The sequence below is a fragment of the Streptomyces kurssanovii genome (assembly GCF_040677245.1).
Lineage (GTDB): Bacteria > Actinomycetota > Actinomycetes > Streptomycetales > Streptomycetaceae > Streptomyces > Streptomyces kurssanovii.
On the sequence record NZ_JBFAQK010000034.1, the window covers coordinates 1 to 57076 of the forward strand.

Below are 57076 nucleotides of genomic sequence, written 5' to 3' on the forward strand. Positions count from 1 at the left end.
GGCGTGGGGGGACCCCCACCGGACCCCCGCGCCTCAATCGCCGGCGAGGCTGATTTCGCGGAGCGAAATCCAGCCCGCCCGGCGCTTGAGGGCACCGCGCGAAGCGCGGTACGCCGCCCGCAGGGCGGCACGGGGTCCGGGGCCTGCCCCGGTTCGGGAAGGGGCGGGGAGGGGAACGAGTCCGCCCGGGCCGGGCGTCAGCGGAGCAGGGACTCCGACACGAACTCGGCCACATGCGCCAGCACCTGCTCGCGCCCCGTTCCCGGTATGCCCACGGCGACATGCACGCTGAAGCCGTCCAGCAGCGCGCGCAGGCGGGCCGCGAAGCGGTCGGGGTCCACCGGGCGGAACTCGCCGCGGGAGACTCCCTCCGCCAGGAGCGCCACCAGGTCCCGGTGCCACGCGCCCTCGATCGCGGCCTGGCGGCCGTGCATGTCGGCGTCCGCGTTCTGCGAGCGGTTCCAGACCTCGAGCCACAGCGTCCAGTGCGGGTCGCGCGGCCCGTCGGGGACGTAGAGGTCGACGTACGCCTCGAGCCGCTCACGGGCCGGCGCCTGCCGGGACAGCAGGGCGCCGCGTTCCGCGCCGAGGCGGCCCTCGCTCCACTCCAGCGTCTGCAGGAGCAGCTCGTCCTTGGTGCGGAAGTAGTAGAGGAGGTGCCCGCTGCTCATGCCGACCTGCCGGCCGAGCCCGGCCATGGTCAGCCCGTCGAGGCCGCGCTCCGCGATGGTGGCCATGGCGGCGGCGAGCAGTTGCTCGCGCGGTGGGGCGGACTGGTTCCGGCGGCGGGGGCCGGCAGGGCTGGTGCTGGTCACCTGTACGTTCTACCCGATCCCGTGCTGTCGGCGGCCCGGGATCAGACCCGCGGCTGCTGCTGGGTGATGCAGTGGATGCCGCCGCCGCCCGCGAAGATCGCCCTCGCGTCGACCAGGGTCACCGTCCGCTCGGGGAAGAGCCGGCGGAAGATGCCCGCCGCGATCTCGTCGCGCGGGTCGTCGAAGGCGCAGAGGACCAGGCCCCCGTTGCACAGGTAGTGGTTGATGTACGAGTAGTCGACCCACTCGCCGTCCTCGTCGCGGAGCTTGGTCGGGGCCGGGACCTCGACGACCTCCAGACGGCGCCCCTTGGCGTCCGTCTGGGCGGACAGCAGCGCGACGTTCGCCTTGCATACGTCGTGGTCGGGGTGGGACGGGTCGGGCTGGGTGTGGACCACGACGACGCCGGGGCGGGCGAAGGCGGCGACGATGTCGACGTGTCCGCGCGTGCCGTACGTGCCGTAATCGCCGCTCAGGCCGCGCGGCAGCCAGATGGCCTTTTTCGTGCCGAGCCTGGCGTGGATCTCCGCTTCGACCTCCGCCCGGCTCCAGCCGGGGTTCCGCTCGGGGCCGAGCTGGACGGTGTCGGTGAGCAGGACGGTGCCCTCGCCGTCGACGTGGATGGCGCCGCCCTCGTTGACCAGCGGCGAGGGGTGCACGGGGACGCCCGCGAGGTCCGCGACATGGCGGGCGATCTTGGCGTCGTGCTCCCAGCGCGCCCACTCGGCCGCGCCCCAGCCGTTGAACACCCAGTCGACGGCGGCCAGTTCGCAGCCGTCGGTGACGAAGGTCGGGCCGATGTCGCGCATCCAGGCGTCGTCCAGGTCCCGCTCGACGATCTCGATGTCCGGACCGAGGAGTGCCCGGGCCGAGGCCACCTGCCCCGTCCCGGAGACCACGGTCACCGGCTCGAAGCGGCGTACGGCCCGGGCCACCGACGCCCATGCCGCGCGGGCCTCCGCGAGTTCCGCCTCGTCGGTGAAGGTCGGGTTGGGGCCGGGCCAGGCCATCCAGGTGCGCTCGTGCGGGGCCCATTCGGCCGGCATGCGGAAGGTCACGGCAAGTCCTAAGGCGTCGTTGGCTTGAAGGAGGGGCTGAAGGAGGGGCTTGAAGGGTGGGCCGGAGGAGTGGGCCCGGGGGCTGGGGGCTCAGAGGAAGTAGAGGCGGTTCAGCGAGACGGACTCGGCCGGACTCGAGCGCAGCGGGTCGCCGTCGAGGGTGACCAGGCCACTGTGTCCGTCCACCGACACGTCCCCCAGCCGGGAGTTGAGCAGCAGGTCACCCGGACCGATGCCGCGGGTGCCGCGCACGGCGACGCGGCGCCTGCGGGTGGGCATCAGATCGGCGCCGAGGTCCACGGCCGCCTGGGCGACGAACGCCACCGAGATGTCGGCCGGCGTCGCCCCGTAGGCACCGAACTGCGGCCCGAGTACGAGCGGTTCGCAGGTGTCCGTCGCCGCGTTCGGGTCGCCGACGACGCCGTACGCGGGGAATCCCGACTTCAGCACCAGTTGGGGCTTGGCGCCGAAGAACTCGGGCCGCCACAGCACGATGTCGGCCATCTTGCCGGGCTCGATGGAGCCGATCTCGTGGGCGAGTCCGTGCGCGAGGGCGGGATTGATCGTCAGCTTGGCCATGTAGCGCAGTACGCGCGCGTTGTCGTCGTGCGCTCCGTCCCCGTCCAGGGGCCCGCGTTCGGCTTTCATCTTGCCGGCCATGGCGAAGGTGCGGCGTACGGTCTCCCCCGCGCGCCCCATGCCCTGCGCGTCCGACGAGGTGATGCCGATCGCCCCGAGGTCGTGCAGCACGTCCTCCGCGCCCATCGTCCCGGCGCGGATACGGTCGCGGGCCATCGCCGCGTCGCCCGGCAGGTCGGTCTTGAGGTCGTGGACGGAGACGATCATGCCGTAGTGCTCGGCGACGGCGTCCCGGCCGAAGGGGAGGGTGGGGTTGGTGGACGAGCCGATGACGTTCGGAACGCCCGCCATCTTGAGCACGTTCGGTACGTGCCCGCCGCCGCAGCCCTCGATGTGGAAGGCGTGGATCGTCCGTCCGTCGAGCACGCGCAGGGTGTCCTCGACGGACAGGCACTCGTTCAGGCCGTCGCTGTGCAGGGCGACCTGTACGTCGTGCTCCTCGGCCACCCGCAGCGCGGTGTCGAGGGCGCGGGTGTGGGCGCCCATGTCCTCGTGGACCTTGAAGCCGGACGCGCCGCCCTCGGCGAGCGCCTCGACGAGCGGCGCCGGGTCGGAGGACGAACCGCGGGCGAGGAACCCGATGTTGACGGGCCAGGCGTCGAAGGCGTTGAAGGCGTGCCGCAGCGCCCAGGGCGAGTTGACGCCGACGCCCCACACGGGGCCGAACTCCTGGCCGATGACAGTGGTGACGCCGGAGGCGAGGGAGGCCTCCATGATGCGCGGCGAGAGCAGGTGGACATGGGTGTCGACGGCGCCCGCGGTGGCGATCAGCCCCTCACCGGAGACGATCGAGGTGCCGGTGCCGACGACGACGTCGACGCCGTCGAGGGTGTCCGGGTTCCCGGCCCGGCCGATGGCGTGGATACGGCCCTCGCGGATGCCGATGGAGACCTTGCGGATGCCCAGCACGGCGTCGATCACCAGGACGTTGCTGATGACGACGTCGCAGGTCTCCCGGACGGCGGCGGCCTTGAGGTGCAGTCCGTCGCGTGCCGTCTTGCCGAAACCGGCCAGGAACTCGTCGCCGGGCTTCTGCGCGTCGGACTCGACCCGTACGACGAGGCCGGAGTCGCCGAGGACGACCCGGTCCCCGGCGCGGGGTCCGTGCACGGATGCGTATTCGTACGGGTCCATCAGTTCTCCTCCGCTCCGAGGTAGCCGCAGGCCGCCGCCCTGCGCAGGGCTTCTTCCTTCGCGCCGGGCGCGTCGAGCGGTCCGTCGACCAGGCCGGCGAAGCCGATCGCGATCCGGTCGCCGCCGATGGGCAGCAGCCCCACCTCCACGTCACCGCCCGCGTCGAAGCGGACCGACGAACCGGCGGGGACGGCGAGCCGCATGCCGTAGGCCGCGGCCCGGTCGAAGCGCAGACGCGGGTTGGCCTCGAAGAAGTGGAAGTGCGAGGTGACGCTGACGGGGACGGTGGCGGTGTTGCGGACGGTCAGCCGCACGGCGGGCGGCGTCTCGTCGTGCGGCGGCGCGGGCAGCAGCGCCCCGGGGGCGTCCCCGCCCCGTCCGCCGCCGATCGGGTCGGAGACGACGGCCAGCCGGGACCCGTCGTCGAAGACCGCCTCCACATGGACCTCCCCCACCACGTCGGCGACGCCGGGGAGGACGTCGTCGGGGCCGAGGACCGAGCGGGCGGCCGCGATGGCCTCCGCGAGCCGGCGACCGTCGCGTGCCGCCTCGCAGACCGTGTCCGCTATGAGCGCGGTGGCCTCCGGGACATTGAGCCGCAGACCGCGGGCCCTGCGCGCCCGCGCCAGCTCGGCGGCGCCGAAGAGCAGCAGCCGGTCGCGCTCGGTCGGGGTCAGTCGCATGTCACCACACCTCCATCTTTGAGCGCCACTCTAACAATGGCGGGCACCGAAGGAAACCATTGACTTGGTACGAGGCATGCCTCACATTGAGCAGCGTTCAATTTGAACGTCACTCAAACTGTGAAGGTGAGGGACAGCCCATGCCGGTGGAACAGCGCGGAGTCGACACCGTCCCCGAGGAGGAGCGCACCAGCACTCCTCGCGATCTCGTCTCGATCCTGCTCGGGTCGAACCTCTGCCTGGGGGTGATCGTCTTCGGCTGGCTCCCGGTCTCTTTCGGCCTCGGCCTGTGGCCGTCCGTCACCTCGGTCGTCGCCGGCACCCTCGTGGGCGTGGCCGTCACCGCCCCGCTGGCCCTCGTCTCGCTGCGTACCGCGACCAATCTGTCGACGTCCAGCGGCGCGGCCTTCGGCGTCCGCGGCCGGCTCGTGGGTTCCGTCGTCGGTCTGCTGCTCTCGCTCGGCTACACGGCACTGACCCTGTGGATCGGCGGCGACGTGGTGATCGGCACGCTGGCCCGCCTCGCCGGACTGCCCACCGGCGGCCTCGCCCACACCCTCGTCTACGCGCTCCTCGCCGCCTGCACCGTCGTCGGCGCCGTGTACGGCTACCGGCTGCTGCTGCGCCTCAGCAAGGTTCTGGCCGTCGGCATGACCGCGCTGCTGGTACTCGGGATCGTCGCGTACGCCCCGGACCTCACCACTGCGGCGCCGCCCGACACCCCGTACCTGCTGGGGTCGTTCTGGCCGACGTGGGTGCTGTCGGCGGTGGCCGCCGGACTCAGCGGACCGATCGCGTTCATCACCCTCCTCGGCGACTACACCCGCTACATCTCGCCGCTGCGCCACAGCCCGCGCCGGGTGCTCGGCGCAACCGGCGCCGGGCTGGTGGCCGGGCTGCTGATCCCGCAGCTCTTCGGTACGTACACGGCGCTCGCCGCGCGGGCCGGGACCGACTACGCCGGCCCGCTCGTCGCCGCCTCCCCCGCCTGGTACCTCGTCCCGCTGCTCGTCGCCGCCGCGGCGGGCTCGGTCGGCAACGCGGGGCTGATGCTGTACTCGATGGGGCTCGACCTCGACGCGATCCTGCCGCGCGCCACCCGCACCCGGGCCACGCTGGTGGTGGCCGTCGTGGCAACGGCGTTCGTGTTCGCCGGCCACTTCGGGTGGGACGCCCGGTCGGCCATGACGTCGTTCGTGCTGCTGCTCACCGCGGTGGGCGCCCCCTGGGCGGTGATCACGCTGATGGCGCACGTCCGCTGCTCGGGCGTGTACGACGCGGAGGCCCTCCAGGTCTACAACCGCCGTGCACGGGGCGGCGTCTACTGGTTCCGGTCCGGCTGGAACGTACGCGCCACCCTGTCCTGGGCGTTGGGCGCGGCCGTGGGGCTGGCGGCCGTCTCCACTCCGCTCTACGAAGGACCGCTGCTCGGCCTCACCGGCGGCATCGACTGCAGCTTCGTCCTGTCGGGACTGGTGGGAGGCGTGACGTACGGGGCTCTGCGGGCGGGCACAGCGCCCGCCGCCGCGACCGCGCCGGTCGCGGAGACGGCGACCTCATGAGCGCGACGGCCTCATGAGCACGACGGCCTCGTGAACGCGACGACCTCATGAGCACGACGGCCTCGTGAACGCCACGGCCCGCCCCGGCCGGAGCCGGTGCGGGCCGTCGCGATGACGCGGGACGTCAGCCGAGCTCGTGCATCCAGCCGTGGACGTCCTCGCCGGAGCCCGTCTGGATGTCGAGGAGCGCCTTGCGCAGCCGCATGGTGACCTCGCCCGGCTGCCCGCCGGACTGCGTCCACTCGCCGCGCGCCGACTTCACCCGGCCGACCGGGGTGATCACCGCGGCCGTGCCGCAGGCGAAGACCTCCTTGAGCGTGCCGTTCTCGGTGTCGGCCTGCCACTGGTCGATGGAGATCCGGCCCTCCTCCGACCCGTAGCCGAGGTCCTTGGCCAGGGTGAGGAGCGAGTCGCGGGTGATGCCGGCGAGCAGCGAGCCGGTCAGCTCGGGAGTGACGATCTTCAGGTCCTCGCCGGAACCGGTCTCGTACACGAAGTACAGGTTCATGCCGCCGAGTTCCTCGACCCAGCGGTGCTCCACGGCGTCGAGGTAGGCGACCTGGTCGCAGCCCTTCTGCGCGGCCTCGGCCTGGGCGAGCAGGGACGCGGCGTAGTTGCCGCCGGTCTTGGCGTCGCCCATGCCGCCGGGGACGGCGCGGACCCGGTCCTCGGAGAGCCAGATCGAGACGGGCTTGACGCCGCCGGGGAAGTACGCGCCGGCCGGGGAGGCGATGACGAGGAAGAGGTACTCGTTGGCGGGCTTCACACCCAGACCCACCTCGCTCGCGATCATGAACGGGCGGAGGTAGAGGGACGCCTCGCCACCGTGCGCGGGGACCCACGCCTTGTCCTGCTGGACCAGCGCGTCGCAGGCGGCGATGAAGGTGTCGACCGGCAGCTCGGGCATCGCCAGGCGGCGGGCGGAACGCTGGAAGCGCTCGGCGTTGGCCTCGGGACGGAAGGTGGCCACGGAGCCGTCGGGGCGGCGGTACGCCTTGAGGCCCTCGAAGATCTCCTGCGCGTAGTGCAGGGTCATGTTGGCCGGGTCCATCGACAGCGGCCCGTAAGGAACGAGCTCGCCGTCGTGCCAGCCACGCCCCTCCGTCCACCTGATCGTCACCATGTGGTCGGTGAAGTGGCGGCCGAATCCCGGATTGGCCAGGATCGCCTCGCGCTCCGCGTCGGACAGCGGGTGCGAGGAAGGCTTGAGCTCGATCGTGGGCGTCGTCATGAGTGCAGTGTCCTTCACCGGTTGTTGTGACGGACCGCGCTCACGCCCACTGCTTGGACATCCGAGCATCGCCGTGCGACACGGCCCACGTCCGATTATCGCCCGTGGGGATCCGTGCAGGGAACGGCGTGAGTACGGCCCAGGTTCTGATGGTGGCACCCGGGGGCCGCACAGGAAAAGCCGCCGGGCGCGATGTGGAGTGCGACCCGGCGGCTTCTGGGGGTGTCCGGGGACACCCCGGAGTCGGTTTTCCGGCGGGTCAGCTCGCTACTCGTACCGCGAGCGCGTCGCCGATCTCGTCCGTCGTGCGGACGGTGTCCGGCGTCCGCTCCGCCAGGTCGGCGGCGACCGTGTCCTCGATCCGGACGGCCTCGCTCTCGTAGCCCAGGTGCCTCAGCAGCAGGGCGACGGAGAGAACGGTCGCGGTCGGGTCGGCCTTTCCGGTGCCCGCGATGTCCGGCGCGGAGCCGTGCACCGGCTCGAACATCGACGGGAACTCGCCGGTCGGGTTGATGTTGCCGGAGGCGGCCAGGCCGATGCCGCCGGTCACGGCAGCGGCGAGGTCGGTGAGGATGTCGCCGAAGAGGTTGTCGGTGACGATGACGTCGAAGCGCTCCGGCTGGGTGACGAAGAAGATCGTCGCGGCGTCGACGTGCAGATAGTCGGTGGTGACCTCGGGGTACTCCTGGCCGACCCTGTCGAAGATGTTCTTCCACATGTGCCCTGCGTAGACGAGCACGTTGTTCTTGTGGACGAGCGTCAGCTTCTTGCGCGGGCGGGAGTTGGCCCGCTCGTACGCGTCGCGGACGACACGCTCCACTCCGTAGGCCGTGTTGAGGCTGACCTCGGTGGCGACCTCGGCGGGCGTACCGGTGCGCAGGGAACCGCCGTTGCCCGTGTACGGGCCCTCTGTGCCCTCGCGCACGACGACGAAGTCGATGTCGGGACGGCCGGCCAGCGGGGTGGCCGTGTTGGGGAACAGCTTCGACGGACGCAGGTTGACGTAGTGGTCGAAGGCGAACCGCAGCTTCAGCAGCAGACCGCGCTCCAGCACACCGGAGGGCACCGACGGGTCGCCGATGGCGCCGAGGAGGATCGCGTCGTGGCTCTTGAGGGAGTCGAGCTCCGCGTCGGGGAGGGTCTCCCCGGTGCGGTGCCAGCGCTGGGCGCCGAGGTCGTACTCCTTGGTCTCCAGCTTCACATCCTGAGGCAGGACCGCGGCAAGGACCTTCAGGCCCTGCGCCACGACCTCCTGGCCGATGCCGTCACCGGGGACAACTGCGAGATTGATGCTGCGAGACATGTCGGCACCCTACTCCGCGTCCCATCCAATGACATGGCACGTCCACCATATGGACGCGGATGATCGTCGCTCAGTGACCGGTGGAGCCGCCGTTGTCGCGGCGGTCGAGGGCGCGCTGCAGGGCGGCGGCGGCGTTCTTGCGGTCGGACTCGGTGGTGCGGGAGGCGTGACGGACTCGGCGGGCGGTCGCAGCGGACATGATGATCGACTCCTTGAGATCAGAAGAGATTTCGAGGCGCCGGAAGGGGCGGGGAGCGCGCCGCAGGGGTTGCCTGCCTGGGGGCGCGGACTCGGAACCGCCATTCGCTGGATCGAGCGAGACGTTCGGCTCCTACAAAGCTAGGTCAGCCGGGCCGCTCTGTCTCCACAATTACTCGGACTTCCTACTATCTGAGACGCGATCATGGCCCGGGACGACAGCGCGGGCCCGCGGCGGGAGTCGGCGTCCCGGCGCGGGCCCGTGGAGACCGGGCCTCAGATCTCGCAGTTCGTCTCGAGGTCCGCCCCGGCCTCGCCGTCGCAGTCGTCCGTGCCGGTGCTGCCGTTGAGCAGATCACTGCTGGGGCCGCCCCGGAGGGTGTCGTTCCCGGCCCCGGCGTCGATGCGGTCGGAGCCGCCCGCGGCGCCGGCCGACACACTGCTCGGGCCGATGTTGTCGCCGAACACCGTGTCGTCCCCGCCACGCCCGTCGATCAGATCGTTCCCGGCGGTCGCGCCCGTGGGGTCACCCATCGCGCTGTCGCCGACGAGCAGGAACTCGCCCGCGCCACCACCGGTGATCCGGTCGTTGCCGGAACCGGTCGCCGTACCACCGGAGGCGCTGTGATCACCGGTCGCGACGGTGCCGCCGTCCGCTCCGAGATCGATGACGTCGTTGCCGCCGCTGCCGCTCGCGTTCCCCAGAATGGCGGTGCTGTCGCCGTTGGCGTCACCGGCGTCCCCAGGGCCTTCCAGCAGGATGTCGTCGCCGGCCCCCGAGGCGTCGAAGAAGGCGAACGCGTCACCGTTGAGGCCGTCGTTGCCCTCGCCGCCCTCGAGACGGTCGTTCGCCCCGCCGGAGGCGTGGTCGCCCCTGCTGTCGCCGACCAGGAAGTCGTCGCCCGTTCCGCCGTGGAGCGTGTCCCCCGCCGCCCCGGCGGCCGTGCCCTGCGGGGCGAGGTTGTCGCCCACCAGCGCGTCGGCGCCCGCCCCGCCGAACACGCGGTCCGTCCCGGTGGCCGCCGTGGCGTTCCCCGTCGCGCTGTAGTTGTCGCCGACGACGGTGTCGCCGCCGTCCTGGCCGTCGAGCGAGTCGGCGCCCGGCCCTCCGGTCAGGCGGTCGTCGCCACCCAGGCCGCAGATCAGGTCGTTGCCGCCCAGGCCGTCGATGACGTCGGCGCCCGGTGTCCCGACGATCACGTCGTTACCGGGCGTCCCCGTCGTCCCCGTGGTCGTCGCGGGGACCCCGAAGCACAAGGGCGCCTGCGCGCCGGCTTCCGTGGCTCCCAGGCCGACGACGGCCGCCGCTGCGAAGAGGTGGGCGCAACTGAACAGGAGCACCCGGCGGACGGGGCTCCTTCGCCGGTTGTGGGTCATCGTGTCTCGTGTCTCCCTGCGTGGTGGTGATCACTGGCGCGTGATCCCTTCCAGCGCAGGGCACCGGCGAGCGCCGCCCCACCCGTCCGGAGCAGGCGGCAACCGGGTCGGGAGCGGTCCGTTCAGAGCCTGCCGCCGGTGAGGCGGGACAGCGGGCCGCGCTGCTTGAGGCCGGCACGGCGTCCGAGCGCGTACGAGCCCGCCACCGCGGTGGCGACGCCCGTCCCGGCGCCGGCCACGATCGCCTTGCGCGCCTTCACGAGCGTCCACACGACTCCTGCCTTGCCGACCGTCGCGCCGGCGGCGGTGGAGGCCGCCTGCTGGACGGTCCTGGCCGCCGTCAGTGCCTTCTCCGTGGCCACGCCGCCGATGCCCTGGGCCACCTCGCCGGTGCGGCGGGCGGTGTCCTGCGCCTTGGACGCCGCCTTCGCCGGCGCCTCGGCGGCCGACCGGGTCCGCCCCTGTGCGGCGGCGGCCGTCTTCTTCGTCGTCGTACGTGCCTGGGTCGTCTTCTTCTCGGTCTCAGCCATGCCGTTCGGGTATCCGCCCACGGCGCACGCAAACTGAGCGGTCGTCACCACGCGTGGCCGCCGCCGTCCCGTTTCCTGGCGGACCGCCAGGGCATCCGCGTACCGGAGGTGCCCATGAACGCACACACTTCGACGCTCCCCGGGCGCGCCCGCGTCCGCCGGGCGGCGAACGGTTCCGTCGTCGAAGCGGCCGCGCGCTGGGGATTCGTGGCCCGCGGGGTGATCTACCTGCTCGTCGGGGCGCTGGCCCTGCACATCGCCTTCGGCGGTACCGGCCGCCAGGCGGACCGCGGCGGCGCGCTCACCCGGTTGTCGGAGCAGCCGTTCGGCTCCGTGCTGTTGTGGGCGCTGGGTGCCGGACTGGCCGGCATGGCACTGTGGCGGCTCTCCGAAGCGCTCTTCGGCGCGGCGGGAGCCGACGGGCACAAGCCGCACAAGCGGCTGCTGTCCGCGGGCCGCTGTGTCTTCTACGGGTTCGTCGCCTACTCCGTCCTCGCGTTCGCCGCGGGTGAGAGCGGCAGCGGCGGCGGCTCGAGCGACCGGCAGTCGCAGGACGTGACGGCCAGGGCGCTGGAGTTGCCCGGGGGCCGGTGGATCGTCGGTCTGGCCGGTGCCGGCATCGTCGTCGCCGGTGCCTGGGTCGCCGTGCGCGCGGCGCTGCGCACGTACCGCAAGCACCTGAAGCAGGGCGGCATGTCGCGCCGGACGCGGCGGCTGATCGACGTGACGGGCGTCGCGGGCGGCGTGGCACGCGGGGTGCTGTTCGCAGCGGTCGGCGTGTTCGTCGTGCTCGCGGCGCTCACCTACGAACCGGACAGGGCCAAGGGGTTCGACGACACGCTGCGGTCCTTCGCCGGAACTCCCGCGGGGCCGTGGCTGCTTGCGCTCGTCGCCGCCGGGCTGGTGCTGTTCGGGGTCTTCTCGTTCGCGATGGCGCGCAGGCGCCGGGTCTGAACCGGACCGGACCGGATCAACGGGCCGTGCGGCGTGGCCACATGGAAACCGCCCCCGTTCCGGCGTGGGGGCCGGGACGGGGGCGGAGCCTCGGGGGTCGACCGGAAGGTCAGCCCATGTGCGGGTAGGAGTAGTCGGTCGGCGGGACCAGCGTCTCCTTGATCGCACGGGTCAGCGTCCAGCGCATCAGGTTCTGCGGGGCGCCGGCCTTGTCGTTGGTGCCGGAGGCGCGGCCGCCGCCGAAGGGCTGCTGGCCGACGACGGCGCCGGTCGACTTGTCGTTGATGTAGAAGTTGCCCGCCGCGTAGCGGAGCTTCTCCATCGCGTGGGCCGCCGCGGCCCGGTCACCGGCGATGATCGAGCCGGTCAGCGCGTACGCCGACACCGACTCCATCTGCTCCAGCATCTCCTCGTACTTGTCGTCCTCGTAGACGTGGACGGCGAGGATCGGGCCGAAGTACTCGGTCGTGAAGACCTCGTTGGCGGCGTCGGAGCACTCGATGACGGTCGGGCGGACGAAGTAGCCGACCGAGTCGTCGTAGCTGCCGCCCGCGACGATCGTGCAGGACGGGTCGGACTTCGCGCGGTCGATGGCGGCCTTGTTCTTGGCGAAGGCACGCTCGTCGATCACGGCGCCGATGAAGTTCGACAGGTCGGTGACGTCACCCATCCTGATGCCGTCGACCTCGGCCGCGAACTCCTCCTTGAAGCCGGAGTTCCAGATCGAGGCCGGGACGTAGGCGCGCGAGGAGGCGGAGCACTTCTGGCCCTGGAACTCGAAGGAGCCGCGGGTCAGCGCGGTCTTCAGCACGGCGCGGTCGGCGCTGGGGTGCGCGACGACGAAGTCCTTGCCGCCCGTCTCACCGACGATGCGCGGGTAGGAACGGTACTTCTCGATGTTGTTGCCGACCGTCTTCCACAGGTGCTGGAAGGTCTTGGTCGAGCCCGTGAAGTGGATGCCGGCGAGCATCGGGTGCTCGAGCGCCACCTCGGAGACGGCGATGCCGTCGCCGGTCACCAGGTTGATGACGCCCTTGGGCAGACCGGCCTCCTCCAGGAGCTGCATCAGCAGCACGGCGGCGTGGGTCTGCGTCGGGGACGGCTTCCAGACGACGACGTTGCCCATCAGCGCGGGCGCGGTCGGCAGGTTGCCGGCGATGGCGGTGAAGTTGAACGGGGTGATCGCGTAGACGAAGCCCTCGAGCGGACGGTGGTCCATGCGGTTCCACACGCCCGGCGAGTTGGCCGGGGGCTGCTCGGCCAGGATGTCGCGGGCGTACTTGACGTTGAAGCGCCAGAAGTCGATGAGCTCGCAGGGCGTGTCGATCTCGGCCTGCTGGGCGGTCTTCGACTGGCCGAGCATGGTGGAGGCGGCCAGCGTCTCGCGCCACGGGCCGGACAGCAGCTCGGCGGCGCGCAGGATGATCGCGGCACGGTCGTCGAAGGACATCGCGCGCCACGCGGGAGCGGCCTCGAGGGCGGCGTCGATCGCGTCCTGCGCGTCCTGCTGGGTGGCGGCGGCGAAGGTGCCGATGACGGCCTTGTGGTTGTGCGGCTGTACGACGTCGACACGCTCGCCGCCGCCCATGCGCTTCACGCCGCCGATGGTCATCGGCAGCTCGATCGGGTTCTCGGCCAGCTCCTTGAGCTTGGCCTCGAGGCGGGCGCGCTCGGGCGAACCGGGGGCGTAGCCGTGCACCGGCTCGTTGACCGGGGCGGGGACCTGGGTGACAGCGTCCATGGGTTCCGTTGCTCCTTAGCGAGGGGTGGAGGGCTCAGCCCTTGGTGATCATCGAGCGGAGGAAGAAGAGCAGGTTGGCCGGCTTCTCCGCCAGGCGGCGCATGAAGTAGCCGTACCAGTCGGTGCCGTAGGCGGTGTAGACCCGCATCCGGTGGCCCTCCGCCGCGAGGCGGACGTGCTCGTCGCCGCGGATGCCGTACAGCATCTGGAACTCGTAGTCGTCGAGCTTGCGCCCGGCGCTGCGCGCCAGCTCCTGGGTGATGGCGATCAGACGCGGGTCGTGCGACCCGATCATCGGGTAGCCGTCGCCCTCCATAAGGATCTTCAGGACGCGGACGAACGCCTTGTCGATCTCGGCCTTGTCCTGGTGGGCGACGGAGGCGGGCTCCTTGTACGCGCCCTTCACGATGCGGACGCGGCTGCCGGCCTCGGAGAGGCGGCGGGCGTCGTCCTCGGTGCGGAACAGGTAGGCCTGGATCACACAGCCGGTCTGCGGGAAGTCCTTACGGAGTTCCTCGTGGATGGCAAACATCGAGTCGAGGGTGGTGTGGTCCTCGGCATCCAGCGTAACCGTGGTGCCGATGGCGGCGGCGGCCTCGACGACCGGGCGGACGTTGGCGAGGGCCAGTTCGTGGCCGCCCTCGAGGGACTGACCGAACATCGACAGTTTGACCGACATCTCGGCCTTGGTGCCGAGGCCCAGGCCCGCGAGCTGCTCGATCAGCTCCAGGTAGGCGTCGCGGGCGGCGGCGGCCTGCTCGCGGGTGGTGATGTCCTCACCGACGACGTCGAGCGTGACCTCGAGGCCCTTGGCCACGGCCTCCTTGACGACCGGAACGACCTGCTCGACCGTCTCACCGGCGATGAACCGGGCGACGACCTGCTTGGTCCCCGGGGCGGCCGACACGAAACGGCGCATCTTGTCGCTGCGCGAAGCGGCGAGGATCACGGGACCCAGCACGGGGCACCTCCACGGAACAGGTGTTGAAGTGGCCGAAACCGGAAGCTTGAGGAAACGGCACGAAGAACCACCCTGAACCTAAGGATGGCGCGGACGGCGGGCCATCGACAGCTGTCACGCATCCGTGTCCCGGATCTCAGACATATGTCTGAAGGGTGCGAGAATGGGGGCGTGAAAGGCGACTACCAGGACCTCGTCGACGAGATCTCCGCACTGCTGGCCATGCCGGCGACGCTGGAGAACAGGGACTTCGGTTTGATCGCCTTCGGCGCCCACGACAGCGACAGCGCCTTCGACGAGACCACCCTGGACCCGGTCCGCACCCGCTCGATCCTGACCCGCAGATCGACCCCGGCGGTGCGCGCCTGGTTCGAGGGCTTCGGCATCACCCGCGCCACCGGCCCGGTCCGTATCCCCGCCGCACCGGACGCGGGTGTCTACCGCGACCGGATCTGCCTGCCGGTACGCCACCGCGGCGTCGCCCTCGGGTACGTGTGGCTGCTCGACGCGGAGCCGGGGCCGTCGGCCGCCCAGTTGTCCGCCGCCATGGAGGTCGCCGACCGGATCGGCACACTCCTCGCGGACGAGGAACGGGTCGGCGCGGACCTCTCCCGGGAGCTGCGGGCGGTGCTGGCGGCGGAACGGGGCTGGCAGTACGACATGGCGGTGGCCGAGCTGGGCACCGGGCTGGGCACGGACGCGGAAGGGCTGCACACGCTGGTGTGCGTGACGCCGTGGATCACGGGCGACGCGCCGTCCGTGCGATCACTTCCCGGGGCCTCCGCCTTGTGCACGGTGCCCCTGCCCGTGCGATCCGGCGGCGGACGCCTTGTGGAGACGGAGACCTCCGGCGAGGCACCCGGCGGTCGGGCCGGCGCGGTGGCCGCGCTCGTACGGCTCCGTTCCGCGGACAGCCTCTCCCCCGCGCTCACGGCGGCGTCCCGGCTGGTGGACGCGGCGGGCGGCGGCGAGGCGGCCGCCGGCGTGGCGACGCCGCTGCGCGGACTGGCCGGCCTGGGCCGCGCCTGGCGTGAGGCGGCTTCCGCCGCCCGGGCCGCGCGGGCGCAGACCCGGCTCGGGCCCGTCGCCCGGTGGTCGGACATCGGCCCGTACCGCCTGCTGACCGCCCTGCCCGCAAAGGCCGCGGAGGATCCCGCGGTAGGCGAACTGCTGGCACCCTCGCACCGCGAACTGGCCCGCACGGCGGAGGTGTTCCTCGACTGCGCCGGCCAGGCGGGGCGCACGGCCACGGCGCTGGGGATCCACCGCCAGACGCTCTACTACCGGCTCGGCCGCGTCGAGCAGCTCACCGGTCTGGACCTCGACGACGGCGAGCACCGGCTGCTGCTGCACATGGCCCTCAAGAGCGCCCGGCTGTAAGCGATCACGGCGTCTCGTCGGCCGCCTTCATGACCCGCCGCAGCCCCTCGGCGAGTTCGTCGGCGCGGGTCGCGGTCGCCGGGTCGAACGACCACTGGGCGATGAGCCCCATCATCAGCGTCATGTAGAACTTCCCGAGCGTGTCGACGTCCTCCTCGGCGACGTCGGCCTCCGCACCGCCCATGAACATGGGGATGATGCCCCGCGCGCCTTCACGCTGGGCCCGGGCCAGATGGTCGCGCACGGCGGGCAGTTGATCGCCCATGACGACGATCTCCATGCTCAGGTGCCACAGGGAGTCCGGGCCCGACATGGTGGCGATGATGTTCTTCCAGACCTCCTGGAAGCGGTCCGTCGAACCGGGGCGCGTCCCCGTGGTCGCCTCCTCCGTGGCGTCGAAGTGGTCGGAGACGCCCTCGACCAGGGCGATGTACGCCTCCGCCAGCAGCGCGTCCTTCGAGCCGTAGTGGTAGCCGATCGACGCCAGGTTGGTCCCCGACTCCCTGACGATGTCCCGCGCCGTGGTGCGTACGAAGCCCTTTTCCGTCAGGCAGCGCTTCGCGCCCTCGAGCAGATCCTCGCGATGTCCCATGCCAGGCAGCGTACCGGCATGCCATACGAGCGTCCTAGACGCTCGTTTTATACAAACGTTCTAGACAGACGTTTAATACGCCCGTACATTGCTGCGCATGACCCCACCGAGTACCGCCGCGCCCCTTGCCGGCCGCCGCGAATGGACCGCCTTCGTCGTCCTTCTGCTGCCGCTCCTCCTGGTCTCCATGGACGTGTCCGTCCTCTACTTCGCGATCCCCGCCATCAGCCGGGAACTGGACCCGAGCAGCACCCAGCAACTGTGGATCTTCGACATCTACGCCTTCGCCCTCGCCGGCCTGCTCATCACGATGGGCTCGCTCGGCGACCGCATCGGCCGCCGAAGGCTGCTTCTCGTCGGGGCGGTCGCGTTCGGCGCTGCCTCGATCGGTGCCGCGTACGCGCAGAACGCCGAAATGCTCATCGCCGCGCGGGCGTTGCTCGGCATCGGCGGCGCGACCCTGATGCCCTCGACCATGGCCCTGGTGCGGAACATGTTCCGCGACGACAGGCAGCGCACCAAGGCGATCGGCATCTGGTCCGGGTGCATGGCGGGCGGTATCGCGCTCGGCTCCGTGATGGGCGGCGTCATGCTGGACCACTTCTGGTGGGGCTCGGTCTTCCTCGTCAACGTGCCCGCGATGCTGCTCCTGCTGTTCCTGGTGCCGGTCCTGGTGCCCGAGTTCAAGGACCCGGCCCCCGGCCGCTTCGACCTGCTGAGCGTCCCGCTGTCCATGGGCGCGGTCCTGCCCGTGGTCTACGGACTCAAGGAGATCGCCGCCGACGGCTACGGCACGGTGCCGGCCCTCTGCGTGACGGCCGGCCTCGCGGTCGGGTTCCTCTTCGTACGGCGTCAGCGAACGCGCCACGACGCGATGATCAGCCGTGACCTGTTCCAGGGCGGCCGCGGGTTCGGGGCGGGCGTCCTCCTCAACAGCATCGCCATGTTCGCCATGATGGGCTCCGCCTACTTCACCACGCAGTACCTGCAGTCGGTCCTCGGCCAGGGCGCGATGGAGGCCGCGCTGTGGAGCGTCGTCCCCTCGGTCGCCGTGGGCGCCGCCGCGCCCGCCGCCGGCGCCGCGGCACTACGGTTCGGCCGCGCCCCGGTGGTCAGTGCCGGATTCCTCGTCGGCGCGGCCGGCTACCTGCTCCTGACGGTCACCGGCACCGACTCGATGGCGGTCCTGCTGACCGGTGCCGCCGTCATCGGCTGCGGCATCGTCGCCGTGGCGGCCACCGTCTCCGACATGGCGCTCGCCGCCGCACCGCCGGAGAAGGCCGGCTCGGCGGCCTCGGTCCTGGAGACGGGACAGGAGTTCGGCGGCGCGCTGGGCATGGCCTTCCTCGGCAGCCTGGGCACAGCGGTCTACCGGCGGGAGGTCACCGACGGCGCACCCGCCGGCCTGCCGGACGGAGCGCTGGACACGGCCCGCGAGACGCTGGGCGGCGCGGCGGTGGTCGCCCGCGAGCTGCCGGGCGAGGCGGGTGACTCACTGCTGGCACTCGCCCGTGGCGCGTTCGTGAGCGGCATGCACGCGGCGGCGGTGGGCGGCGCGGTGGTACTCGTCGGGGCGGCGGTGCTGGCGGCGGCGGCCCTGCGTGGGCGCGACAGCGGGACGGCGCCGGACGCCGGGCCGGTGCGGGCGGAGGCTGCGCTCGGGACCCACCGGGGGCCGCACTGAGTCACCTCCCGCGGCTCGCGAGCAGGTCCGAGCCTTGCGATGCCCGGTGGCGCTCGTCCACCGTCAGCCCGCGGTGGGCGGGGCGGGAGGGCGGCGGCCGGTCGCGGACTCGTCGGCCCTGGCCGCGTCGGCGAGCGCCTCCGCGGCGGCTTCCGCCGCCTGCGCCGCGTCGTCGGCGGCCTGGACGGACCTGTCGTCGGAGGAGGTCTCCCGTGTCGCCGGCGACTGCGGCAGCACTTCGCCGAAGGCGCGGGACACCCCCTCCAGTGCGGAGGTGACTTCGCTGGGGATCACCCAGAAGGTGCTGCCCTGCCCCTGGGCCAGCTGAGGCAGCGTCTGGAGGTACTGGTAGGCGAGCAACTTCGGGTCGGGGTCGTTGCGGTGCACGGCCTGGAACACCTCGTCGATGGCCCGGGACTGGCCCTCCGCCTTGAGGATCTCGGCGGTGCGGTTGCCCTCCGCGCGGAGGACGGCGGACTGCTTGTCACCCTCAGCGGTCAGGATCTGCGACTGGCGCTGCCCTTCGGCACCGAGAATCGCGGCACGCTTGTCCCGCTCGGCCCGCATCTGCTTCTGCATCGCGTCCTTGATGGACTGCGGGGGGTCGATGGCCTTGATCTCCACCCGGTTGACCCTTAGTCCCCACTTGCCGGTGGCGTCGTCGAGCACGCCGCGGAGCTGGCTGTTGATGGTGTCGCGGGAGGTCAGCGTCTTCTCCAGGTCCATGGAGCCCACGACGTTGCGCAAAGTGGTGACCGTGAGCTGCTCGACCGCCTGCAGGAAGTTCGCGATCTCGTAGAAGGCCGCCCGGGGATCGGTGACCTGGAAGTACAGGACGCTGTCGATCTCGACGACGAGGTTGTCCTCGGTGATGACCGGCTGCGGCCTGAAGGACACGACCTGTTCCCGCAGGTCGATCACCGGATGGACGCGGTCGATGTAGGGGATGACGAGGTTGAGCCCGGGTTGGAGTGTGCGGTGATAACGGCCGAGCCGTTCGACGTTGCGAGCACGCGCCTGCGGCACGATCCGTACCGCTCGCACCACGGTGAAGACGGCGATGAGCGCGACGATCAGGCCGGCGATGAGAGCGGCCGAGGCTTCCATGGATCACTCCCGGGGGTAGACGAGCGCGGTGGTGCCGCTGATCTCCATGACGTCGACGGTCGTTCCCGGAGGGATCACCAGCGTCTCGTCGTACGCGCGGGCGGTCCATTCCTCGCCACCGATGCGGACCCTGCCTTCCAGGCCCGTCACCTCCGAGACGACATAGGCGGCCTTGCCGACCAGCGCGTCCACACCGAATCGTTCCTTCTGCGGCTGGAGCACGTGGCGCAGCGCCAAGGGGCGCAGGAAGAGCATGCTCGCCGTGGCGACGACGGTGAACACGAGGAACTGCCAGGGCAGCGGAAGACCGATCGCCGCGGCTCCCGCCGTGACCAGCGCGGCCCCGCCCAGCATTCCGAGCGAAGCGGTGAGCGTGAAGATCTCCGCCACGACCAGCAGCGCTGCGACGATCAACCAGATCAGCCATGGATCCATGGCGTGCCCCTCCTGACCTGTGCAGGTGAGCGAAGGGCCGGACCATTGCCCGGCCGTTGCCGAGGGCGCCGCGTACCGCTGGGAAGACCCCGCGGAACGGGCGGGGTCGTACGGGGTGCGCCGCGACCTCACGCGACTATTGCCCACTTTTGACCAATTTTACCGGTTGGCGGGAAACGGCTTGGGGCCATGCACGCGGAGGCACCGGAGCGGAGCGGCCGCCCGGCCACCGGACAGCGAACGGCCCCGGGCGGCGTCGCCCGGCCCCGGACGCGCCCCGGCCCCCGGTCGCGCGCACGAGGCGGGCGGCCGGGGGCCGGGGCGACGGATCGTACGGGTCAGTCCGTGAGGTTCACCGACCGCGCCGACGTCGCGCCGATCTCGTCCGAGATCTCCGCCAGCACCGCCGGCGGCACCGTGTCGTCGACGGTCAGGACGACGAGCGCCTCGCCGCCCTCCTCCGCCCGCGAGACCTGCATGCCGGCGATGTTGAGACCGGCCTCGCCGAGGATCCGGCCCACGGTGCCGACGACGCCCGGGCGGTCCTCGTAGCGCAGGACGGCCATGTGGTCGGCGAGCGCCAGGTCCACGTCGTGCTCGCCGATCGCGACGATCTTCTGGAGGTGCTTGGGGCCGGCCAGCGTGCCGGAGACCGCGACCTCCTCGCCGCCGGAGAGCGTGCCGCGCACGGTGACGACGTTGCGGTGGTCGGGAGACTCGGAACTCGTCGTCAGGCGGACCTCGACACCGCGCTCCTGCGCGAACAGCGGCGCGTTGACGTAGCTGACGGTCTCGTCGACGACGTCCTCGAACACGCCCTTGAGCGCGGACAGTTCGAGCACCTTGACGTCGTGCTGGGTGATCTCGCCGTAGACCTCGACGTCGAGACGGACCGCGACCTCGCCCGCGAGGGCGGTGAAGATCCGGCCGAGCTTCTCGGCGAGCGGCAGACCGGGGCGCACGTCCTCGGCGATCACGCCGCCCTGGACGTTGACCGCGTCCGGTACGAGCTCACCGGCGAGCGCGAGGCGCACCGAGCGGGCGACGGCGATGCCGGCCTTCTCCTGCGCCTCGTCCGTGGAGGCGCCGAGGTGCGGGGTGCACACGACCTGGTCCAGCTCGAAGAGCGGCGAGTCGGTGCAGGGCTCCTTGGCGTACACGTCGAGGCCGGCGCCGGCGACGCGGCCTTCCTTGAGCGCCGTGTACAGCGCCTGCTCGTCGACGATGCCGCCGCGCGCGGCGTTGACGATGCGGACGGCCGGCTTGACCTTGTGCAGCGCCTCGTCGCCGATCAGCCCGAGCGTCTCGGGGGTCTTCGGCAGGTGGACGGTGATGAAGTCGGAGACCTCGAGCAGCTCGTCGAGGGACAGCAGCTTGACGCCCATCTGCGCGGCGCGGGCCGGCTGCACGTAGGGGTCGTACGCGACGATCTTCATGCCGAACGCGGACATGCGCTGGGCCACCAGGACACCGATGCGGCCGAGGCCGACGACGCCGAGGGTCTTCTCGCTCAGCTCGACGCCGGTGTACTTCGAGCGCTTCCACTCGCCGTTCTTCAGCGCGGTGTTGGCCTGCGGGATGTTGCGCGCGGTGGCGACGAGCAGGCCGCAGGCGAGCTCGGCGGCGGTGACGATGTTGGACGTCGGGGCGTTGACGACCATCACGCCGGCCTTGGTGGCGGCGGACACGTCGACGTTGTCCAGACCGACGCCAGCGCGGGCGACGACACGCAGCTTCTTGGCGGCGGCGATGGCCTCGGCGTCGACCTTCGTGGCGGAGCGGACCAGGATCGCGTCGACGTCGGCGATGGCGGGGATGAGCTCCGCGCGGTCGGCGCCGTTGCAGTGCCGGATCTCGAAGTCCGGGCCCAACGCGTCGACGGTGGCGGGCGACAGCTCTTCAGCGATGAGTACGACAGGTTTCGAGCTCACGTGAGTCCTCACAGATGCAGTGCGGACGGCCGTCCCGACGGCCGCAGGCGGTGGAGGGGGCAAGCCGCGTGGAAGACGCACGACACTGTGGGCCTGACGCGATGGTGTTGTTGAGCAGTGTAGTGGTGCCGCACGGTGCGTCTTGCGCCTCGTTGGCAGGATCACTCGTCCGTGGCTGGACGAAGTGGCGGAGGCGAGGGGACCGGGGACCGGCCCCCTCGCCCGGTGGCTCACGCCTCGTCGTTGTCGACCCAGCTCATGAGCTTGCGCAGCTCCTTGCCCGTGGTCTCGAGCAGGTGCTCGGAGTCCTGGGTCTTGTACTCGTCGTACTTCTTCAGACCACCGTGGTACTCGTCCATCCAGTTCTTGGCGAAGGTGCCGTCCTGGATCTCGGCGAGGACCTTCTTCATCTCGGCCTTGGTCTGGTCCGTGATGATCCGCGGGCCGGTGATGTAGTCGCCCCACTCGGCGGTCTCGGAGACCGACCAGCGCATCTTCTCGAGGCCGCCCTCGTACATGAGGTCCACGATCAGCTTCAGCTCGTGGAGGCACTCGAAGTAGGCGATCTCCGGCTGGTAGCCGGCCTCGGTCAGCGTCTCGAAGCCCGCCTTGACCAGGGCGGAGGCTCCACCGCAGAGCACGGCCTGCTCACCGAACAGGTCGGTCTCTGTCTCCTCGGTGAAGGTCGTCTTGATGACGCCGGCGCGGGTGCCGCCGATGGCCTTGGCGTACGAGAGCGCCAGCGCGAAGGCGTTGCCGGTGGCGTCCTGCTCGACGGCGGCGATCGCCGGGACACCGCGGCCCTCTTCGTACTGGCGGCGGACCAGGTGGCCCGGGCCCTTCGGGGCGACCAGGGCGACGTCGACGCCGGCCGGCGCCTTGATGAAGCCGAAGCGGACGTTGAAGCCGTGGGCGAAGAACAGCGCGTCGCCGTCCTTCAGGTTGCCCTTGACGGACTCCTCGTAGACCTGGGCCTGGATCGGGTCCGGGATCAGGATCATGATGACGTCGGCCTCGGCGGCGGCCTCGGCGGGCGTCACGACGCGCAGACCCTGCTCCTCGGCCTTGGCCTTGGACTTGGAGCCCTCGTGCAGACCGACACGGACGTCGACACCCGAGTCACGCAGCGACAGCGCGTGGGCGTGGCCCTGGCTGCCGTAGCCGATGACCGCGACCTTGCGGTTCTGGATGATGGACAGGTCGGCATCGTCGTCGTAGAACAGCTCGGCCACTGGGATATCTCCTTGGAGTGCTGGTGTTGCGTCCCACCGTACGGCGGGAGAGGACGGGGAGGTTTCGGGGTCTCGCCAGGCGAGAAGGGGAGTCAGGCGCTGCGGTCCAGGGCGCGCAGCGACCGGTCCGTGATGGAGCGGGCGCCCCGCCCTATGGCGATCGTGCCGGACTGGACGAGTTCCTTGATGCCGAACTGCTCGAGCATCTTCAGCATCGCTTCCAGCTTGTCACTCGAACCGGTGGCCTCGATGGTGACGGCCTCGGGCGACACGTCGACCGTCTTGGCGCGGAACAGCTGGACGATCTCGACGATCTGGGAGCGGGTCTCGTTGTCGGCGCGGACCTTCACCAGCACGAGCTCGCGCTGGATGGCGCCGCCGGGCTCGAGTTCGACGATCTTCAGGACGTTGACGAGCTTGTTGAGCTGCTTGGTCACCTGCTCGAGCGGCAGGTCCTCGACCTGGACCACGATGGTGATGCGGGAGATGTCGGGGTGCTCGGTGACACCGACGGCGAGCGAGTCGATGTTGAAGCCGCGGCGGGAGAACAGGGCGGCGATCCTCGCCAGGATGCCGGGCGTGTTCTCCACCAGGACGGAGAGCGTGTGCTTGGACATGTGCGTCGTTCCTCTTCCTACAGCTCTTCCTGCGGCTCTCAGTCGTCTTCGTTGTCGCCGAAGTCGGGGCGGACGCCCCGGGCGGCCATGACCTCGTCGTTGGAGGTGCCTGCGGCGACCATGGGCCACACCTGGGCGTCCTCGTGGACGATGAAGTCGATGACGACGGGGCGGTCGTTGATCGCGTTGGCCTCGGCGATGACCTTGTCGAGGTCGTCGGGCGACTCGCAGCGGATCGCGTAACAGCCCATGGCCTCCGACAGCTTGACGAAGTCCGGGACGCGGGTGCCGGCGCTCTTCTCCAGGCCGGTGGCCTCGGGGCCGGAGTGCAGCACCGTGTTGGAGTAGCGCTGGTTGTAGAACAGGGTCTGCCACTGGCGGACCATCCCGAGGGCGCCGTTGTTGATGATCGCGACCTTGATCGGGATGTTGTTCAGCGCGCAGGTGGTGAGCTCCTGGTTGGTCATCTGGAAGCAGCCGTCACCGTCGATCGCCCAGACCGTGCGGTCCGGCGCTCCGGCCTTCGCACCCATCGCCGCGGGAACCGCGTAGCCCATCGTCCCCGCGCCGCCCGAGTTCAGCCAGGTGGCGGGCTGTTCGTAGTCGATGAAGTGGGCGGCCCACATCTGGTGCTGGCCGACGCCGGCGGCGAAGATCGTGCCCTCCGGGGCGAGTTCGCCGATGCGCTGGATGACCTGCTGCGGGGCGAGGCTGCCGTCGCCCGGCTGCTCGTAGCCGAGCGGGTAGGTCTCGCGCCAGCGGTTGAGGTCCTTCCACCAGGCGCTGTAGTCGCCGGTGTTGCCGGTGCTGTGCTCGGCCTGGACGGCCTGGACCAGGTCGGCGATGACCTCGCGGGCGTCACCGACGATCGGGACATCGGCGGCGCGGTTCTTGCCGATCTCCGCCGGGTCGATGTCGGCGTGGACGATCTTGGCGTACGGGGCGAAGCTGTCCAGCTTGCCGGTGACGCGGTCGTCGAAACGGGCTCCGAGGGCGACGATCAGGTCGGCCTTCTGCAGCGCGGTGACGGCGGTGACCGCACCGTGCATGCCCGGCATTCCCACGTGCAGCGGGTGGCTGTCGGGGAACGCGCCCAGCGCCATCAGGGTGGTGGTGACGGGGGCTCCGGTGAGCTCGGCGAGCACCTTCAGCTCGGCCGTGGCGCCGGCCTTGAGGACGCCGCCGCCGACGTACAGGACCGGGCGCTTGGCGCCGGTGATCAGCTTGGCGGCCTCACGGATCTGCTTGGCGTGCGGCTTGGTGACCGGGCGGTAGCCGGGCAGCTCGGTCTGCGGCGGCCAGCTGAAGGTCGTCCTGGCCTGGAGGGCGTCCTTGGCGATGTCGACGAGGACGGGGCCGGGGCGGCCGGTGGACGCGATGTGGAAGGCCTCCGCGATGATGCGCGGGATGTCGTCGGCCTTGGTGACCAGGAAGTTGTGCTTGGTGATCGGCATCGTGATGCCGCAGATGTCCGCCTCCTGGAAGGCGTCCGTGCCGATGGCCTTGCTGGCGACCTGGCCGGTGATCGCGACCAGCGGCACGGAGTCCATGTGCGCGTCGGCGATCGGGGTGACCAGGTTGGTGGCGCCGGGACCGGAGGTGGCCATGCAGACGCCGACCTTGCCGGTGGCCTGCGCGTAGCCGGTGGCGGCGTGGCCCGCGCCCTGCTCGTGGCGGACCAGGACGTGGCGGACCTTCGAGGAGTCCATCATCGGGTCGTACGCCGGGAGGATCGCGCCGCCCGGGATGCCGAACACCGTGTCGGCCCCTACTTCCTCGAGAGAGCGAATGAGGGACTGCGCACCCGTGACGTGTTCGACGGTGGCGGACGGCTGTCCGCCGGTACGGGCCCGCGGCTGCGGATGGTGGGCCCCGGAGGCCTGCTCGGTCATCGGCGTTCTCTTCTCGAAGCTGAGGGTTTTCGCGAGGTTTGATGCGGTTCTGATCTGGCTGCTGTCGGCGCCGGTGCAACAAAAAACCCCTCGTGCCGTGAGGCAAGCGAGGGGAGCGCGTCGGGAGGTGTCTGCAGAGCTGTCGGTGCGGCTCTGCTAGCCGACGCGCTTTCCAAGTACGAGAATTCGGGTGCGCATGGCAATGACCCTCCCCCCGGCGCGCTACCACTGTCAAGTGGGTGGGACGCGCGTCTCATTATTTGAGCCATTCCGGGCAGGCGGGACGCCCGCGGCCAGCAGCGGCAGCCCGAGCCCGTCGGGCACCGGATACTCGCCCCTGGCCAGCGCACGGCGCAGCCTGTACTCGTCCAGCGGCCCGGAGAAGGCCATGCCCTGTCCGTGGGTGCACCCCATCGCGCGCAGCGCCAGCACCTGCTCCGGGACGTCCACGCCGTCCGCCACGGACTGCATGCCGAGGTCGCCCGCGATCCGCAGCAGCCCGCTCGTGATCTTGTGCACTCTGGCGGACTCGACGACGCCCTCGATCAGGCCCCGGTCCAGCTTCAGCACGTCCACGGGGAGCCTGCGCAGCGCGTTGATCGCCGCGTAGCCGCTGCCGAAGCCGTCCAGCGCGATCCGTACGCCCATCCTGCGCAGGGCGGTCAGCCGCTGCTCGAGCTCGTCGAAGGAGATGCGCGGATCACTGTCCGCGAGCTCGATGACCAGTGCGCCCGACGGCAGGCCGTGCCGGGTGAGCAGGGCCTCGATGGAGCCGAGCGGCAGCGCCCTGTCCAGCAGCAGACGCGCCGGCAGTCGCACCGACACCGTTGTCCGGTGGCCCGCTCCGGCGCGTTCCGCCGCCTGGCCGACGGCCTCCTCCAGCAGCCAGCGGCCGAGCTCGGCGCTGCGGTCGCCGTCGTCGGAGACCCGCAGGAACTCGGCAGGGGTGAAGAGGATGCCCTGGGCGGAGCGCCAGCGGGCCTGTGCGGAGACCGCCGCGATCCGGCCGGTGGTGAGGCTCACCACCGGCTGGTGCAGCAGCGCGAACTCGCCCTCGTGCAGGGCGCTGCGCAGCCGCGCGGCCAGTTCGGTGCGCCGGACCACCTCGGCCTGCATCTGGGGCGCGTACAGCTCGACGCGGTCCTTGCCCGCGGCCTTGGCCCGGTACATGGCGAGGTCGGCGTTGCGCATCAGGTCGGTGGGGCTCATCGCGGGTTCGGCGAAGGCGACGCCGATGGAGGCCGCCACGCGTACCTCACCGCCGTCGATGCGGTACGGCTGGGAAAGCATCAGCCGCAGCCGGTCGGCGATCTCCAGCACCTGCGACTCGCGGGCGGACCTGTCCCCTGAGCCGTCGCCGACGATCAGGGCGGCGAACTCGTCGCCGCCGAGCCGGGCGGCCGTGTCCGCGGCCCGTACGGAGTCGGCGAGCCGCCGCGCCGCCTGGATCAGCAGCTCGTCGCCCGCCTGGTGGCCGAGCCGGTCGTTGACGCCCTTGAAGCCGTCGAGGTCGATGAAGAGCACGGCGGTGCCCTCGTCGCCCGCCCTGCGGCCCGTCAGGGCCCCTCTGACCCGCTCGGTGAAGAGCGCGCGGTTGGGCAGGTCGGTGAGCGGGTCGTGCTCCGCGTTGTGCTGTAACTGGGCCTGCAGCCGCACCCGTTCCGTGACGTCCCGGCTGTTGAAGATCAGGCCGCCCTGGTGACGGCTGACCGTCGACTCCACGTTGAGCCAGTCGCCGGAGCCGGACCGGAACCGGCACTCCATGCGTGTGGTCGGCTCCGTCGACGGCTCGGCGGCCAGGAAGCGGCGCAGCTCGTGGACGACGCGGCCGAGGTCCTCCGGATGGATGAGCGAGGCGAGCTCGGTGCCGACCAGTTCCTCCGCGTCACGCCCGTAGACGCCGGCGGCCGCGGGCGAGACGTAGCGCAGGACCCCCGACGGCGCGGCGATCATGATGACGTCGCTCGAGCCCTGCACCAGCGAGCGGAAGTGGTTCTCCTTCTGCGCCAGTTCGTGGGTGAGGGCGATGTTGTCGAGGAGCATGATGCCCTGCCGTACGACGAGGGCGAGGACGACGGTGCAGCCGGTGAACACGACGACCCGGTCGACCCGGCGCCCCTCGATGACGTTGTGGAGGATGCCGAGGGTGCACACGGCCGCGGCCAGGTACGGGGTCAGCGCGGACAGTGAGCTCGTTATGGGACGCACCGGATTCCTTGTGCCCCGTGGCGGACCGGCCGGCTCACCGGTGCGCGCTCCCCAGGGGGCGTAGGCGAGCAGCAGCGAGCCCGCGAACCAGCCGGCGTCGAGCAGTTGGCCGGAGCTGTAGCTCTCCCGCAGCAGCGGGGACGTGAACAGGGCGTCGCACAGCACCGTGAGCGCGAGGCCGGCGATCGCGGTGTTGACCGCGGACCGGTTGGCGGGAGAGCGGCGGAAGTGCAGCGCGAGCACCATGCTGACCAGCACGATGTCCAGCAGCGGATAGGCCAGCGCGAGAGCGGCCGGGGCCACGCTCTCGCCCTGCGCGTGCGCGGTGTGCGCGAGCGCGAGGCTCCACGAGAGCGTGAGCAGCGAGCCGCCGATCAGCCAGGCGTCGAGCGCGAGGCAGACCCAGCCGGCCTTGGAGACCGGCCGCTTGGCCAGGACCAGCAGTCCGACGATGGCGGGCGGCGCGAAGCAGAGGAAGAACAGATCGGCCACGGACGTGCTCGGCACGGCGCGGCCGAGCACCACCTCGTACCAGCCCCAGACGGCGTTCCCCGCCGCCGCCATGGCGGAGGAGAACGCGAACAGCAGCCACGCGGGACGGAAGCGGCACTTCTGCGTACGGGCGTAGAGCAGGCACGAGACCGCGGCGATCAGGGCGGCCAGGCTGAGGCCGAAGTCGCCCATGATCAGAGCCAGTCGGCCCGAGCCCCAGCCGAAGGCGGCCCCCACTCCGTACCCGCCGCAGAGGAAGGCCAGGACGAGCTGGTGCTTCAGCCTCGAGCCGCCGCGCGGCAGCGCGTCCCGGAACACCAGCGCCCCCGGCGCGCTCATCGCGCGGTCCGGGGTCGCGCCGCCGTCCCCGGGGGCGCGGGCGGTACGGAGGCCTGGGGCGCGGCCGTAGGATTCGTCGCTCCGCGCAGCGCGGTGCGCGGGAGTCGCCAGCGGCTGCCCTGCCGCGTCGGATCGTCGGTCCATCGGCCATGCATCGCCCGTCGCCCCCCTCACGTCTGATCGGCAATCAGTTCGCGCCACAGCACCACCCCTCGCACGGTGCAGCCCCCAGGTCGGGACGATACACCAATATCGTCACTCAGGGACATAGCCCCTCTACTCTCCGTGACGATCTCTGGCGATTAAGGCACGCGGCGCATTCGAGTGACTTCGAAGCGTGTCGGAACGGGACCGGCCCGAAGGTCGTTATCCGGTCGTCACGACGACATTCCGCAAGTCATCGCCCGACGCGAAGCGGCTGACCTGATCGGCCAGCAGCCGCTTGGCACGCGGCATGAACGCCGAGGTGGAGCCGCCGACATGGGGGCTGATGAGTACGCCGCGGGCGTGCCAGAGCGGATGCCCGGCGGGCAGCGGCTCGGGATCCGTGACATCGAGAGCGGCGGTGATCCGACCCGTCTCCACCTCCGCGAGCAGCGCCTTTGTGTCGACGACCGGACCGCGGGCGATGTTGACGAGCAGCGCGCCGTCCTTCATCCGGCTCAGGAAGTCGGCCCCCACCAGGCCCTTCGTCCGGTCGGTGAGCGGGGTGGACAGGATCACGACATCGGCGTCCGGCAACAGGACGGGAAGGTCGGTGAGTGCGCGCACTTCGCCGCGCTCCGTTGTACGGGCGGAGCGCGCGACGCGCGCCACCCGCGCACACTCGAACGGCGCGAGCCGGTCCTCGACGGCGGCGCCGATGGACCCGTACCCCACGATGAGCACCGACTTGTCGGCCAGGGACGGGTAGAAGCCGGCCCGCCACTGCTCCGAGTCCTGCCCGCGGACGAACCCGGGGATGCCGCGCAGCGAGGCGAGGACGAGTGCGAGGGCGAGCTCGGCCGTGGACGCCTCGTGGACACCCTTGGCGTTGCACAGCCGCACACCGGCGGGCAGCAGGTCGAGTCCCGGCTCCACGTGGTCGATGCCCGCGGACAGCGTCTGCACGACACGTACGGACTTCATGGCGGCCAGCGGCCGTATGGCCACCTCCATGCCCTTCATGTACGGGACGGCGTAGAAGGCGCAGTCGGCGGGGTCGGCCGGGTAGTCGGGTCCGCCGTCCCAGAACCGGTACGTCAGGCCGGTCGCGGACGGGGCGGGGAGGCCGTCGATCTCGTCGGCCGGGACGGGGAGCCACACATCAGCAGTCATGGTCAGGAGGCTATGCGAAGGCCCCGGGCGCCCATTGGTTAGTTTGGGGAGCGGCCGAGGGAGAGGTACGGGGAGTTGGAGCGCAGGGCGATCGGTGCGGCGGGCCTCGAAGTGGGCGCCGTGGGGCTCGGCTGCATGCCGATGAGCTGGGCCTACAGCAGCTCCCAGCAGCGCGGGGACCGGTCGCTCCGTACCGTCCACAGCGCGCTCGACGCCGGTTCGAGCCTGCTGGACACGGCCGACATGTACGGCCCGTTCACCAACGAGCTGCTGCTGGGCCGGGTCCTCAAGGAGCGGCGCGCGGACGCCTTCGTGTCGACGAAGGCGGGCCTGCTCGTCGGCGACCAGCACATCGTCGCCAACGGGCGGCCCGGCTATGTGAAGCGTGCCTGCGACGCCTCGCTGCGGCGGCTCCAGACCGATGTGATCGACCTGTACCAGCTCCACCGCGCCGACCCCGAGGTGCCCGTGGAGGAGACCTGGGGCGCGATGGCGGAGCTGGTGGGCGCCGGCAAGGTGCGGGCGCTCGGGATGTGCGCCGTCGGTGCGCGGGCGTCACGCCGCTCCGGGGGCGACGTGTACGAGGGAACGATTCGCCAACTGGAGCGGATGCAGCAGGTGTTCCCGGTGAGCACGGTGCAGGCGGAGCTGTCGGTGTGGTCGCCCCGGGCCCTGGAACGGCTGCTCCCGTGGTGCGAGGCGCGGGGGGTGGGCTTCCTCGCGGCCACACCGCTGGGGAACGGTTTCCTGACGGGCACGCTCACCCCGGGGCAGGGCTTCGAGCCGGACGACGTACGGGCGCGCCACCCCCGGTTCACGGCGGAGATGATGGCGGCCAACCAGTCGGTCGTGGCGGGACTGCGCCGGGTCGCCGCACGGCACGGGGGCTCCGTCACACCGGCGCAGGTGGCCCTGGCCTGGGTGCTGGCCCAGGGACGTCACGTGGTGCCGGTGCCCGGAACGAAGCGGCCGGAGTGGGCGGTGGAGAACGCGGGCGCGTGGAAGCTGAAGCTCACGGCGTACGACCTGGCGGAGATCGAGGCGCTGCCGCCGGCACGGGGTTCGTGGGACTGAGCGCAGCGGCTGCTTCCCTGCGGAACGGGACGCCCGCTGCCGCTGCGTCTCGGCGGACCCGGCACGCTGACCGCTCCAGACGCGTCTCGGCGAAACTGGCACGCGGACCACTCCAGAGGCGTCCCGGCGGTCCCGGCACGCTGACGCCTGCCCGGCTTCTCCGCAAGATCGGGAACCTGAACGGCGGCGGCGGTGTAAGAAGAACAGGAAGGCAGCTCCAGCCGCCGTCGAAGGGATCAGAACCGTGCACCGTCCTGCAGTGACGGCCGTAATGGCCGCCGTCGCACTCCTCTTTGCGGCCGGATGCTCGTCAGGCGACGGGACGAGTCCGTCCGCCGGTACGCCCGGCGCCTCCAAGGAAGCCGCCTCGCCCTCGACCACGGCGCCGAGCCCCGCGCCCAGCTCCGCGGGCCCGCCGGCGAAGGGCTCCGTCAAGGTCGTGTCCACCCTGGCGGAGGACCTCAAGTCCCCCTGGGGCGCGGCCGTCCTGCCTGGCGGCGACCTGCTGATCACCTCGCGGGACGAGGGGACGATCACCCGGGTCGACGCGGAGAGCGGGGAGAAGACCGAGATCGGTTCCGTGCCGGGCGTCGCACCGGGCGGCGAGGGCGGTCTGCTGGGTCTCGCGATCTCCCCCTCGTTCGCCTCCGACCGCCAGGTCTACGTGTACTTCACCACCGCCTCCGACAACCGCATCGCCCGCCTGCTCTACGACGAGCAGAAGCCGGCCGGCCAGCAGTTGGGCGCGCCGGACACGGTGCTCCGCGGCATCCCCAAGGGGATCGTCCACAACGGCGGGCGGATCGCCTTCGGCCCCGACAAGATGCTGTACGCGGGCACGGGCGAGACGGGCGAGACCGGTCTCGCCCAGGACAAGGAGTCGCTGGGCGGCAAGATCCTCCGCATGACGCCGGACGGCAACCCGGTCCACGGCAACCCGGAGGCCGATTCCGTCGTCTACTCGTACGGCCACCGCAATGTGCAGGGCCTCGCCTGGGACTCCGAGAAGCGACTGTGGGCGGCGGAGTTCGGGCAGAACACCTGGGACGAGCTCAATCTGATCGAGCCGGGGAAGAACTACGGCTGGCCGGAGGTCGAGGGCGAGGGCGGCCGGTCCGGCTTCGTCGACCCCGTCGCGCAGTGGAAGACGACGGACGCCTCACCGAGCGGCATCGCGTACGCGCGGGGCTCGATCTGGATGGCGGGGCTGCTCGGCGAGCGTCTGTGGCGCATCCCGCTGTCCGGGACCGCGCCCGCCGCGGACCCGCAGCCCTTCCTCGAGGAGGAGTACGGCCGTCTGCGCACCGTCGTGCCGGCGGGCGGGGACAAGCTCTGGCTCCTCACCAGCGAGACCGACACCCGCGGCACGCCGGAGTCGGGCGACGACAAGATCCTCCAGCTGGAGGTCCGATAGGGGAGGCCGACCGTGTTCAACGCCTTCGAGGAGATCTTCGCACCTGGCCGTAAGCACACCGACGACGAGCGCAACCGCTTGGCGCTGACGAGAGTGGACGTCGGCGACGGCGACCCCGGTCGTGGCCCGATAGACCTCGACTCGGGCAAGGTGACGGTCCGGGCCCAGGACGCGGCGCATCCGGACGCGCCGGCGGCGGACGCTCCGGCGCGGGATGCGACGAATCTTCAAAAGCCGACGGCGCCGTGAAGCACGTGCCGGGGCGTCAGGCCGTTTCCGTCGGGCTGAGGTCCTTGCCCGTGCCGGTGTGCTCGCGACCGGTGTCGGTTGCGGCCGCCCCGCGGCCGACCACTGGTGCGAGGTTCCGAAGACCGGGCGTCAGGGCGAGGGTGACCGCGGCGGAGGCGGCGGCCATCACCGTCATGGCGGTTGCGGGCGAAGTGAGCTGTGCGATGCCGCCCGCGATCGCCGCGGCGACGCCCTGCGTGGTGAGCATCCCCGAGGAGTGCAGTCCCAAGGCGTGCCCCGTCAGCTCGCTCGGCGTCAGGGACAGCAGGCGTTCCTGGAGCAGCAGGCTGGCGGAGAAGCCGACCGCCCCCACGGTCACGGCGGTGAGCGCCACGGGCAGCGCCGGGTGCAGGAAGAAGATCAGGTACGGGGCGGCGAGCAACAGCAGCAGGGGCGGCGCACCGAATCTGTCGCGCAGGCGCGCGGGCAGGAAGCGGCCGGTCAGGGTGTCCCCCGCCAGCATGCCCACCGCGGTGCAGGCGAACAGGAGCCCCGCGTGACGTGGAGCGTAGGAGACGAAGAGGGACTCGCAGCCGACGACGAGTCCGTTGGGCACCCACAGGGCGAGGTAGACGCGGCGCCGCGGTTTCGACGCCCACAGGCGCACGGTGGTCCCCCAGCTCTCGCGCGCGGACGGACGGCCTTTCGCGCGTGACGGCCGCCTCGTGAGACCGATGCGGGCGACGGCCGCGGAGACGACGTACAGGGCGGCTCCGGTGAGCAGGGCCTCCCGCGGCGTCAGGACGTTGACGAGTACGCCGCCGACGGCGTAGCCGCAGATCTGGAGGCTTCCCGCGCACATGTTGTGCACGGAACGGCCGACCAGGTAGCCCTCTGCGGGGAGGATCTCGGTGAGCAGTCCGTAGCGCACCCCGCCGCCGACCGAGCCGATCGTGCCCTGCACCGACAGGATCACGAAGATGCCCCACACCGGCAGGCCGGGCAGGGCCAGGGCGGTGGTGGTCACGGCGAAGAAGAGCGCCAGGCCGACGGTCGCGGCGCGCGGTGGCAGGCGGTCCGCCGCCGACAGCAGGACACTCGCGCCGATCATCTGGGCCAGCTTCGGGCCGAACATGCTGAGGGCCGCGAGGAGCGGCGAGCCGGTCGCGTCGTGGACGAGCGTCCCCAGTGCGAGCCCGCTCACCGTCAGGGCCGCCACATGTGCGGCGGTGACCGCGAGCAGTGGGGCGAACTCCGGTGCTTTGAAGACCTCTTGATAGGTGCGCATGGACGGAGTGTCCGCAGGCGCCCGGGCCCGGAGTTAATGTTTCGCGGGGAGGCGAAACCATTGGGCTGGTGGGAGGTCAACGCGGATACGCTCGCGGGCAGCCGGTTCGTCGTGTCCCCCCTCTGCGAGACGACGGCGAGCCTGTCGGTCCTGAAGAAGGACACGCCCGCGCATCCGGCCGAGCGCCGGTGGCTGGAACGTCACCGGCCCGCCTTCCAGGAGCGGCTGGCCGCCGATCCGGTCACCGCCCTGCTGGTGCCCGTCGCACTCGGCAGGCACCGATGGATAGCCGACTTCCTGACGCCGGTGCCGTCGCTCGAGCGCGCGGCGCAGGGCGGCGCGGAGTTCTACGACGAGCTGGCCCGCATCCGTGAGACGCCGGCCGACGCCGCCCGCGCCGACCTCGAGGTCGCGCATCGCGGACCGCTGCCCGACCTGTTGCTGCGCCCCGATCTGCCGGAGCGCATCGCCGGCCTGCTGGAGTGGGTCTGGCGGGAGACCGTGGCGCCGGACTGGCCACGGCGGCGGCGCGTCATCGAGGCCGATGTGATCGCGCGTACGGACCGGTTGAGCCGGGCGGGCTGGGCGGCCGCACTGGACGACATGCATCCGGAGATGCGGTGGCTGGGCGGCAACCGGCTGCAGATCAACACCCGTGCCTTCCCGCCCCGGCAACTGATGGGATCGCAGCTGCTGTTCGTGCCGGTCACGCCGCGCACGGGATGGATCTCCACGGACCGGCCGGACGTCGACGGCACGGTGCACCGGAACGCCGTGGTGTACCCGTGCTCGGGCACACTGGCGGAGCCGGAGCGGGCCGCCGCCCCGGAGGCGCTGGCCAGACTGCTCGGCGCCGGGCGGGCGGGCGTGCTGGTGCTGCTGGACAGCCCGATGAGCACGACGCACCTCGTGGCGCTGACGGGCCAGGGTCTCGGCTCGGTGGGCCGCCACCTCAAGGTGCTCCTGGACGCGGGGCTGGTGGGCCGTCGGCGTGCGGGGCGGTCCGTGCTCTACTACCGCTCGACGGCCGGCGACGTACTGGTGCGGGCCCAGGGCTCGTAGCGACCGAGGGCGTGAGGGCCCCGGTGATCACGGCGCGCGGATCGCAGCCCGTGGATCACGCGGCGCGTGCCCTCGAGGACGCGGGTCGGAGCGCGTGGCTCACTGTCCCGGGGTCACAGCGGCGTGCCTCACGGCTCGTAGACGTACGGCGTCGTGGTGCACAGCGCCGTGAAGCCGAGGCGTTCGAGGATGGGGCGGCTGTCGTCCGACGCGTCGACCTGCAGAAAGCGGACGCCCTTGGCCACGGCGAGACGGGCCCGATGGGCGACCAAGGCCCGGTAGATGCCGCGGCCGCGCCACGCGGCGAGCGTGCCGCCGCCCCAGAGACCGGCGAACTCCGTCCCCGGGTAGCGCTCCATGCGGGCCGAGCACACGGGGAGGTCGCCCGCCATCGCGACGGTGATGTCGATCGTGTCGGGAGCCTTGGCCAGCTGGACGAGGAGCTGCTCGCGCAGCCGGTCGCTACTGGTGCCGAAGGCCTGCTCGTGCACCTGTGCCACGAGGTCGACGCCCGCCGGGCCGGTCACCGGCTCCAGTCGTACCCCGTCGGGCAGTCCGGCGCCGGCGGTCAGACGGGCGGCCTCCCCGACCATCACCGTCTCCTCGGGCTCAGGGGTGAATCCGGCCGCGAGCAGCCGCGCGCCGAGGTCGTGCGGCCTGTCGTAGCTGTACAGCTTCCATTCGAAGGGGCGGGCGAGCCCGGAGAAGTACCGGACCTGCCCCTCGATCACCGCATCGGCGGTCTCCGGACGCAGGGCGGACCACAGGACACCGCTCCAGTCACCGTCGGCGCCGGTCTGGCGCACCACGTCGCCGGCCTGCTCGCCCCCCGGCGCGTCCCGGCGCAATTGCTGGTCGAACAGGGCGAGTACGGCTTGCTGATCACGTGGGTCCATCCGGGCATTGGAGCACCGCCCGCCCAGGAGCACCATCGGATTTCTGCCTTGTGCCGCGAGCAGCCCGCTACGCGGCCCGCCGCTTGCGCCACTCCGGGGCCAGCACCGACCAGATCTGCTCGTCGTGCCGCTCGCCGCGGTACAGGTAGAGCTCCCGCTGGGTGCCCTCGTGGGTCATGCCCAGGCGTTTGGCGACGTTGATGCTGGCCTGGTTGGCGGAGGCGACGATCCATTCGACGCGGTGGATTCCCCGTACCTCCACCGCCCAGTCGACGATGACGGTCACGGCGCGTGTGACCAGGCCCCGGCCGGCCGCGGTGGGTTCGAGCCAGCAGCCCGCCTCGCAGGTCCCCTGGGCCACGTCCATGGTCCGGAACATGACGCCGCCGACGAGGGTGCCCTCCAGCCAGATCCCGAAGATGCGTCCTGTGTCCGCGGCGGCCTTGTCGGCGTACGCCTGGAGGAAGGCCCGGGCGGCGGGGACGTCCTTGACGATGTCCGGCAGGCCGACGTGGCGGCCGATGTACTCGCGGCCGCGGTCGATGTGGGCGAAGAACTTCTCCGCCTGCCAGGGTTCCAGGGGACGCAGTTCCGCTCCGTCGTCGCCGAGGTTTATGGCAAACACAGTGCTCCTCCGATGGACCGCGGGCCGTTACCGCACGAGCTCGCCGTCCTCGCGCGCGCGTGCATCGGGGATCCTCGCATGCGCGGCCTCGCGGCACTCGGGCTTTTCGATGCTGATCCGGGGCAGCAGGCGGCCCATCCACCCGGGCAGCCACCAGTTCGCGCCGCCGAGCATGTGCATCAGGGCGGGCACCAGCAGGGTCCGCAGTACGAAGGCGTCAAGCGCCACGGCCGCGGCGAGGCCGATGCCGAACATGGCGATGACCCGGTCACCGCTGAGCACGAAGGCGAGGAAGACGGAGATCATGATGACGGCGGCGGAGTTGATCACGCGGCTGGTCTCGGCGAGTCCGACCCGTACGGCGCGCCGGTTGTCGCCGGTCTCCAGCCACTCCTCGTACATCCGGCTGACCAGGAACACCTGGTAGTCCATGGAGAGGCCGAAGAGCACAGAGACCATGATCACCGGCAGGAAGGGCTCGATGGGGCCTGCGCTGCCGAGGCCGAGCAGCTCGCTGCCCCAGCCCCACTGGAAGACGGCCACGACGATGCCGAACGCGGACGCGACGGCGAGGACGTTCATCGCCGCCGCCTTCAGCGGGATGCCGAGGGAGCGGAAGGCGAGCAGCAGCAGGAGGCAGCCGAGCGCGATGACGACGCCGACGAAGAGGGGCAGCTTGCCGACGATGATCTCGGCGAAGTCGTCGTAGCCGGCGGTGACACCGCCGACGTGCACCTGGAGCGAGGTGCCGTTCTCCGCGACCGGCAGGACCTCGGAGCGCAGGCGGTCGACGAGTTCGCTCGTCGTCCTCGACTGCGGCGCGGACTCAGGGATGACGGTGAGCACCGCCGTGTCCCCGCTGCTGTTGTAGGCGACGGGCCCGGCGGACGCGACGCCGTCGGTCGCTTGGAGGTCCTCCCGGAGCCGGTCCAGCGCCACGTGGTCGTCGGGGCCTTCCAGCTCGGCGACGAGTGTGAGGGGCCCGTTGACGCCCGGGCCGAAGCCGTCGGCGAGCATGTCGTACGACTGCCGGGTGGTGGCGGAGGCGGGGCCGTTGCCCTGGTCGGACGTGCCGAGGTGGAGCGAGAACGTCGGCAGGGCGAGCACCAGCATGACGACCGCGGCGAGGGCGCCCAGCAGCTTGGGCCGGCGCTCGACGAAGGCGGACCAGCGGGCGGCGAAGCCGGTCGGCAGTTCGGGCTGCGGTCCCTGTTCGGTCAGCCGGCGGCGCTCGCGCCGGCTCAGCGCCCGCATGCCGATCATCGAGAGCAGGGCGGGCAGCAGCGTCACGGACGCGGCGACGGTGAGGACGACGGTGAGGGACGCGGCGATCGCGACGCCGTTGAGGAAGCCGAGTCGCAGCATCAGCATCCCGAGGAGCGCGATGCAGACGGTGGCGCCGGCGAAGACGACGGCGCGGCCCGTGGTGGCCACGGCGTCGCGTACCGCCTCGTCCACCGGAAGGCCGCGCTTGAGCCCCTTGCGGTGTCTGGTGACGATGAAGAGCGCGTAGTCGATGCCGACGCCGAGACCGATCAAAAGGCCCAGCATGGGCGCGAAGTCGGCGACGGTCATGACATGGCCGAGGAGAACGATGCCCGCGTAGGCGGTTCCGACGGACACGAGCGCCGTGGCGATGGGCAGCACGCTGGCGGCGAGGGAGCCGAAGACCAGGAAGAGGACGACAGCCGCGACCGCCACGCCGACCATTTCGGCGAGATGTCCGTCGGGGGCCTCGGTCAGGGCGATGGCGCTGCCGCCGAGTTCGACGTCCACCCCGTCGCTCGCGGCCGCCTTGGCGGTGTCGACGACGGCCCTGGCCTGTGCCTCGGAGATGTCCTCGACCTGGTGGTCGAAGGCGACCACGGCGAAGGCCGTGCGGGAGTCGGGACTGATCTGCGTGGCGCCGTCGCTGCCGTACGGGCTCACGACGGCGGCGATGCCGTCGAGCCGGGCGACGTCCTCGAGCATGTCGGACATGCGCTTCTCGACGTCGGGGGCCCGGACGCTGCCGCTTTCCGTGCGCCAGACGATGGTGTCGCTGTCGCCGGCCCGGCCGTGGAAGCCGTCCTCGAGCAGAGTGGTGGCACGGCCGGATTCGGTGCCCGGGACCTCGTAGTCGTTGGAGTAGGCGGCTCCGGCGACGCCCGCGGCGGCCGCGACGCCGCCGAGGGTGACGAGCCAGAGCAGGACGACGACGAGGCGGTGCGTGACGCACCACCGGGCAATTGCTGCCAACGGACCGGCTCCCCTGGTGGTTCGTGGATCTTTGGTCGGGAACGGCCCGCAAAGAACTCATGACCTGCAAGAAGCCACTCTGGCAGTCAATCGTGATCGTTTGTCCCTTTCGTGGGGTGAGTCACACCGATGCACACCGGTGCACAACGGTGCACACCACCCATGGCCTCGATGTGCACCCTCTCGACCCCGGCGCCGGGCGCCGCGTCAGCCCGAGACGCTCGGGCGGCCGTTCTCGATGTGTCCCATCAGCCGGCGCCGGAATCCGGACTCACCCTCCGGCCCTTCGACGGTCACCTCGAGGTCGTACCAGCCGTGCGCGTCGGCCGCCGAGTGCACGACGGTGCGGCTGCGTCCGGCCTTCACGGTGATCCTGCGGGTCCAGCCGTGCAGGTCCGCCTCCTCGACGTAACCGAGGGGCCGCACGGTGAACGTGAGGGGCGCGCTGCCGCTGTTGCGCAGCGTGAGGTGCACGTCGCGGTCGTGGTGGTCGATGACGGAGCGGACCTCGGCGGCGCCCCGCGCGGGGCCGGCGAACTCCCGGCGGAAGCCGTTCGGGCCGGTGATCGTGAAACGGTACTGCGCCCGCGTAAGGGGCACCGTCCATTGCGCCTCGCCCCTTACATCCCGGTGCTGGGGCACGGGGAACTCGCCCGCGTACGGGTAGAGCGCGAAGTGCGCACTCGCCCGTCCGCTGTTGCGGAGCGCCACGGTGACCGCGTCGGCGGTCAGCGTCGCGTGCGCGTCGGGCTGGTACGGCAGGGGACGTGCGGGACGGGTTCCCGGCTCCTGGACGGGCATCGCCTGCACCTTGGGCGGCAGCGGCCGCCAGCGGCCCGTGAACGCCGGTATCTCCCCCGGCCGCTCCACCTCCGGCTGGGGGCGGGCCCTGCCGAAGTCGAACGCCGAGGTGAGGTCGCCGGTCACGGTGCGCCGCCACCGGGTGATGTTGGGCTCCTCGACACCGGTCCACCGTTCCAGCAGCCGGATCACCGAGGTGTGGTCGAAGACCTCGGAACAGACGTAGCCACCGACCGACCAGGGCGAGACGACCAGCATGGGGACGCGGATCCCGAGGCCGGTCGGGAGCCCCTGCCAGCGCTCGTCGGTGTCGTCGGCGGGCGGGACGGGCGGCGGCACATGGTCGAAGAAGCCGTCGTTCTCGTCGTAGTTGATCAGGACGACGGTGCGCCGCCAGACCTCGGGGTGCGAGGCGAGGGCGTCGAGGACCTTGTAGACCAGGGAGGCGGAGGCGATGGGCGACGATGCCCCGGGGTGTTCGGAGTCCACGGCCGACGGCACGAGGTAGGAGACGGCGGGGAGCCGGCCGGCGGCGACGTCGGCACGGAAAGTGTCGGCGAGTGTGCCGGTCTCGACCCGGCGCAGCCCGCGCTCGAAGAGCGACCGCTCGCCCTTCGACAGCGTCGCCACGCCCCGCTCCAGCGACGCGAGCAGCTCCGCGCGCTCCGCGGCGTCCTCGGTCTCGCGGACCTTCGCGTAGAAGGCCTCCATGTAGGTGAAGCCACCGGCCTGGGCCAGCGCCTTGCGCGCGATCTTCTTGAAGCTCGTGAAGAACTCGATGCTGTTGTCGGTGAAGTTCTCCCACTCCGTGTACGTCTTCCAGCTGCGACCCGCCTTCTCCAGGCGCTCCGCGTACGTCGGCCACGGGTAGCCGGGGTGGGTGCCCTCCGCGTAGGCGGCGTTGGTCACGGCACGCGTGCCGTCGGCCTCGTGCCCCGTCCAGCCGCTCCAGAGGTGGTTGCGGTTCGGGTTCGTCGAGGTGTGGATCGAGGAGTGGTAGGCGTCGCAGATGGTGAAGGTGTCCGCGAGCTCGTAGTGCAGCGGAAGATCGCGCCGGTCGTAGTAGGCCATGGTCGCGGCGGTCTTCGCGGAGACCCAGCCGTCCATCCAGCCGTCGTGCCAGGCCTTGGCGCCGCCGTCCCACGAGTGGTCGAGGTCGCCGATGTACTGGAGGTCCCTCTTCTGCGCCGCCGCGGCCTCCCGCACGGGGAAGGGCAGCACCCGTCCCTGCGCCGCGGGCTGCTCGAAGACCGTCCTGCCGGAGGGGAGTTCGACGGCGTTGCGGTCCCCGAAGCCGCGCACTCCGCGCAGTGTCCCGAAGTAGTGGTCGAAGGACCGGTTCTCCTGCATGAGGATCACCACGTGCTCGACCGCGCGAAGTCCGCCGGCCAGCGGATCCTCGGAGAGCACCGCCTGGAGGGACGGCGGCAGCAGCGATCCCGCGGCCGCCACGCCGAGTACTCCCGTACCGAGCGCCAGCACACTTCTGCGCGAAATCTCCGGTGACATCCCCGACCTCCCGTCGACAGCCAATGGTTCATCCTCGAGCCATCGCTCCGCAGGGACGGTAGTCAGAGCGGATGTCGGTGAGAAGGCCCAGTGACATCCGAGTGGTGAACGTCCAAGAGTCCGGACAGGAAGTCCGAGCGACATCCGGCCGGCGGCGGAACCGCCCGCTCCACCATACTCAGGGCAGGGGCATCCGGCCGCGAAGGGCGCACGACGGCGGGAATCGGCCGTGGTCCACAAGACGAGCGGATTTGTCGGCGCCGGCTGGCACGATGGCCGACATGGAATACAGGGGGATCCACCAGACAGCCCTGACGCCCGCGGACGCCGCGGAGTTCGCCCGCATGCTCCATGACGCGCCCGGCCCGCATCTGGGCCGCGCCCCTGTGCCCGTGCTCGTCCACGAGCCGGACACCACCCCTGCCGGACGCCGGCGCGCGCTCCAGGGCGTGTACGACGCGATCGTGGCACGGATCGGCGAGCCGACGCTGTACGGCGGCTCGGCGGAGGGCCCGAGCGTGCGCTGGCGTGACGGCCGCAGAATCGTCCTGCTCGCCGGGGACCGCCGGCAGGTGGGGCTGTCGGTCCACGACACGTTGACCCTCGAGGGCGAGGAGCGGCGGGCCTTCGAGTGGGGCGGCGCGTGGTCCGGCGGCGAGCCGTACGACCCGGCGTTCCTTCCGTACGTGTGGCAGCTGGACCGCAGCGGCCCCGGTGAGCGCCCGACGTCCCGTCAGGGCGGCCGGCCCGCCGCGGACCTGGCGCAGTTCCAGTACGGCCTTCAGCTGCTTCTCGCGGCGTGGGTGGAGCAGCTGCCGGTGCAGGTCGGCACCGACTGGGCGAGCTTCTGCCTGACCAGCGCCGTCGACCGGGGCCGCCAGCTGCTCGTGTCCTACAGCCTCGAGGACGGCCTGCAGGCCTCGATCGACGACCGCGACGGGGAGAACAACGAGGACCGCGCCAGGACGATGCTCGCCCGCGGCTGGCAGAGCAGGGACCGCGGCTGGTGGCAGACGGACTTCCCCGACCCCCGGCCGGAGGACGCCGCGGACCTGGCCGCCCTCGTCGTCACCGAACTGTGCGCCCGCGGCACGAGGGCGCCGGAGGAACTCCGCGCGAGGGACGTGAGCTGCAAGGACCGCGGCGAACTGTGGCTGCCGGGGCTGGGCGTCCGCCACTGACCCGCCCGTCCGCCCGCCGCCGTCAGGACGCCGGGCTCCCGGGCAGACCCTAGGCGCCGACCAGCCCCGTCACGGGCGCGGCCTGGCTGGTGAGCGGGTCCAGCTCACCGGGCACCTCGGCCAGCCTGTTGAGACCGGAGAGCTGCTCGGAGGTGCTCGGCATCTGTCCGCGCTGCTCCGGTGCGACGGAGCTCTCGGTCAGGGTGTCGACCGTGTCCATGACGGACAGCGTCCCGACGGGGAGTTCCGGGGAGGCGGCGGTCGCGGCGGGGGCCGCGAGCGCGGAGGCGCCGGTGGCGAGGGCGAGAGCGGCGAGTACACGGTGTGCTGTGGTCATGTGGTGACAACGGCCCGGCTCCCTGATCGGTAACGCGGAGATTCCCGCCCCGACGCGGAAGCCGCCGCCTTGACCACGAAGCCTCATGCCCTGACGCCGGACTTCGGCCACACCAGCGGGACTTGGGCACCGGGAACGCGGAAGGGCGGCACGCACCCGTGGTGCCTGCCGCCCTCGCCGTACGTACAGCCGTCAGCCTTCGGTCACGCCCAGCTTCTGAAGGATCAGTTCCTTCACCCTGGCCGCGTCCGCCTGACCGCGGGTGGTCTTCATGACCGCGCCCACGAGCGCTCCCGCCGCCGCGACCTTGCCGCCGCGGATCTTGTCCGCGATCGCCGCGTTGGCCGCGATGGCCTCGTCGACGGCCGCGCCGAGCGCGCCCTCGTCAGAGACGACCTTCAGGCCGCGCTTGTCCACGACGGCGTCCGGGTCGCCCTCGCCCGCGAGCACGCCCTCGATGACCTGACGGGCCAGCTTGTCGTTGAGCGAGCCCTCCTTGACCAGCGCGGTCACCCTGGCGACCTGCGCCGGGGTGATCGGCAGCTCGTCCAGGGCCTTGCCCGACTCGTTGGCGCTGCGGGCCAGTTCGCCCATCCACCACTTGCGGGCCTGGTCGGCCGGTGCGCCCGCCTCGATCGTGGCGACGATCAGGTCGACCGCGCCGGCGTTGAGGATCGACTGCATGTCGTGCTCGGAGACGCCCCACTCCTCGCGGAGCCGGTTGCGCCGGAGACGCGGCAGCTCGGGCAGGGTGGCGCGCAGTTCCTCGACCCACTCGCGCGTGGGCGCGACCGGGACCAGGTCGGGCTCGGGGAAGTAGCGGTAGTCCTCCGCCTCCTCCTTGACCCGTCCGGACGTCGTGGAGCCGTCTTCCTCGTGGAAGTGCCGGGTCTCCTGCACGATGGTGCCGCCGGACGAGAGCACCGCGGCGTGCCGCTGGATCTCGTACCTGGCCGCACGCTCCACGCTGCGCAGCGAGTTGACGTTCTTCGTCTCGGAGCGGGTGCCGAACTTCTCGGTGCCGTTCGGGCGCAGCGACAGGTTCACGTCGCAGCGCATCTGGCCCATCTCCATGCGCGCCTCGGACACGCCGAGCGCCCTGATGAGCTCGCGCAGCTCGGCGACGTACGCCTTGGCGACCTCGGGAGCGCGGGCGCCGGCGCCCTCGATCGGCTTGGTGACGATCTCGATCAGCGGGATGCCGGCCCGGTTGTAGTCGAGCAGGGAGTGGGACGCGCCGTGGATACGGCCGGTGGCGCCGCCGACGTGGGTCGACTTGCCGGTGTCCTCCTCCATGTGGGCGCGCTCGATCTCCACGCGGAAGACCTCGCCGTCCTCGAGCTGGACGTCCAGATAGCCGTTGAAGGCGATCGGCTCGTCGTACTGCGAGGTCTGGAAGTTCTTCGGCATGTCCGGATAGAAGTAGTTCTTCCGGGCGAAGCGGCACCATTCGGCGATCTCGCAGTGCAGCGCGAGGCCGATCTTGACGGCCGACTCGACGGCGACCGCGTTGACGACCGGCAGGGAGCCGGGCATGCCGAGGCAGGTGGGGCAGGTCTGCGAGTTGGGCTCGGCGCCCAGCTCCGTGGAGCATCCGCAGAACATCTTGGTCTTGGTGCCGAGCTCGACATGGACCTCGAGGCCCATGACGGGGTCGTAGGACGCGAGGGCGTCCTCGTACGACACCAGTTCAGTGACGGTCACGATGAAACTTTCCCTCTCAGCCCAGCAGAACGTCGTCGTCGCCGAGCCGCTTCAGCTCGCGGTAGAGGATGGCCAGGCCGGTGACGATGGCGGCGGCGGACACCGCGGCGTCGATCAGCCGCAGCACGTCCCCGTCCTCGCGGGCCAGCCTGGCCTGCTTGGCGACGCTGATCGCGCCGAACGCGGTGCTGCCGAGCGATACGTACAGCCCGGTCTTGGACTTCTTGAAGTTCTTGGCCTTCTTTGCCATGGCACTCATAGCGACGGAGCCTCCTCAAGCAGCGGGTGCCCCCAGCGTTCCACGAACGCCGCCTCGACGGCTGCACCGACCTTGTACAGACGGTCGTCCTTCATGGCCGGGGCGATGATCTGCAGGCCGACGGGCAGGCCGTCCTCCGGTGCGAGACCGCAGGGCAGCGACATGGCCGCGTTGCCGGCCAGGTTGGTCGGGATGGTGCACAGGTCCGCGAGGTACATCGCCATCGGGTCGTCTGCGCGCTCGCCGATCGGGAAGGCGGTGGTCGGCGTCGTCGGGGAGACGATCACGTCGACCTGCTCGAACGCCTTCTCGAAGTCCCGGGTGATGAGGGTGCGGACCTTCTGCGCGGAGCCGTAGTACGCGTCGTAGTAGCCGGAGCTGAGCGCGTACGTGCCGAGCATGATGCGGCGCTTGACCTCGTCACCGAAGCCGGCCTCGCGGGTGAGCGCGGTGACGTCCTCCGCGGACTTCGTGCCGTCGTCGCCGACCCGCAGGCCGTAACGCATGGCGTCGAAGCGGGCGAGGTTCGAGGAGCACTCGGAGGGCGCGATCAGGTAGTACGCGGACAGCGCCAGGTCGAAGGACGGGCAGTCCAGCTCGACGATCTCGGCGCCGAGCTCCTTCAGCAGCTCCACCGACTCGTCGAAGCGCTGCACGACTCCGGCCTGGTAGCCCTCGCCACGGAACTGCTTCACGATGCCGACGCGCATCCCGGCCACGGAACCGTTGCGGGCGGCCTCGACGACCGGCGGGACCGGCGCGTCGATGGACGTCGAGTCGAGCGGGTCGTGCCCGGCGATGACCTCGTGCAGCAGGGCGGCGTCGAGGACGGTACGGGCGCACGGCCCGCCCTGGTCGAGGCTGCTGCTGAACGCGACCATGCCGTACCGCGACACTCCGCCGTACGTGGGCTTGACGCCGACCGTCGCGGTCACGGCGGCGGGCTGACGGATCGAGCCGCCGGTGTCCGTGCCGATGGCGAGCGGCGCCTCGTAGGAGGCGAGCGCGGCGCTGGAGCCACCGCCGGAGCCGCCGGGGATACGAGTGAGGTCCCACGGGTTGCCGGTCGGGCCGTACGCGCTGTTCTCGGTCGAGGACCCCATGGCGAACTCGTCCATGTTGGTCTTGCCGAGGATGACGACGTCGGCCGCCTTGAGCCGCTGGGTGACCGTCGCGTCGTACGGCGGGATCCAGCCCTCGAGGATCTTGGAGCCGACCGTGGTCGGGATGCCCTCGGTGGTGAAGATGTCCTTCAGCGCGAGCGGCACACCGGCGAGAGGGCCGAGCTTCTCGCCCTTCGCGCGCTTCTCGTCGACGGCGCGGGCCTGCGCGAGGGCGCCCTCGCGGTCGACGTGGAGGAAGGCGTGGACCTTCTCGTCGACGGCCTCGATACGGGCCAGGTGGGCCTGCGTCACCTCGACGGCCGTGAGCTCGCCGGCGGCGATCTTCGCGGCGATCTCGGCGGCGGTGAGCTTGATGATGCTGTCCGACATGGTGATTAGTCCTCCCCCAGGATCTGCGGCACCTTGAAACGCTGCTGCTCCTGGGCCGGGGCGCCGGAGAGCGCCTGCTCGGGGGTGAGCGACGGACGGACCTCGTCCGCGCGCATGACGTTGGTCAGCGGCAGCGGGTGGGAGGTCGGCGGTACGTCTTGGTCGGCGACCTCGGAGACGCGGGCGACCGCGCCGATGATGTCGTCGAGCTGACCGGCGAAGTGCTCCAGCTCTTCGCCGGACAGCTCCAGACGCGCCAGCCGTGCGAGGTGGGCGACCTCCTCGCGCGTGATGCCAGGCATGCAGCGATCCTCAGGGGTGAGTGTGATGGTTTTGGCCCAATCCTATGGGGCGAGCGCCGCTGACCGTGAAACGGTTTGCTCTGCCCCCGCCCCGCGGCCCGGCGACCGTGCCTGATACCCCGCCCGGAAACCCGTCCCGCCGCTGCGGCTCACGCCCCACGACCCCTGCGCGATCGACTCCACACCCGCCCCTGCCTCCGGCCGGGTCCGCTCGGACGCGACGCACGGCAGCGCCACCGATTGCCCCGGGTGCCCGGCGTCTACGACAGCGCCGACCGACCGGGCGGAAGCCGGACGCCCCCGGCCAGGCCGGCAGCCGCTGCCGCCGGAGACCGGACAGCCGGAACCCCACCACGCCCGACGGCCGGCGCGGTCTCTGTCGGGGGCGGCTCGCCGCCCGCGTCCCGTACCGCCGCGCCTGCCTCCGGCCGCGCCGGGCGGAATCCGGGCGGCCCTCCGGCGGTGGGGACGCCGCCCACAGGGGCTACGTCACCGCGCGGCCCGACGTGCGGTTCGCGCGGGGCTGGGGTGGGGGGATCTCGCCGGCTGCCGGGAGGGCCGGGCGGTGCCAGCCGTGCTCCCCGCGGGCCAGCAGCCACGCCGTGGCCTCCTGCGGAGGCATCGCCGCGGCGACCAGCCACCCTTGTACCGCGTCGCAGCGCAGGTCCCTCAGCCGCTCCCAGGTCTCGTCGTCCTCGACGCCCTCCGCGACGACCAGCAGGCCGAGCGAGTGGGCGAGGTCCACGGTGCAGCGGACGATCTCGGCATCCTCGGCGTCGACCGCGAGCCTGGCCACGAAGGAGCGGTCGATCTTCAGCTCGCTGACGGGCAGCCGGCGCAGGTGCACCAGCGACGAGTAGCCCGTCCCGAAGTCGTCCAGCGACATCTTCACGCCGTGGTCGGCGAGGCCGGCCAGGGTGTCCGCGGCCCGCTGCGGGTCCTCCAGCAGCACGTGTTCCGTTATTTCCAGCTGGAGCGCGCCCGCCGGAACCCCGTGCCGGGCGAGCCTCGCGGCCACGGCCCCGGCGAAGCCGGGTGTGTGGACGTCGCGGGGCGAGACGTTGACGGCGACCGGGACCTCGAGTCCCTGCGCGCGCCATGTGGCGACCTGCGCGAGCGCCGTCTCGAGGACGTACTCGGTCAGGTGCGGCATCAGTCCGGAGGACTCGGCGATGGCGATGAACTCGTCCGGAGGGACCCGCCCCCGCTCGGGGTGGACCCAGCGGACCAGGGCCTCGAGACCGGCGACGTGCCCGTCGAAGCGGACCTTGGGCTGGTAGTGGAGTTCGACGTCCCCGGCGTCCAGCGCGCGGCGCAGGTCGCCGAGGAGACCGAGCCGGTCCGGGGTGTTGCTGTCGCGCTTGGACTCGTACACCTCGACGCCCGTCCGGTCCCGCTTGGCCTGGTACATCGCCACGTCCGCGCGGCGCAGCAGCCCTTCGGCGTCGAGCGCGTGGTCGGGGAAGACGGCGAGGCCGGCGCTGGCCTCCAGGACGAGGGTGAGCCCGTCGAGGTCGAGCGGGGAGGACAGTTCGGCGACGAGGTGCCTGGCGATCCGCTGCGCGGACGTCGTGGAGTCGGCGGTGGGCAGCAGCACGGCGAACTCGTCGCCGCCGAGCCGCGCCGCCTCCGCGCCCCGGGGAAGGGCGAGCCGGAGCCGTTCGGCGATCTGCAGCAGGAGCCGGTCCCCCGCGAGGTGACCCAGTGTGTCGTTGACGGACCGGAAGCGGTCGAGGTCGATCAGGACGAGGGCGGCACGTGCGCCGCTGCTCTCCGCGTCCTCCAGTGCGGACCAGGTGCGCTCCAGCAGCCACTGCCGGTTGGGCAGCCCGGTGAGCGGGTCGCGCAGCTGCTCCTCCGCCCGGGCCCTGGCGATCCACAGCGTGGAGTCCAGGGCGATCAGCGGTACGGCGAACAGCGGCAGCAGCAGCGGCATCGCGACGGCGACGACGCAGATCAGCGGTGCTATGCCGACGAGCGCGACGGCGACGAGGCCCTGCCGCAGCAGGGCCGTGCGGGCGACGGTCGGCAGCCCGCCGGCCTGTGGTGCCAGCACGTACCAGAGCAGCAGCCGGGTGGCGCCCAGATACGCGGTGGCGGCGAGGATCACCTCGGGCGCGGCCGCCGGCTCCCAACTGAGCGGGTCCCAGGGCCGCTCGACGGTGGGCACGACGTCGAAGAGGGCGAGCGCGAGCGCCGCCGCTCCGATGCCGAGCATGTCGACGGCGCCGTGCAGCACGCCCTGGCGCCAGCGGTTGCGGCAGGCGGCGCCGACGAGGGCCACGACGGCGAGGGAGACCAGGCCCGCCGCCACCCAGCCGTACAGGAGCAGGGTGGCGAGGGTCAGCGCGGCTCCCGATCCCGCGCCGCCCCACCAGCGGTCGCGGCCGAGGGCGACGAGATGCCCGACGATGATCCCCGTGAGCACGGCGAGCGACCAGCCGACGGTGCCGGCGGGGAAGAGCGCCTGCCCGTCCTGGAGGGTCCGTACGACTCCGGTGCCCAGCACGAGCGCGGCAGTTGCCACGACGGCCGCGGGCAGGCCGGGTTTCCTGCCCACCAGGGCCGCGAGTGCACGCGGCCGTGAGACCGGGGCGGCGCTCTCGGTCGGTTTCATTCCCGTCCCTCTCACAGCCGGCGGTGCCTCGCGATGGCTCCCGTTGTCATGCCACCACGACTGAATCCCACCACGCAGCCGTGCACGACAGGCGCACATTTCAACAGTAGGCCGCGGGAGACCCGCACGGGCAGCGCTCTACAGCTCTTGCCCGAATGCGACCCGGCCACCCTTAACCATCTGGTATGCGATGAACGCGTGACCTGTACTGGGCGTTCCACCGGCGCTCCGGGCGTCCGGATCCTGCCCCTCGTGCCGCGGCAGTGCGCCTCACGCGCCCCCGTCGAGTGCCCGTCCGAGCCCCTTTTGTCACGCCTCCTCGGTCACAGCAGCCTCACGAGCCGCCTCCGGTCCCTCTTCGAGGAGGACCGCGAAGCCCGACTCGTCCAGAACCGGCACCTTCAACTGCACGGCCTTGTCGTACTTGGAGCCGGGATTGTCACCGACCACCACGAAGCTCGTCTTCTTCGATACGGAACCGGCCACTTTCGCTCCGAGGCTCTGGAGCGCTTCTTTTGCGCCATCCCTGGTGTGGTTCTCCAGCGTTCCGGTGACGACGACCGTCAGCCCTTCGAGCGGACGCGGCCCCGCGTCCTCCCCCGGGCCGTGCTCCTCCATCCGTACGCCCGCCGCACGCCACTTGCGCAGGATCTCGCGGTGCCAGTCCTCCTCGAACCACTGCTTGAGCGCGGCGGCGATGGTCGGGCCCACGCCGTCGACGGCCGCGAGCTCCTCCTCCGTCGCCTGCTCGATACGGTCGATGGAGCGGAACTCACGGGCGAGTGCCTCCGCGGCGACCGGGCCCACATGACGGATAGACAGTCCCGTGATGATCCGGGCCAGCGGGCGCTCCTTGGCCGCCGCGATGTTCTCCAGCATCGCCACGGCGTTCCTGCGCGGCTCGCCCTTCTGGTTGGCGAACACCGTCGCGATCTTGTCCTCGCCGGTCTTCTGGTCGCGCTTGGGAAGGCCGCTGTCCTGGTCGAGGACGTACGCCTTGATGGGCAGCAGCTTCTCCATGGTGAGGTCGAACAGGTCGCCTTCGTCGGCCAGCGGCGGCTCCGACGGCTCCAGCGGCTGGGTGAGCGCCGCGGCCGCGACGTAACCGAAGTGCTCGATGTCGAGCGCTCTGCGCCCCGCCAGGTAGAAGAGCCGCTCCCGCAACTGGGCTGGGCACGAGCGGGCGTTGGGGCAGCGCAGGTCCACGTCGCCCTCCTTCATGGGCCGCAGCGCCGTGCCGCACTCGGGGCACTCGGCCGGCATCACGAACTCCCGCTCGCTGCCGTCCCGCAGGTCCGCCACCGGGCCGAGGATCTCGGGGATGACGTCACCGGCCTTGCGCAGCACCACCGTGTCCCCGATGAGGACACCCTTGGCCTTGACCACGTCCTGGTTGTGCAGGGTCGCGAACTCGACCTCGGAGCCCGCCACCGTCACCGGCTCGACCTGTGCGTACGGGGTGACGCGGCCGGTGCGGCCGACACCGACGCGGATGTTGACCAGCTTGGTGTTGACCTCCTCCGGCGCGTACTTCCAGGCGATGGCCCAGCGCGGCGCCCGCGCGGTCGACCCCAGGCGGCCCTGCAGCGGGATCTCGTCGAGCTTGACCACGACCCCGTCGATCTCGTGCTCCACGGAGTGGCGGTGTTCTCCGAAGTAGGCGATGAACTCCCGCACCTCGTCGAGCGAGCCGACCACCTTGTTGTGCCGGGCGGTGGGCAGGCCCCACTCGCGGAGCAGGTCGTACGCCTGGGAGAGCCGGTCGATCGTCAGGCCCTCGCGGGCGCCGATGCCGTGCACCACCATGCGCAGCGGCAGTGTGGCGGTGACCTTGGGGTCCTTCTGGCGCAGTGAACCGGAGGCGGAGTTCCGCGGGTTGGCGTAGGGCTGCTCACCGGCTGCCACACGGCGGGCGTTGAGCTCCTGGAACTGCTCCATCGGGAAGTAGACCTCGCCGCGGATCTCCACGAGGCCGGGGATGCGGTCGCCCTTGAGCCGGTCGGGGATACCGGCGATGGTGCGGACGTTCGGAGTGATGTCCTCGCCCACGCGCCCGTCGCCGCGCGTCGCCGCGCGGGTCAGCCGGCCCTTCTCGTAGGTGAGGTTGACCGCGAGGCCGTCGACCTTCAGCTCGCACAGGAAGTGGTAGCCGGGGGCGCCGACGTCACGGGCGACGCGCTCGGCCCAGGCGGCGAGCTCCGCGTCGTCGAAGGCGTTGTCCAGGGAGAGCATCCGCTCGCGGTGCTCGACCTTGGTCAGCTCGGTCTCGTAGTCCCCCGCGACCTTCTGGGTCGGCGAGTCGGGCGTGCGCAGCTCCGGATGGCGCTCCTCGAGCCCTTCGAGCTCCCGGAGGAGCTTGTCGAACTCCGCGTCGCTGATGACGGGGCTGTCCTTCACGTAGTACCGGAAGCGGTGCTCCTCGATCTGCTCGGACAGGAGCGCGTGCTCCTCCCGTGCCTGGGCGGGCAGGTTCGTCTGCTGTTCGCCGGCCACCGTCTCGTCCTCCCGTTGTCCGTGCACCCGTTACTCAGGGTTGTCCGCGAGGGATCTCGCGGCGCGGACGCAGTGGGCGAGCGCCGCCCGGGCGTACGCGGGCGACGCGCCCGCGAGCCCGCACGTCGGGGTGATCACGATCGACTCGGCGAGAGTCCCCGGATTCAGCCCCAGCCTGCGCCACAGTGTCCGTACACCCTTGACGATATCGGCGCCCACCGACAATCCGGCCGACGCGGCGTCGGTGGAGGGGACGATGCCCGCGAAGAGCTTCGTGCCGCCCTCCACTGCCTCACCGATGGACTCCTCGTCACGTTCCGTGAGCAGACCGAAATCGAACGAGATTCCCTGCACGCCGGCACGGCGCAGCAGCGCAAAAGGCACGTCCGGTGCGCAGGAGTGCACGACCACCGGCCCCTCGGCGGCGGCCATGACCTCCCGCAGGGTGCTCTCGACGACCTGCCGGTCGACGGCACGGTACGTGCGGTAGCCGCTGGCGGTCCTGACCTGCCCGCGCAGTACGGCCGTGAGCGACGGTTCGTCGAGCTGGAGCACGACACGGGCTCCGGGGACCCGGCGGCGCACGTCGGCGAGATGCTCGCGCAGCCCCTCGGCGAGGGAGGCGGCGAGGTCCCGGCACGCGCCGGGGTCGCCGAGCGCGGCCTCGCCGCCGCGCCGTTCGAGGGCGGCGGCGAGCGTCCACGGGCCGACGGCCTGCACCTTCAGCGGGCCCTCGTAGCCCTGGGTGAACTCCTCGAGCGCGTCGAGGTCCTCGCCCATCCAGGAGCGGGCCCTGCGGGTGTCGCGACCGGGCCGGTCGCTGATCCGCCAGCCGCTCGGCTCCACATGGGCGTACATCTCGACGAGGAGGCCGACCGTCCGGCCGATCATGTCGGCGCCCGGCCCCCGGGCGGGCAGTTCCGCCAGGTGCGCGAACTCCTCGAAGGACCCGGTGACCGTCCTCGCCGCCTCGCGTGCGTCACCGCCGGGCAGGGAGCCCACACCGGTCGCGGGGCCCCATCGGAACTCGTTCTTCTCGCTCACCCCGGCAGCGTACGTGCCCCCGCCCTCAGCGCCCCGGCCGCACCGTCAGATCGTTGATCTCCGCGTCGCGCGGCAGGTCCAGCGCGGTCAGGATCGCCGTGGCCACCGACTCGGGGTCGATCCAGCGGGAGGCGTCGTACTCCTTGCCCTCCTGCGAGTGCACCTTGGCCTGCATGGGGCTCGCCGTACGCCCCGGGTAGACGGAGGTGACCCGTACGCCGGCGGCGTGCTCCTCGTGACGCAGGGAGTCGGCGAGGGCCTTCAGGCCGTGCTTGGAGGCGGCGTACGCGGCCCACTCGGCGTGGGCGGCGAGGCCGGCGCCGGAGTTGACGAAGACCACATGGCCCTGGACGGCCCGCAGCTGGGGAAGGAACAGCCGGGTCAGTTCGGCGGGCGCGATCAGGTTCACGTTGAGCTGCTGGTGCCAGGTAATCGGACGCAGGTCGCCGACCGGTCCGAGGTCGACGATGCCCGCGATGTGCAGCAGCGAGTCGACGCTCTCGGGCATGGACTGGTGCCCGAGGGCCCAGGAGATCCGGTCGGGGTCCGCCAGATCGGCGACGAGCGTGCCGGCCCCGGGGTAGCGCGCCTCGAACTCCTTGGCCCGGCCCGCGTCGCGGGCGACGAGGACGAGATCGTCGCCCCGCTCGTGCAGACGACGGGCGACGGCCGCGCCGATGCCGGATCCTGCGCCGGTGATCAGATGGGTGGTCATGCCCGCCATGCTCGCACTACCGGATGCCGGCGGACTCCTCGAGGTACGCCATGGCGCCGGCGCCGTCCTCGGCGAAGAACACGAGGTCGGTGAGGGGCAGGGGCAGGAAGCCCTCGTCCTCCATCCGCTGGAACTGCTGCTTGAGCCCGTCGTAGAACCCCGCGGCGTTGAGCAGGACGACCGGCTTGGTGTGATGGCCGTGCTTCTTCAGTTCCAGGATCTCCGTCGCCTCGTCGAGCGTCCCGGTGCCACCGACCATGATCACGACGGCGTCGGACTTGGCGAGCAGCAGCGCCTTGCGCTCCGCGAGGTCCTTGGCGATCACCATCTCGTCCGCGTTCGCCCGTGCCTTGGCCTGAAGGAACTCGACGGAGACGCCGACCAGCCGGCCGCCGGCCTCCTGCACGCCGTCCGCCACGACCTTCATCAGCCCGCTCTCCGAACCGCCCCACACCAGTGTGTGACCGCCCTTGCCGATGAGCTCGGCGAACTCGTGGGCGGGGCGGGTGTAGCGCTCGTCGAGATCGGCGGCGGAGAGGAAGACGCAAATGTTCATCCGACCACCGTAAACGGGGGCACCGACATCTCTTACGGAATTTTCCCGCCGGAGCGATGAGTTCCCGCGGGCGGCCCGGTCAGCCCTCTCATGGACACCACCATGAGCACGGCCGTGATGAAGGCCGAGTCCGCGGACGGAACCCTCATCGCCTGTGAACGGCGCGGCAGCGGACCGGCGTTGGTGCTGGTGGGCGGAGCGCTGTGCACGGCCGCCTCCGACGCGCCGCTGGCCGAGCTGCTCGCCCCGCGTTTCAGCGTGTTCACGTACGACCGCCGCGGCCGGGGAGCGAGCGGCGACACGGCCCCGTACTCGGTGGGGCGCGAGATCGAGGACCTCGCGGCCGTCATCGGGGCGGCGGGCGGCCACGCCGCCGTCCACGGCACCTCCTCGGGCGCGGCGCTGGCGCTGCGCGCCGCGGCGGCCGGGTTGCCGATCACCCATCTGTCCGTCTACGAACCGCCGTTCGCGACCGACCCGGCGGCCGCGCAGGGCAACACCGAGTACGCCGGCCGGACGGCGGCCCTCCTCGCCCGAGGCCGGCGGGGTGACGCCGTCGCCGCTTTCATGGCAGCGACGGGGATGCCCGAGGAGGCCGTCGACGGGCTCCGTGTGCTGCCGCTGTGGTCCGGCATAGAGGCCCTGGCGCACACCTTGGCGTACGACCACGAGGTGATGGGCGACGGCATGGTGCCGACGGCGCTCCTCGCCTCCGTCACCGCCCGGGTGATGGTGGTCGACGGCGGCGCGAGCCCCGCCGGGATGCGCGACGCCGCACGCGCGGTGGCGACGGCACTCCCCCACGGACGCCACCGCACCCTGACGGGCCAGACGCACGAAGTGGCCCCGCACGTACTGGCGCCGACGCTGGTCCGGTTCTTCGCCGAGTGACGGCCCGGACGTGAGGCACGGTGGTCCTCGTCGCCATGGGTCCGGTGCGTGGCCGGAAGTGCCGCCGGAGCACGGCCGGTTGGCGCCGATCATGTCCCTGATCACGCTTGTAGAGTGCCCGGTATGAGCCGAGTGACCGTCAACGGTGCAGCGATCCACTACAGCGACCAGGGACCGGCCGACGGGGTGCCCGTCGTCCTCGTCCACGGGCACCCTTTCAACCGCTCCCTTTGGGCGCCACAGGCCGAGGCCCTGACCGCCGCCGGGTACCGCGTGATCGCGCCCGATCTGCGCGGTTACGGCGACAGCGAGGTCGTCCCCGGCAAGACCCTGCTCTCCGACTTCGCCGACGACATCGCGGCCCTCCTCGACCATCTGGGTCTCGAGCGCGTGGTGATCGGCGGTGTCTCCATGGGCGGCCAGATCGCGATGGAGTTCCAGCGTTCGTACGCGCCGCGCGTGCGGGCGCTCGTCCTGTCGGACACCTCTCCGATCGCGGAGACGGAGGAGGGCAAGGCCTTCCGCAACGACCTCGCCGACCGGCTTGTCGCCGAGGGCATGGACGGGTACGCGGACGAAGTGATCGACAAGATGCTGGCGGCGTACAACGTCACGGCGATGCCGGACGTCGCGGCGCGGGTGCTGACGATGATGCGCACGACCGCCCCCGAGGGCGCGGCGGCGGCCCTCCGCGGCCGCGCGGAACGACCCGACTACCGCGACACGCTGGCCGCGGTGCAGACGCCGGTGCTGATCGTCGTCGGGACGGACGACGCGTACACCCCCGTCTCCGACGCCGAGGCGATGCGGGCTCTGGTCCCGCACGCCACGCTCACGGTGATCGAGAAGGCGGGGCACCTCCCGGGGGCCGAGCAGCCCGCGCTGTTCAACGCGGCACTGCTGGAGTTCCTGAAGGAGCAGGCGGTCTAGGCACCCCTTCCGGCCCTTGCCGAGCCCGACCGGCACGGGCCGACCTGGTCCGGGGCGCGTCCGACCGGGTCCAGGGACGGGCCGACCGGGTCCGGGGCGCGTCCGACCGGGTCCGGGGACGGGCCGACCGGGTCCGGGCGGGAGCGACAGGGTCCGGGGGACGGACGGGTCCGACCTGGTCCGGACGGGTCCGTCCGGTCCCGGGGCCGACCGGGTCCGGACGGGGATGCCTAGGCGACCGCCGGTGCCCGCCGGGTCGTCGTCGCGATCGTCGCCGACCCGACCACACGCGTGCCGTCGTAGAGGACGACCGCCTGGCCGGGGGCCACGCCCCGGACCGGCTCGGTGAAGGTGACCCGCAGCTCGGAGCCGTCGACCAGCTCGGCCGTCACCTCCGTCTCGCCGCCGTGGGCGCGCAGCTGGGCGGTGTACGTGCCGGGGCCCTCCGGGGCCGCGCCGCACCAGCGGGGCTTGATCGCGGTCAGGGCCGTGACGTCGAGGGCCTCGACCGGGCCGACGGTCACCGTGTTGTTCACCGGGGAGATGTCCAGGACGTAGCGCGGCTTGCCGTCGGGCGCGGGGTGGCCGATGCGCAGGCCCTTGCGCTGCCCGATGGTGAACCCGAAGGCGCCGTCGTGACTGCCGAGCTTCGTGCCCGACTCGTCGACGATGTCGCCCTCCGCGGTGCCGAGGCGGTCCGCCAGGAAGCCCTGGGTGTCACCGTCGGCGATGAAGCAGATGTCGTGGCTGTCGGGCTTCTTCGCGACCGCGAGCCCGCGCCGCTCGGCCTCGGCCCGGATCTCGTCCTTGGTGGTCAGCGTGTCGCCGAGCGGGAACATGGCGTGCGCGAGCTGCCTCTCGTCGAGGACGCCCAGCACGTACGACTGGTCCTTGGCCATGTCGCTGGCGCGGTGCAGCTCACGGCTGCCGTCGTCCTTCAGGACCACGGTGGCGTAGTGGCCGGTGCACACCGCGTCGAAGCCCAGCGCGAGGGCCTTGTCGAGCAGCGCGGCGAACTTGATCTTCTCGTTGCAGCGCAGGCACGGGTTGGGCGTGCGGCCCGCCTCGTACTCGGCGATGAAGTCCTCGACGACGTCCTCGCGGAAGCGTTCTGCCAGGTCCCACACGTAGAAGGGGATGCCGATGACGTCCGCGGCGCGGCGCGCGTCGCGCGAGTCCTCGATGGTGCAGCAGCCGCGGGCACCCGTGCGGAAGGACTGCGGGTTCGCGGAGAGCGCCAGGTGCACACCGGTCACGTCGTGACCGGCCTCTGCCGCCCGGGCGGCGGCGACGGCGGAGTCGACGCCGCCGGACATGGCGGCGAGGACGCGGAGGGGGCGCGGGGAAGTCTCAGTCATAGCGCTACCAGGGTACGGGTGCCGGGGAACCGAAAGCTCGCGAGTATGCGTTGTGACCGTCATGGGGAGCGACAACAAGCACGGCAGCGGCGGCAGGAAGCATGGCGTGAGCCGGCGGGCCGTGCTGATCGGCGGCGGGGCGGCGGTCATCGGTGGGGGCGTGCTGGCCGAGGAGGAGATCCGCCGGCTGTGGCGGGGCATGCCCTGGGTGCGTCCGCCGCGCAAGGAGGGCGAGCTCGACTTCGCAGCGGCCCAGTGGGTCTCGGCGAACGCCGCGAACTGGCGGCTGGCCTGGCGGCCCGACGACTACGAGATCGACCGGGTGGTCATCCACGTCGTGCAGGGCAGTTACGCGACCGCCCTGAAGGTGTTCCGGGACCCCCTGCACAAGGCGGCGACCCACTACGTGGTGCGCAAGGACGGCCACGTCGCGCAGATGATCCGCGAGTACGACGTCGCCTACCACTGCGGCAACCGGTCCTACAACGAGCGCAGCATAGGCATCGAGCACGAGGGCTTCGTGGACCGGCCGCAGGACCTCACCGACGCGATGTACCGCGGCTCGGCGAAGCTGACGGCGGACATCTGCGTGCGCCACGGCATACCGGTGGACCGGGAGCACATCGTGGGCCATGTCGAGGTCCCGGGG

Annotated in this window: 48 protein-coding genes (1 of these 48 cut by a window edge); 12 read left to right on the forward strand and 36 right to left on the reverse strand. The window is 71.5% G+C overall.

Going from position 1 to position 57076, the window contains the following annotated elements:
- Nucleotides 1–197: 197 nt before the first annotated feature.
- The 4 genes from AB0K36_RS22450 to ureA form a co-directional block, all read right to left on the reverse strand.
- On the reverse strand, nucleotides 198–752 hold the full coding sequence (locus AB0K36_RS22450; protein ID WP_189471467.1) for a TetR/AcrR family transcriptional regulator: 555 nt from the start codon (nucleotides 750–752) through the stop codon (nucleotides 198–200).
- 104 nt (nucleotides 753–856) lie between these two features.
- Nucleotides 857–1873, reverse strand: a complete 1017-nt coding sequence (locus AB0K36_RS22455; RefSeq protein ID WP_364597180.1) for an agmatine deiminase family protein — start codon at nucleotides 1871–1873, stop codon at nucleotides 857–859.
- A 90-nt stretch (nucleotides 1874–1963) separates the two neighbouring features.
- Nucleotides 1964–3646: an urease subunit alpha gene (locus tag AB0K36_RS22460; RefSeq protein WP_364597183.1), complete on the reverse strand. Its 1683-nt coding sequence runs from the start codon at nucleotides 3644–3646 to the stop codon at nucleotides 1964–1966.
- Nucleotides 3646–4329 carry an urease subunit gamma gene (gene ureA, locus AB0K36_RS22465; RefSeq protein WP_364597186.1) on the reverse strand — a complete coding sequence of 228 codons (684 nt, stop codon included), beginning with the start codon at nucleotides 4327–4329 and terminating at the stop codon, nucleotides 3646–3648. Before ureA ends, AB0K36_RS22460 begins: the two co-directional genes overlap by 1 nt.
- A gap of 140 nt (nucleotides 4330–4469) precedes the next feature.
- On the opposite strand from ureA, the gene AB0K36_RS22470 reads away from it, so the two are divergent.
- Nucleotides 4470–5891, forward strand: a complete 1422-nt coding sequence (locus AB0K36_RS22470) for a cytosine permease (protein WP_364597189.1) — start codon at nucleotides 4470–4472, stop codon at nucleotides 5889–5891.
- Between the two features lie 124 nt (nucleotides 5892–6015).
- On the opposite strand, the gene AB0K36_RS22475 is transcribed toward AB0K36_RS22470, so the two are convergent.
- The 5 genes from AB0K36_RS22475 to AB0K36_RS22495 form a co-directional block, all read right to left on the reverse strand.
- Complete coding sequence (locus tag AB0K36_RS22475; protein WP_364597192.1) at nucleotides 6016–7122, reverse strand: branched-chain amino acid aminotransferase; 1107 nt, start codon at nucleotides 7120–7122, stop codon at nucleotides 6016–6018.
- Between the two features lie 259 nt (nucleotides 7123–7381).
- Nucleotides 7382–8425: a 3-isopropylmalate dehydrogenase gene (locus AB0K36_RS22480; RefSeq protein WP_364597195.1), complete on the reverse strand. Its 1044-nt coding sequence runs from the start codon at nucleotides 8423–8425 to the stop codon at nucleotides 7382–7384.
- A 70-nt stretch (nucleotides 8426–8495) separates the two neighbouring features.
- Nucleotides 8496–8624: a hypothetical protein gene (locus AB0K36_RS22485; RefSeq protein WP_364597198.1), complete on the reverse strand. Its 129-nt coding sequence runs from the start codon at nucleotides 8622–8624 to the stop codon at nucleotides 8496–8498.
- A gap of 275 nt (nucleotides 8625–8899) precedes the next feature.
- Entirely contained in the window at nucleotides 8900–10000 is a 1101-nt protein-coding gene (locus AB0K36_RS22490; RefSeq protein ID WP_364597200.1) for a calcium-binding protein, read from the reverse strand.
- 122 nt (nucleotides 10001–10122) lie between these two features.
- Nucleotides 10123–10530 (reverse strand): hypothetical protein, encoded by a 408-nt coding sequence (locus AB0K36_RS22495; RefSeq protein WP_364597201.1) that lies wholly within the window; start codon nucleotides 10528–10530, stop codon nucleotides 10123–10125.
- Between the two features lie 114 nt (nucleotides 10531–10644).
- On the opposite strand from AB0K36_RS22495, the gene AB0K36_RS22500 reads away from it, so the two are divergent.
- Nucleotides 10645–11484, forward strand: coding sequence for a DUF1206 domain-containing protein (locus tag AB0K36_RS22500; protein WP_364597204.1), 840 nt, complete (start codon nucleotides 10645–10647; stop codon nucleotides 11482–11484).
- A gap of 109 nt (nucleotides 11485–11593) precedes the next feature.
- Here AB0K36_RS22500 and pruA read toward each other — a convergent pair whose 3' ends face one another.
- Together pruA and AB0K36_RS22510 are read right to left on the reverse strand one after the other, a co-directional pair.
- Complete coding sequence (pruA, locus tag AB0K36_RS22505; protein WP_364597207.1) at nucleotides 11594–13225, reverse strand: L-glutamate gamma-semialdehyde dehydrogenase; 1632 nt, start codon at nucleotides 13223–13225, stop codon at nucleotides 11594–11596.
- Between the two features lie 34 nt (nucleotides 13226–13259).
- Nucleotides 13260–14186: a proline dehydrogenase family protein gene (locus AB0K36_RS22510; protein ID WP_364597210.1), complete on the reverse strand. Its 927-nt coding sequence runs from the start codon at nucleotides 14184–14186 to the stop codon at nucleotides 13260–13262.
- A 171-nt stretch (nucleotides 14187–14357) separates the two neighbouring features.
- Here AB0K36_RS22510 and AB0K36_RS22515 point away from each other — a divergent pair, with 171 nt between their 5' ends.
- On the forward strand, nucleotides 14358–15566 hold the full coding sequence (locus tag AB0K36_RS22515; protein ID WP_364597213.1) for a PucR family transcriptional regulator: 1209 nt from the start codon (nucleotides 14358–14360) through the stop codon (nucleotides 15564–15566).
- A 4-nt stretch (nucleotides 15567–15570) separates the two neighbouring features.
- Here the strand turns inward: AB0K36_RS22515 and AB0K36_RS22520 are convergent, their stop codons facing one another.
- Nucleotides 15571–16158 (reverse strand): TetR/AcrR family transcriptional regulator, encoded by a 588-nt coding sequence (locus AB0K36_RS22520; protein WP_364597216.1) that lies wholly within the window; start codon nucleotides 16156–16158, stop codon nucleotides 15571–15573.
- Nucleotides 16159–16255: 97 nt separating this feature from the next.
- Here AB0K36_RS22520 and AB0K36_RS22525 point away from each other — a divergent pair, with 97 nt between their 5' ends.
- Nucleotides 16256–17842 (forward strand): MFS transporter, encoded by a 1587-nt coding sequence (locus tag AB0K36_RS22525; protein ID WP_364597219.1) that lies wholly within the window; start codon nucleotides 16256–16258, stop codon nucleotides 17840–17842.
- Between the two features lie 63 nt (nucleotides 17843–17905).
- Here the strand turns inward: AB0K36_RS22525 and AB0K36_RS22530 are convergent, their stop codons facing one another.
- The 8 genes from AB0K36_RS22530 to AB0K36_RS22565 all read right to left on the reverse strand — a co-directional run bounded on the left by AB0K36_RS22530 (nucleotide 17906) and on the right by AB0K36_RS22565 (nucleotide 29412).
- Nucleotides 17906–18949: an SPFH domain-containing protein gene (locus tag AB0K36_RS22530; protein ID WP_189471385.1), complete on the reverse strand. Its 1044-nt coding sequence runs from the start codon at nucleotides 18947–18949 to the stop codon at nucleotides 17906–17908.
- Between the two features lie 3 nt (nucleotides 18950–18952).
- Entirely contained in the window at nucleotides 18953–19384 is a 432-nt protein-coding gene (locus AB0K36_RS22535) for an NfeD family protein (RefSeq protein WP_189471384.1), read from the reverse strand.
- Nucleotides 19385–19722: 338 nt separating this feature from the next.
- Nucleotides 19723–21315, reverse strand: coding sequence for a phosphoglycerate dehydrogenase (serA, locus tag AB0K36_RS22540; protein ID WP_364597223.1), 1593 nt, complete (start codon nucleotides 21313–21315; stop codon nucleotides 19723–19725).
- 230 nt (nucleotides 21316–21545) lie between these two features.
- Nucleotides 21546–22547 (reverse strand): ketol-acid reductoisomerase, encoded by a 1002-nt coding sequence (ilvC, locus tag AB0K36_RS22545; RefSeq protein WP_005311532.1) that lies wholly within the window; start codon nucleotides 22545–22547, stop codon nucleotides 21546–21548.
- A 92-nt stretch (nucleotides 22548–22639) separates the two neighbouring features.
- Nucleotides 22640–23164, reverse strand: a complete 525-nt coding sequence (ilvN, locus tag AB0K36_RS22550; protein ID WP_159686740.1) for an acetolactate synthase small subunit — start codon at nucleotides 23162–23164, stop codon at nucleotides 22640–22642.
- A gap of 38 nt (nucleotides 23165–23202) precedes the next feature.
- Entirely contained in the window at nucleotides 23203–25056 is a 1854-nt protein-coding gene (locus AB0K36_RS22555) for an acetolactate synthase large subunit (protein WP_307708444.1), read from the reverse strand.
- A gap of 231 nt (nucleotides 25057–25287) precedes the next feature.
- On the reverse strand, nucleotides 25288–28095 hold the full coding sequence (locus AB0K36_RS22560; protein WP_364597228.1) for a putative bifunctional diguanylate cyclase/phosphodiesterase: 2808 nt from the start codon (nucleotides 28093–28095) through the stop codon (nucleotides 25288–25290).
- Between the two features lie 366 nt (nucleotides 28096–28461).
- Nucleotides 28462–29412 (reverse strand): 2-hydroxyacid dehydrogenase, encoded by a 951-nt coding sequence (locus tag AB0K36_RS22565; protein WP_364597231.1) that lies wholly within the window; start codon nucleotides 29410–29412, stop codon nucleotides 28462–28464.
- A gap of 75 nt (nucleotides 29413–29487) precedes the next feature.
- Between AB0K36_RS22565 and AB0K36_RS22570 the strand changes: the two genes are divergently transcribed.
- The 3 genes from AB0K36_RS22570 (at nucleotide 29488) to AB0K36_RS22580 (ending at nucleotide 32149) form a co-directional block, all read left to right on the forward strand.
- Nucleotides 29488–30486 (forward strand): aldo/keto reductase, encoded by a 999-nt coding sequence (locus tag AB0K36_RS22570; protein ID WP_364597234.1) that lies wholly within the window; start codon nucleotides 29488–29490, stop codon nucleotides 30484–30486.
- 271 nt (nucleotides 30487–30757) lie between these two features.
- Complete coding sequence (locus AB0K36_RS22575) at nucleotides 30758–31900, forward strand: PQQ-dependent sugar dehydrogenase (RefSeq protein WP_435877912.1); 1143 nt, start codon at nucleotides 30758–30760, stop codon at nucleotides 31898–31900.
- A 12-nt stretch (nucleotides 31901–31912) separates the two neighbouring features.
- Nucleotides 31913–32149, forward strand: coding sequence for a DUF6191 domain-containing protein (locus tag AB0K36_RS22580; RefSeq protein ID WP_364597240.1), 237 nt, complete (start codon nucleotides 31913–31915; stop codon nucleotides 32147–32149).
- Between the two features lie 16 nt (nucleotides 32150–32165).
- On the opposite strand, the gene AB0K36_RS22585 is transcribed toward AB0K36_RS22580, so the two are convergent.
- Nucleotides 32166–33416 (reverse strand): MFS transporter, encoded by a 1251-nt coding sequence (locus tag AB0K36_RS22585; RefSeq protein ID WP_364597243.1) that lies wholly within the window; start codon nucleotides 33414–33416, stop codon nucleotides 32166–32168.
- 60 nt (nucleotides 33417–33476) lie between these two features.
- Between AB0K36_RS22585 and AB0K36_RS22590 the strand changes: the two genes are divergently transcribed.
- On the forward strand, nucleotides 33477–34478 hold the full coding sequence (locus tag AB0K36_RS22590; RefSeq protein ID WP_364597246.1) for an ArsR/SmtB family transcription factor: 1002 nt from the start codon (nucleotides 33477–33479) through the stop codon (nucleotides 34476–34478).
- A gap of 128 nt (nucleotides 34479–34606) precedes the next feature.
- Here the strand turns inward: AB0K36_RS22590 and AB0K36_RS22595 are convergent, their stop codons facing one another.
- From AB0K36_RS22595 to AB0K36_RS22610, 4 genes are all read right to left on the reverse strand, one after another.
- Entirely contained in the window at nucleotides 34607–35374 is a 768-nt protein-coding gene (locus AB0K36_RS22595; RefSeq protein WP_364597249.1) for a GNAT family N-acetyltransferase, read from the reverse strand.
- Nucleotides 35375–35441: 67 nt separating this feature from the next.
- The gene (locus AB0K36_RS22600) at nucleotides 35442–35999 is read right to left on the reverse strand and encodes a GNAT family N-acetyltransferase (RefSeq protein ID WP_364597252.1); all 558 of its coding nucleotides are present in this window, start codon (nucleotides 35997–35999) and stop codon (nucleotides 35442–35444) included.
- Nucleotides 36000–36026: 27 nt separating this feature from the next.
- Nucleotides 36027–38237 carry an MMPL family transporter gene (locus AB0K36_RS22605; protein ID WP_364597255.1) on the reverse strand — a complete coding sequence of 737 codons (2211 nt, stop codon included), beginning with the start codon at nucleotides 38235–38237 and terminating at the stop codon, nucleotides 36027–36029.
- Between the two features lie 207 nt (nucleotides 38238–38444).
- Entirely contained in the window at nucleotides 38445–40547 is a 2103-nt protein-coding gene (locus AB0K36_RS22610) for a phosphocholine-specific phospholipase C (RefSeq protein ID WP_364597258.1), read from the reverse strand.
- A 272-nt stretch (nucleotides 40548–40819) separates the two neighbouring features.
- Between AB0K36_RS22610 and AB0K36_RS22615 the strand changes: the two genes are divergently transcribed.
- Entirely contained in the window at nucleotides 40820–41728 is a 909-nt protein-coding gene (locus AB0K36_RS22615) for a hypothetical protein (protein WP_364597261.1), read from the forward strand.
- Nucleotides 41729–41777: 49 nt separating this feature from the next.
- Here AB0K36_RS22615 and AB0K36_RS22620 read toward each other — a convergent pair whose 3' ends face one another.
- The 10 genes from AB0K36_RS22620 to AB0K36_RS22665 all read right to left on the reverse strand — a co-directional run bounded on the left by AB0K36_RS22620 (nucleotide 41778) and on the right by AB0K36_RS22665 (nucleotide 53248).
- A complete protein-coding gene (locus tag AB0K36_RS22620; RefSeq protein ID WP_189471356.1) occupies nucleotides 41778–42065 on the reverse strand; it encodes a hypothetical protein in 288 nt (95 codons plus the stop codon).
- 192 nt (nucleotides 42066–42257) lie between these two features.
- Nucleotides 42258–43769 carry an Asp-tRNA(Asn)/Glu-tRNA(Gln) amidotransferase subunit GatB gene (gene gatB / locus AB0K36_RS22625; RefSeq protein ID WP_159686781.1) on the reverse strand — a complete coding sequence of 504 codons (1512 nt, stop codon included), beginning with the start codon at nucleotides 43767–43769 and terminating at the stop codon, nucleotides 42258–42260.
- Between the two features lie 16 nt (nucleotides 43770–43785).
- Nucleotides 43786–44028, reverse strand: a complete 243-nt coding sequence (locus AB0K36_RS22630) for a hypothetical protein (RefSeq protein ID WP_189471352.1) — start codon at nucleotides 44026–44028, stop codon at nucleotides 43786–43788.
- Nucleotides 44025–45521, reverse strand: coding sequence for an Asp-tRNA(Asn)/Glu-tRNA(Gln) amidotransferase subunit GatA (gene gatA / locus AB0K36_RS22635; RefSeq protein WP_356621119.1), 1497 nt, complete (start codon nucleotides 45519–45521; stop codon nucleotides 44025–44027). The genes AB0K36_RS22630 and gatA overlap by 4 nt, the downstream gene beginning before the upstream one ends.
- A 5-nt stretch (nucleotides 45522–45526) precedes the next feature.
- Nucleotides 45527–45823 carry an Asp-tRNA(Asn)/Glu-tRNA(Gln) amidotransferase subunit GatC gene (gene gatC / locus AB0K36_RS22640; RefSeq protein WP_005311569.1) on the reverse strand — a complete coding sequence of 99 codons (297 nt, stop codon included), beginning with the start codon at nucleotides 45821–45823 and terminating at the stop codon, nucleotides 45527–45529.
- A gap of 484 nt (nucleotides 45824–46307) precedes the next feature.
- The gene (locus AB0K36_RS22645; protein ID WP_364597267.1) at nucleotides 46308–48440 is read right to left on the reverse strand and encodes a putative bifunctional diguanylate cyclase/phosphodiesterase; all 2133 of its coding nucleotides are present in this window, start codon (nucleotides 48438–48440) and stop codon (nucleotides 46308–46310) included.
- A gap of 309 nt (nucleotides 48441–48749) precedes the next feature.
- Nucleotides 48750–50933 (reverse strand): NAD-dependent DNA ligase LigA, encoded by a 2184-nt coding sequence (gene ligA / locus AB0K36_RS22650; RefSeq protein WP_364597269.1) that lies wholly within the window; start codon nucleotides 50931–50933, stop codon nucleotides 48750–48752.
- Nucleotides 50934–50963: 30 nt separating this feature from the next.
- Nucleotides 50964–51977, reverse strand: a complete 1014-nt coding sequence (locus AB0K36_RS22655; RefSeq protein WP_364597272.1) for a methionine synthase — start codon at nucleotides 51975–51977, stop codon at nucleotides 50964–50966.
- 25 nt (nucleotides 51978–52002) lie between these two features.
- Entirely contained in the window at nucleotides 52003–52701 is a 699-nt protein-coding gene (locus AB0K36_RS22660) for an SDR family oxidoreductase (protein ID WP_364597275.1), read from the reverse strand.
- A gap of 7 nt (nucleotides 52702–52708) precedes the next feature.
- Complete coding sequence (locus AB0K36_RS22665) at nucleotides 52709–53248, reverse strand: LOG family protein (protein WP_364597278.1); 540 nt, start codon at nucleotides 53246–53248, stop codon at nucleotides 52709–52711.
- Between the two features lie 102 nt (nucleotides 53249–53350).
- Between AB0K36_RS22665 and AB0K36_RS22670 the strand changes: the two genes are divergently transcribed.
- Both AB0K36_RS22670 and AB0K36_RS22675 read left to right on the forward strand, forming a co-directional pair.
- A complete protein-coding gene (locus AB0K36_RS22670) occupies nucleotides 53351–54139 on the forward strand; it encodes an alpha/beta fold hydrolase (protein ID WP_364597281.1) in 789 nt (262 codons plus the stop codon).
- Between the two features lie 123 nt (nucleotides 54140–54262).
- Entirely contained in the window at nucleotides 54263–55069 is an 807-nt protein-coding gene (locus AB0K36_RS22675) for an alpha/beta fold hydrolase (protein ID WP_364597284.1), read from the forward strand.
- A gap of 230 nt (nucleotides 55070–55299) precedes the next feature.
- On the opposite strand, the gene mnmA is transcribed toward AB0K36_RS22675, so the two are convergent.
- Nucleotides 55300–56427 (reverse strand): tRNA 2-thiouridine(34) synthase MnmA, encoded by a 1128-nt coding sequence (gene mnmA / locus AB0K36_RS22680; RefSeq protein WP_364597287.1) that lies wholly within the window; start codon nucleotides 56425–56427, stop codon nucleotides 55300–55302.
- Nucleotides 56428–56488: 61 nt separating this feature from the next.
- Between mnmA and AB0K36_RS22685 the strand changes: the two genes are divergently transcribed.
- Nucleotides 56489–57076 carry the 5' portion of an N-acetylmuramoyl-L-alanine amidase gene (locus tag AB0K36_RS22685; RefSeq protein WP_364597290.1) on the forward strand. The gene runs 114 nt beyond the window's last position, so the window shows 588 of its 702 coding nt (coding positions 1–588); it begins with the start codon at nucleotides 56489–56491; its stop codon lies beyond the right edge, outside the window.

What these genes read in the sequence shown, in the direction of transcription:
- AB0K36_RS22460 (WP_364597183.1), bottom strand. Translation starts at nt 3,646, where the DNA reads ATGGACCCGTACGAATACGCATCCGTGCACGGACCCCGCGCCGGGGAC.
- ureA (WP_364597186.1), bottom strand. Translation starts at nt 4,329, where the DNA reads ATGCGACTGACCCCGACCGAGCGCGACCGGCTGCTGCTCTTCGGCGCC.
- AB0K36_RS22470 (WP_364597189.1), top strand. Translation starts at nt 4,470, where the DNA reads ATGCCGGTGGAACAGCGCGGAGTCGACACCGTCCCCGAGGAGGAGCGC.
- AB0K36_RS22475 (WP_364597192.1), bottom strand. Translation starts at nt 7,122, where the DNA reads ATGACGACGCCCACGATCGAGCTCAAGCCTTCCTCGCACCCGCTGTCC.
- AB0K36_RS22480 (WP_364597195.1), bottom strand. Translation starts at nt 8,425, where the DNA reads ATGTCTCGCAGCATCAATCTCGCAGTTGTCCCCGGTGACGGCATCGGC.
- AB0K36_RS22485 (WP_364597198.1), bottom strand. Translation starts at nt 8,624, where the DNA reads ATGTCCGCTGCGACCGCCCGCCGAGTCCGTCACGCCTCCCGCACCACC.
- AB0K36_RS22490 (WP_364597200.1), bottom strand. Translation starts at nt 10,000, where the DNA reads ATGACCCACAACCGGCGAAGGAGCCCCGTCCGCCGGGTGCTCCTGTTC.
- AB0K36_RS22495 (WP_364597201.1), bottom strand. Translation starts at nt 10,530, where the DNA reads ATGGCTGAGACCGAGAAGAAGACGACCCAGGCACGTACGACGACGAAG.
- AB0K36_RS22500 (WP_364597204.1), top strand. Translation starts at nt 10,645, where the DNA reads ATGAACGCACACACTTCGACGCTCCCCGGGCGCGCCCGCGTCCGCCGG.
- pruA (WP_364597207.1), bottom strand. Translation starts at nt 13,225, where the DNA reads ATGGACGCTGTCACCCAGGTCCCCGCCCCGGTCAACGAGCCGGTGCAC.
- AB0K36_RS22520 (WP_364597216.1), bottom strand. Translation starts at nt 16,158, where the DNA reads ATGGGACATCGCGAGGATCTGCTCGAGGGCGCGAAGCGCTGCCTGACG.
- AB0K36_RS22525 (WP_364597219.1), top strand. Translation starts at nt 16,256, where the DNA reads ATGACCCCACCGAGTACCGCCGCGCCCCTTGCCGGCCGCCGCGAATGG.
- AB0K36_RS22530 (WP_189471385.1), bottom strand. Translation starts at nt 18,949, where the DNA reads ATGGAAGCCTCGGCCGCTCTCATCGCCGGCCTGATCGTCGCGCTCATC.
- AB0K36_RS22535 (WP_189471384.1), bottom strand. Translation starts at nt 19,384, where the DNA reads ATGGATCCATGGCTGATCTGGTTGATCGTCGCAGCGCTGCTGGTCGTG.
- ilvN (WP_159686740.1), bottom strand. Translation starts at nt 23,164, where the DNA reads ATGTCCAAGCACACGCTCTCCGTCCTGGTGGAGAACACGCCCGGCATC.
- AB0K36_RS22555 (WP_307708444.1), bottom strand. Translation starts at nt 25,056, where the DNA reads ATGACCGAGCAGGCCTCCGGGGCCCACCATCCGCAGCCGCGGGCCCGT.
- AB0K36_RS22560 (WP_364597228.1), bottom strand. Translation starts at nt 28,095, where the DNA reads ATGAGCGCGCCGGGGGCGCTGGTGTTCCGGGACGCGCTGCCGCGCGGC.
- AB0K36_RS22565 (WP_364597231.1), bottom strand. Translation starts at nt 29,412, where the DNA reads ATGACTGCTGATGTGTGGCTCCCCGTCCCGGCCGACGAGATCGACGGC.
- AB0K36_RS22575 (WP_435877912.1), top strand. Translation starts at nt 30,758, where the DNA reads ATGGCCGCCGTCGCACTCCTCTTTGCGGCCGGATGCTCGTCAGGCGAC.
- AB0K36_RS22585 (WP_364597243.1), bottom strand. Translation starts at nt 33,416, where the DNA reads ATGCGCACCTATCAAGAGGTCTTCAAAGCACCGGAGTTCGCCCCACTG.
- AB0K36_RS22595 (WP_364597249.1), bottom strand. Translation starts at nt 35,374, where the DNA reads ATGGACCCACGTGATCAGCAAGCCGTACTCGCCCTGTTCGACCAGCAA.
- AB0K36_RS22610 (WP_364597258.1), bottom strand. Translation starts at nt 40,547, where the DNA reads ATGTCACCGGAGATTTCGCGCAGAAGTGTGCTGGCGCTCGGTACGGGA.
- AB0K36_RS22615 (WP_364597261.1), top strand. Translation starts at nt 40,820, where the DNA reads ATGGCCGACATGGAATACAGGGGGATCCACCAGACAGCCCTGACGCCC.
- AB0K36_RS22620 (WP_189471356.1), bottom strand. Translation starts at nt 42,065, where the DNA reads ATGACCACAGCACACCGTGTACTCGCCGCTCTCGCCCTCGCCACCGGC.
- AB0K36_RS22630 (WP_189471352.1), bottom strand. Translation starts at nt 44,028, where the DNA reads ATGAGTGCCATGGCAAAGAAGGCCAAGAACTTCAAGAAGTCCAAGACC.
- gatA (WP_356621119.1), bottom strand. Translation starts at nt 45,521, where the DNA reads ATGTCGGACAGCATCATCAAGCTCACCGCCGCCGAGATCGCCGCGAAG.
- gatC (WP_005311569.1), bottom strand. Translation starts at nt 45,823, where the DNA reads ATGCCTGGCATCACGCGCGAGGAGGTCGCCCACCTCGCACGGCTGGCG.
- AB0K36_RS22645 (WP_364597267.1), bottom strand. Translation starts at nt 48,440, where the DNA reads ATGAAACCGACCGAGAGCGCCGCCCCGGTCTCACGGCCGCGTGCACTC.
- AB0K36_RS22660 (WP_364597275.1), bottom strand. Translation starts at nt 52,701, where the DNA reads ATGGCGGGCATGACCACCCATCTGATCACCGGCGCAGGATCCGGCATC.
- AB0K36_RS22665 (WP_364597278.1), bottom strand. Translation starts at nt 53,248, where the DNA reads ATGAACATTTGCGTCTTCCTCTCCGCCGCCGATCTCGACGAGCGCTAC.
- AB0K36_RS22670 (WP_364597281.1), top strand. Translation starts at nt 53,351, where the DNA reads ATGAGCACGGCCGTGATGAAGGCCGAGTCCGCGGACGGAACCCTCATC.
- AB0K36_RS22675 (WP_364597284.1), top strand. Translation starts at nt 54,263, where the DNA reads ATGAGCCGAGTGACCGTCAACGGTGCAGCGATCCACTACAGCGACCAG.
- mnmA (WP_364597287.1), bottom strand. Translation starts at nt 56,427, where the DNA reads ATGACTGAGACTTCCCCGCGCCCCCTCCGCGTCCTCGCCGCCATGTCC.